Here is a 48,683-nt window from a genome sequence, read left to right as displayed (position 1 = left end):
GCCGGTGCGTGGGGTCACGGTGTAGGAGGTGATGGGAGAGCCGCCGTTGTTGGTGGGTGCGGTCCAGGTCACGGTTGCGGAGGTGTTTCCTGCCGTGGCGGTGATTGCGGTCGGAGCCGCGGGTGCCGTCGCGGCCGGTGACGTCAGTGCCTGGACACCTTGGCGGACGGTGACCATGGGCAGCCCGCTGTTCTTCACTGCCGCCATGTGGGCGTCGAGCGCAGCCGTAGGCGTGTTGTAGATATCCCCGCCGATGTTCGCTCCTACCTCGTGGTAGACCAGTACCAGCCAGGTGTTGTTGGCCTTCGCGGAATTGATCCAACCCTGCACCGTGGCGTTGGACGTGGTGGAAACGACGTTCTGTACGAGGATGTTGTACGGATCAAAGCCGGTTGCGGCATTGAACCCGTCGTCGGTGTTGCGCTGGGTAGCGTAGTAGTTCTTCACCGCCGCCGTGCTCGTCGCGTTGTACGCCCCGTAGGGGGAGGCGAAATCGATCCCGGCTGTGGGGCCAAACATCTGCTGCAGCGTGGCCCTGCTCTGCGAAAGCTCGTTATTGCGCTGCGTGGCGCTGAGTGTGGTCAGGTCCGCGTGGGTGACGGTGTGGGACGCGATCTCGTCGCCGCGGCTGGCGAACGCCTGGATCTGGGCCTGCGTCATGTAGGCGGGCACGTCATTGATCCCTGCCGTGTAGATGTACATCGTGGCCGGAACCCCGTACTTGTTCAGGACGGGCAGCGCGTTGTTGTACTGGCTGGCCCATCCGTCGTCGAACGTCACGCTGACCATGCCACCGGCCGCGGCCTGGGCTACGGGGCCAGACCAGAGCGAAGCGGCGCCAAGCACCAGGCTAAGGGACAGCGAAACCGCCCCCAGCTGTCTGATCGATAGTGGTTTTGCGCCATTCCCGCGCGTTTCCGGGACCGATAGGGGCTGCGGGGACGGCGCACGGTCAGGCCTGTTCTGGAAAGCGGACCTAAGTATCCGGAATCGGTTCATGATTTCCATCTCGTCCAGCCCCTGCCTAGTGGGATCCCGTGCCGGCCGCCGGCCCCTACCAGGGTCCTGGTGGGCAGCCGCGACTGTGGAGTGGGCCAGGACCTGAGGTCCGACCGCATGCTGCAGTCACGGTAGTCCCCGGCAGAAGCGAGTATCCCGAGTAGCCAGTACTCGCTTTATAGCGGGTCGCTACTTGCTGGCCCTCCGGGCAGGTACGTTCGTGCCGGTCTGCTTCTATCCTCCGGGTCTGGACGGGCGTAGACTCGCCCGTAACAGGGAAACGGCACGATCGTACCTATTGGAGCACTAATGACGGAACCCATCACCGACCTGCTGCCCGCCATGGTTCGTTCTCGCCGCGGTCAGCTGGGCCTGACCCAGCAGGATCTTGCCGACATGGCTGGCGTCTCCGAGCGCTTTGTCCGCTTTGTCGAGCAGGGAAAACCGAGCATCCAGCTGGATTCGCTCACTGCCCTGCTTGAGGCGCTGGGCCTCGAATTGCAGGTCAGTACAAGAGCCAGCCAGGCCGCCCGGCTGCTTGCGGGCCCGGCCAGTGCCTCAAGCAATGCAGGTGAAACCCAGCCGTGAAACACCGCATCGCCGACATCTACAAGGCCGGTGTCCTGGCTGCCAAACTCGAACGCCACGATGGCGGCACCCGGTTCAGCTACCTGCCGGCCTACCTCCAAAGCGGGGGACCCGCCGTCGCCAGTTCCCTGCCGCTCACCACCGCCCCGGTGCTGGCAGCGGCGGGGGCGGCGCCGCCCTATTTCACCGGCCTGCTGCCTGAAGGCCGCCGGCTCAACGCGCTGCGGCGCTCAATTAAAACCAGCGCCGACGATGACCTGTCCCTGCTGATCGCCGCCGGCGGGAACCCGGTGGGCGACGTCCAGATCGTGGGCCACGGCGAGACGCTGGATCCGGGCGAGCACGCTGTGCAGCTGGATCCCAAACTGCCGGTTGACTTCGACAAGTTGCTCGGCGACCCGGACCTGATCGACCCCGTTGCCCTGGCCGGGGTGCAGGACAAGCTCTCTGCCGGCATGATCTCGCTCCCGGTGGCCAGCGCCGGCAGGCGGTTCATCCTCAAACTCAACGCCCCCGAATTCCCGCATGTAGTGGAGAACGAGCTGGTGATGTTCCGGTACGCGGCCAGGCTCCGGATTCCCGTCAGCAACGTAAGGCTGATCCGGGATGTCGCGGGCCGGCCCGGGCTGCTGGTGGAACGCTTCGACAGGGTGCCCGTCCCCGGCGGCGGGCCGGACGACGTCCGGCGGCTGGCGGTGGAGGACGGGGCCCAGGTCCTGAAGCTTTACCCGGCGGATAAGTACAACGTGGCTTATGGGCAGGTCTGCCATGCACTCGCCGATTACTGCTCGGCACCTCTGCCGGCACTCCGGAACCTCGCCATCCAGGGGGCGTTTGCCTGGCTGAGCGGCAACGGGGACCTGCACGCCAAGAACGTTTCCATGGTCCAGCAGCCGCACGGGGAGTGGATCATCGCCCCGGTCTACGACATTCCCTCCACAGTGGTCTATGGGGACAAGACCCTTGCGTTGACCCTGAACGGGAAGCGGAGCGGGATCTCGCGCCGCCACTTTCTGGGTTGGGCCACGGACTTAGGACTCACAGACCGCACGTCGGCGCAGGTGCTGGAGCTCGCACTGAAAGCGTCAGGTCCGCTCGTCGCCGATCTGGAGGCAGGCACCGCGTTCGCCGGGCTCGGTGGGACGGAAACGAACGACGGCGGCGCCGCGCCGTTTTCTGGCATGGTCACCAGGGCGTGGGTGAAGGAGCTTAAGCACCGCAGGCGCTTGCTGGAAGGCTGAGGCACCCGCGGTGACTGCCGCCGTCGTGCGCGGTTAAAGGTGCTGGATGCCTGCCCGCTGCATGGCGTCCTTGTAGACGTCCACGCTTTTGGTCAGGAGATCCTCCTGTTTTGCTTCGGAAACAGCAAAGGCCCGCCCGCCGAGCGCGCTGGCCTTGTAGATCTTGATGCCGCTGTTCTTCAGGGAAGAATGGTAGGTCTTCTCGAAGAGAGTGAGGAACGTGGAGGCGTCCGTGCCGTGGGCGATGACTGCGGAGACCCGGCGGTTGATCTTGAGGAACTGCCGGAAGGGCCGCAGGCCGTCAGTCTTCTCCTGGACGTTCAGCGCTGACGGAAGCTCCGGATCCCGCACCCAAGGGTACGCATTCCATGGCATCACGTAGCGCGGATCAAGCTCGGCAAGTTCGTAAATCTGGGTGGCCCGGCGGGCGGCCTCGTCGTCATTGAAATGGGAGACGAACCCCGATTCGGTGCCCTTGCCCGGACTGACGTGGAGGCTGACGATCCGGCATTCGTCCTCGTCGTGCACGGGGTCGATGTACGGGACGACGGACCCTGGCTTCTTTTCCATCAGTTCATCGCAGAGCTGCGTTACCGCCGCGATGTTTGGTTCCTGTAGCAGGGCCTTTTTTTCGTCCCAGTCAATCGTCACGATCTCTCCCTCAGCAGCACGGCGTCCAGAAACAGGCGTCTAAACCCACTCTACGCTTTTGGACGTATAGGTGCGCAGTGCAAGTTGGTCCGGACCGGCGCCTGGCCGAGTAACGTCATCAAGATGAACAGGAAAACGCTCAAGTCCGACGGCTTTGCCGGCTTCCGGGCCTTCGACAGCCTTGAGATCATCAGAATTCCGCAGGGTACCGGGGTGTTCGCCATTCTCCGGCCGAATGAGTTCGAGCCGCACTTCCTAAAGATCAGCACTGCCGGGACCTTCAAGAAAAAGAATCCCACCCTGCCGGCGGACGCCATATGGGCCGAATGGGTGGACGGCGCGGACATTCTCTACGTCGGCAAAGCCGGGCCGGGAAGCAAGGGCAACCGCGGCCTCCGGAACCAGATCAAGGAGTTCCTGGATTTTGGGCGGGGCAGGCCGCCGGGCCATTGGGACGGCCGGCTCATCTGGCAACTGACCCACACGGATGAACTCATCATGGCGTGGAAAGAGCTCCCCGCCGAGGAAGTGAGCCAGGCTGAGGCCGCGTACCACGCTGCCTTCCTCGCGGACCACGGCAAGCTGCCGTTCGCGAACCTGGTGCAAGCCAAAGTGCGGAACTAAGCCAGGCCGCCGTCGTACGTTAAGCGGCCGGCCACCAGCGTTGCCGCAACCGGCATGGCGGCGAATTCCGCATCCGGCGCGGCCAGCGGATCGGCATCCAGCACCACCAGGTCCGCCGTGTCCCCGGCGCTGATCCGGCTCCGGCCCCTGGCTGAAGCGGCAAGCGCCTGCCCCCGGCTGATGCATTCCTGGGGATGCCACGGCCCGCGGGCGTCCTGCCGGGACCGGGTGGTGGCCGCCGACATCGCGGCCCACGGATCCAACGGCGCAACCGGTGCGTCAGAACCCAGCGCCAACGTGGCCCCGGCGTCGATGAGCGACCTCAGCGGAAACGCCCGCTGCGTGCGGCCGCCCCAGTTGGACTCCGCAGCGTCGCGGTCATCCAGAGCATGCACCGGCTGCACGCTGGCCGTCACACCCAGAGGCCCAAAGCGGGCCAGATCCTCCGTCCGGACAAGCTGCGCGTGTTCAATCCGGCCGCCGGTCCCTGCATGCTCGAAGGCGTCCAGCGCCACCTGGTTGGCGCGATCCCCTATGGCATGGACCGCCGGGACAAAGCCGTATTCCCGTGCGCGCCGAAGCAGGGATACCAAGTCGTCAAAGCTGACAGTCAGCAGCCCGTAGCCGCCGTCGGGATACGGATCCACGCAAAACGCCGTCCGGGTATTCAGCGAACCGTCAATAAGCACCTTGAGCGGACCGGTCCGCAGGAGCCCCTTGCCGCCGTCGAGCTCCAGGCCTGTGCGCATACCGTCGTTGTGGGCCCGCTCCAGGTCCTCGGGGTAGACGCCGGCCTCCACCCTCAGGCTGGTGAATCCGCCGGCGATGCGGCGCAGCCAGGCGTCGCGGTTCCAGGTCATCTCGAAATCAACGATGCCCACGATGCCCCGGGCGGCTGCCGCGTCTGCGGCATCGCGGACCCAGCCGTCCACCACTGAGTCCGGGAGCTTCCCCAGCTCACGGGTCAGCGCAAAAGCAGGTTCCTCCCGGAGCAGGCCCCCAGCGTCAACCTCCACCCCATGCCGCCGGGCGGCGGCGCTGTTCAGCCAGACACAATGCAGGTCGTGGCTGATCAGGGCGGTGGGCTGGTTGCCGGTGGCGGCGTCGAGCATTGCCAGGGTGGGGACGTCCGGCCACAAGGCGTCGCGGAAGCCCACCCCCACGGTGGTGACGGAAGGCTCGGCGCCGCGAACATAAAGTCCGACGGCGGCCGCCGCCTCTCCCGCGGATGCTGCGGCGGACAGGTCCGGCCTGTTTGAGTGCAGCGCCCACTGGGTCATGTGGACGTGTTCGTCCCAGAGCCCTGGAATGACATAGCGACCGTCCAGGCTGACCACGCGGGCGTCGCCCGGGATTCCGCCGCCGGCACTGATCCGGGTGACCACACCGTCAACGATGTGCAGGTCCGAGACGGTATCCCCACCGGGCTGTCGGACGGAGGCCAGGACGATGTTGTTCACAGTTCCCATTCTGAAAGCTCGGCGGGCGAACAGCCTAGGTTGCGGGGCCCTTAAGTCGTTCCATCTCGCGGCGGTCCTTCTTGGTGGGCCGCCCTGCACCGCGGTCGCGCTGCGGGAGGCCCAGCGCAGGTGCCACCGGCCTTGGCGGCGTGTGGTCGGTGAAGCAGTGCGACGCGGCCTCTGCGCCAACGCGTTTGGCGATCAGGCGGCGGACTTCGAGGGTGCGTTCGAACCCGGACATCCGTACCGTGACGGTGTCGCCCGTGACCAGGGTGGCCGAGGCTTTGGCTGGGTTTCCGTTCAGCCGCACGTGGCCCGCGCGGCACGAAGCGGTGGCGGACGAGCGCGTCTTGTAGGCGCGGATCGCCCACAGCCACGCATCGATGCGGACGCTGGCGGGGGAGGACGGAGGGATGGTCATGGCTGGCACCGAGTATACGGCGTGGCAGCTCCGGAGGGGCAGTTTAGGGGTTGGCCGGGGGAAGGGTCATCCGCATGCTGGTTCCGTCCGGGCCCGTCCTGGCGATCTCCACAGTCCCGCCAGCCGCGGTGGCGATGTCGCGGACAAGGGCCAACCCGATGCCGAAACTGCGTTGCGCCCGCGTTCCGTCAGGACGCGGTGTCCTGACGAATCGCTCAAAGATCCTGTCACGGTCGACGTCGGAGATACCGCTTCCCGTATCGGTCACGGTGATCACAGCGCTACGTTGGCTCGCTGACGCGGCGAGCGTGATGGTCCCGCCTGCCGGCGTGTGCGCCAAGGCGTTGTCAGCCAACGCCAGTACGGCGCGGCGCAAACTGCCATCGTCTATCCGGGCCAGCGGACGGCTGCCGTCCGTGACGTCGAGAATGACCTCCTGGTGGCGGGCAATGGTCCGGACGCTCTCCGCAACGGACTCCACGACCGCCGCCACATCAATCGGTTCGGATGGCGTCTCCGCAGCCCCGCCCGTTGCGGCCAGAAGCAATTCGTTCACGATAGCCGTCAGCGTTGATGTGTCCTGCCGGATCCGGACCAGCGCGTGCCCCGGCTGCGACTCAGGAGGAGCATCGCGTTGGGCCAATTGGATCCTTGCGTCCAGGATTGCGAGGGGCGTTCGCAGTTCGTGGCTGGCGTCCTGGACGAACCGGCGCTGCAGTGCCATGGCCTCACCCAGGGGCTCAATGGCGCTGCGGGCACTGAACCAGCCGATCACTCCGGCCAAGACGATTCCTGCCGCACCGGCAATGATGAGGGCTTTGAGCAAGTCCTTGTAGTCAAGATAGGCGAAGTCGCCGGCCGGGCCTGAATTGCCGGGCAGTTCCGGGTGGGACAGTTGGTTGGTCAGGTAGATTGCGGCCCCCGCGAGAAGGCAGAGGACCATGACGGCGCAGGCAGCACTGATACGCACAGCAATCCTGAGCGAGGCCTTGCGGAGGGTGGCGCGGTCCGGGTCTGCTGCAGCCGCAGATTTCTCATTCATGGCCGTCACCGATCTGGTACCCCACGCCGTGGACCGTGCGGATCACGTTCCGGGAAATCTTGCGGCGCAGATGGTGGACATACGTGTCGATCACGCTTGGCTGGTCAGTAGGCGGGAAAACAGAGCGGATGAGTTCGTCACGGCTAAAGGCGCGGTCCGGTTCCATGGCAAGGGCGGCCAGCAGTTCGCACTCCTTCGCGGTCAGCGTCACAAGTGGCCCGTAGATGGACCGCATGGAACGGCCGACGGCGTTCAGCTCCCAGTCGCCGATGCTCATCGTTGGAGGGGGGTAGCTGCGGGTCAACGCACGCAGTCGCGCGCCCAACTCTTCGGCGTCGAAGGGTTTGGTCATGTAGTCATTGGCGCCGGCGTCCAGGCCGCGGACCTTCTCGTCCGTTGCACCAAACGCCGTCAGGATCAGCACTGGCGTGGAAACTCCCTTAGCCCGCAGGGCGCTGATGAGGGCAACTCCGTCCAAGCCGGGCAAGCCGCGGTCGATCACCAGGACGTCCCAGCTCTCCCCAAGCGCGGCGCTCAAGCCAAGCCTTCCGTCCGCTACCAGTCTGATCCGGTAGTCGGTGCCCAGTAACTCTGCGATGAGCGGACCCAGAACAGGATCGTCCTCCACCAGAAGCAGGGACGGCCGGGTATCTGTTGTCATGAGGCTATTCTCCCGCGGCCAGCTCTTCCACGGGCCGATCCCCGGATTCTTCGGACGGCCCCTTGGCAGCGTGATCATTGGCGGCGCCTTTGTTCTTCCGGCGCTTGAGGTACTCAATGCCCCACGGGAGGACTGAGACCAGGACCATGGCCACGGCGATGAAGTCAACGTTGTTCGCAATGATGTCGAAGTGCCCAAGCCAAGACCCCAACAAAATTACGGAAGCCGACCAAACCACTGCGCCCACGATGTTCCAGAGGCTGAACTTCCGGTAGGTATAGTGGGCGATTCCTGCGGCCAAGGGGGCGTACGTGCGCACGATCGGCACAAAGCGGGCCATCACCACCGCGCCACCCCCGTGCCGATGGAAGAACTCCTCTGTCCGGGTCAGGTGCGACGTCTTCAAGATCCGGGCATCATCCTTGAACCACCGTCGGCCGAACGTCCGGCCGAGAAAGTAGCCCACTTGGTCGCCGGCCACCGCAGCCACTGAGACGACCCCGATCAGGAGCGGGAGGGTGATGTTCAGTTGCTGATGGAGCAGGCCCGCTGTGAAAAGGAGCGAGTCCCCGGGCAGGAAAGGAAAAAGGACGCCGGACTCGATGAAGACCATCCCGGCGATAACCGCCAATGCGGCCGGCCCAAGGCCTTCAAGGAGCCCCGCGGGATCCAGCGGCGAGGGAGCCGCGGTGGAGGCGGCGGCTACCGTGGCCAGTGCATGAAATGTCTGCATGATGCCTTTCTGAAGGCAAGAGCAGCGGACCGGTTCCACAGACCCGCGAGAAGAACCACGGCCGCGGTCCCGGCCAGCAGTGAACCCACGACGTCGGAAGGGTAGTGGACGCCGATGTACAGCCGGGACCACGCTACGAGGGCAACCACCACTGCTCCGGAAACTGCGGTGAATTTTGCCCACAGGGTGCCCCGGGCCAGGAGATACATGGCAAAGGCAATGGTCACCGCGAAGGTGACGTGGCCGCTCGGAAAACTGTCTGTACCGGATTTCGGGGCCAGAGGATCGAACAGCAGTGCAGCGTCCGGGCGTTGCCGTTTAACCAGAACCTTGAAGATTTCACTGGCCACCCATCCAGAGCCAGCCATAACGGCAAACGCCACCGCGTTGACCGGCGCACGGCGAACCAGCAACAAGAACGCGGCAATTACGGCGATTGCCAGCAACCCTGCTACCGGGCCAAACAGCAGGTTCAGGGCCATGGCCACGCCGGTGAGCAGCGCCACGTGGTGCTGGCTGAGACTTTGGTCTACGCCCAGTTCATCCATGCTGACGCCGGGAACCAGTTGGACCGTCAGGCCGAGTACGACGACGGCGGAGGCCAGGATAGTCCCGAGCAGGACCCAGTGCGGCACTTGAGGCAACGCAAGCAGCCGGGTCCTGCCGGCGGGCGGGCTTAGACCTGGTCGGGTGGTGGTTGCAAGGGTACGGTCGTTCACTGCGTCAGGCATCGAGGCTCCTGCTCGGCACAGGGAGGCCGGTCGACCGCCCTAACCAACTCTGTCCCGGGGTGATTAAGAAACCCTTAAGAACAAATGCAAATAAGGGCACGCAGTCGAAGGGCTTACGCCACCAGGTTCGCGGCAGCGGTGTCCATGTGCTCCCGGATGGTATTCCGGGCCAAGGTGGCATCGCCGGTCTCGATCGCGGTCACGATGTCGTAGTGACGGCCCACACTCATGTTCATCACGCCCTTGTCCCGGCCCGCGAACATGATGGACATCCGGATGGACCCCTCCAGCGACTCCCATGAATGCAGCAGGGTTTCGTTGCCCGTGAGCCGGCACATGGTCCGGTGGAATTCCAGGTCCGACTCGACACGGTCCTGCAAGCTGGACTTCTCGGCAGCGGACATGGCTTCAATAGCGGACTTCAGCGAGCTGATGACATGCTGACGGTCGGGGAGCTCGCAGAGAGTGCGGGCGGCCAGGGATTCCAGTGCCGCCCTGACCGAGTAGATGTCACGGATTTCCTTGGCATCCAGGTGCCGGACGGAAAGCCGGCCACGGGGTCCTGCGGAAAGCAGGCCTTCCTGTTCCAGCTGGCGCAGGGCTTCGCGGAGAGTGCCGCGGCTGATCTGGAGCATCTCCGACAGCTCGGTTTCCACCAGATGCCGGCCGGGTTCCAGTTCACCGCTGGTGATAGCAGCGCGCAATGCGGCAAGCGCCTGCTCGCGAAGGCTCTTCTTCTGCAGTCCCAGCAGCGGTGCTGTAGCTCCGGCCATCGTGATACTTCCTCAATGTCAGTGGTCGACTGTTTACAGTCGATCTGTTAACAGTTGATGGTACGGCAGAAGCGCGACGCCGCGTGGTTCGGCGCCGCGCTTCTGCCCGGATCGGACCTACTTCAGTTCGGCGAGCACTTTCGCCACGATCTTCTGGACGGTGAGCCCGTAGCGGTCGTGGAGGGTGGGGAGTGCCCCGGCGTCGAGGAACTCGTCCGGCAGGGCCACCGGCACCACGCGTTTGCCGAGTCCGGCGCTGACGACGGCGGATGCCACCGTCTCGAAGAGGCCGCCGACCACGCTGTGGTTTTCCAGGGTGATGGCGAGCCGGTCAGTGTTGATTTCGGCCAGGACCGTGGCGGCGTCGAACGGCTTGATGGTGGGGGTGTGGACAACGGCGACATCCACGTTGTGGGCCGCGAGTGCCTTCGCTGCCTGCAGGGCGCGCATGGTCATCAGGCCGGAGGAGATGAAGACAACGTCGTTGCCGCCGCGTAGGACCTTGGCCTTGCCCAGTTCGAAGGTGTAGCCGTATTCGTCCAGGACGGTGGGCACGTTGCCGCGGAGCAGACGCAGGTAGGTGGGGCCGTCGGAGGCTGCGAGCTGGGGGACGGCCTGCTCGATGTCGATCGAGTCGCAGGGGTCCACGATGGTGAGGTTGGGCATGCCGCGGAAGATGGCCATGTCCTCGGTGGCCTGGTGGCTGGGTCCGTAGCCGGTGGTCAGGCCGGGGAGCCCGCCGACGATGTTCACGTTCAGGTTCGGCTCGGCGGCATCCAGGCAGAGGAAGTCGTAGGCCCGGCGGGCGGCGAACACCGAGTAGGTGGACGCGAACGGGATCATCCCGGTTTCGGCGAGGCCGGCGGCGGCGCCGAAGAGGAGCTGTTCGGCCATGCCCATCTGGAAGAACCGCTCCGGGAAGGCTTGGGCAAAGATGTGCATATCGGTGTACTTGCCGAGGTCCGCGGTGAGGCCGACGATCTTGTCGTTTTCCTGCGCGGCTTTGACGAGGGCGTGCCCGAACGGTGCGGTCGCCGTTTTCTGGCCGGGGTCCGAAAAGGACGCGATCATCGCCGAGGTCTTCAGCTTCGGTGCGGTGCCTGTGGAAATGGCTGTGGTGCTCATCGGCTTGCGGTCCCTTCGTGTCCTGCGGTGAGTTGTTCGCGGCAGGAATGCCATTCGTGTTCTTCGATGCGCATGAAGTGCGCCTTCTCGCGCTCCTCCAGCAGGGTCACGCCACGGCCCACCTTCGTGTCGCAGAGGATCACGGAAGGACGTCCGACGGCGGCGGCCTGGACGGCTGCGTTGTCGAACGCTGCGAGCAGCGCACCGACGTCGTTGCCGTCCACGCGCTGGGTGTACCAGCCGAACGCTTCCCACTTTTCGGTCACGGGTTCGGTGCGGAGGACGGTGTCCGTTTTGCCGTCGGCCTGGAGGGCGTTGATGTCCACCATGGCGGTGAGGTTGCCCAGTTGGTGATGGTGGGCGCCCATGGCCGCTTCCCAGGTGGAGCCTTCGTCGAGTTCGCCGTCGGAGAGGAAGTTGTAGACCCTGGCCGACGAGCCCTGGTAGCGCAGTCCCAGGGCCATGCCGACGGCGATGGACAGGCCGTGGCCCAGGGAGCCGCCGGAGATTTCCATGCCCGGGGTGTACGTGGACATGCCGGACATCGGCAGCCGGGAATCGTCCGAGCCGTAGGTCTCAAGCTCGGAGACGGGAATGGTCCCGGCCTCGGCGAGGGCCGCGTAGTGCCCGATCGCGTAATGCCCGGTGGAGAGCAGGAACCGGTCCCGGCCCTCCCATTCGGGGTCCTCGGGCCGGTAACGGAGCTGGTCCGAGTACACCGCGGCCAGCATGTCCGCGGCGCCGAGTGCCTGGCCCACGTAGCCCTGGCCCTGCACCTCTCCCATGTTCAGGGCATGGTGCCGGATCCGGTACGCCGCGGCGCTGACGCGTTCGAGGCGTTCTGAAGCGGTTTCGTGTGACATTCGTTCCTTGTGGGGGAGTTCGCGCGTGTGCAGTTCGTGAGTGGCCGTCATCAGACGCTCACCGACTGGGGCGTGCTTTTGGTGGCCTCATCTGCCAGCTGGCGTTCGCGCTTGCCCCAGGTTTCCCTGGTGACCAGGGCGGCCCACAGGCCAATGGCTGCGTAGAAGCTGAAGAGGAGGGCAGGGCCCATCCAGCCGAGGGCGACGAACAGGAGCGTGGTGATGAAGGGAGTGAATCCGGAGACCATGGCGGAGATCTGGTAGGCCAGTGAGGCGCCGGAGGAGCGGGTCTTGGCCTGGAACAGTTCGGGGAACCAGGCGCCCTGGGCGCCGGCAAGGGAGTTCTGGCAGACGGCGTACGAGATGGCGACGGTGGCGATGATGGCGATGAACATACCGGTGTTCACCAGCAGGAACATGGGGATGCCGAAGAGCAGGGCGAAGGCGGTGGACCAGATGTACAGGGGCCGTCGGCCGATCCTGTCCGTGAGCCGGGCCCAGGCCTGCGTGGCGAAGATGCCGATGGCCGAGGCGATGCAGAGGGCCACGAGGGTCTGGGTCTTATCGGCTAGATGCTGGGTGTGGAGGTAGGAAATCATGTAGGTGATGGACACGGCATAGCCGGCGGTCTCCGCGATGCGCAGGCCGATGCCCTTGACGATGTTGCGCCAGTCGGTCTTGATGACCTCGACGATGGGGGACTTGACGATGGAGCCGCTGTCCTTGACCTCGTCGAAGACCGGGGACTCCGGGACCTTGGCGCGGATGATCAGGCCGACGGCGACGAGCACGATGCTGGCGAGGAACGGCACGCGCCAGGCGAGTTCGCCGCCGAGGTTCACGCTGACCAGGAAGACGAGGTTCGCGAGGAGCAGGCCAACGGGGAAGCCAGCCTGGACGATGCCGGTGTACTTGCCCTTGGATTTCCAGGGTGCGTGCTCGTAGCTCATCAGGATGGCGCCGCCCCACTCGGCGCCGAAGGCCAGGCCCTGGACCACGCGGACGAAGACCAGCAGGGCCGGAGCCAGCAGGCCTACCTGCTCGTAGGTGGGCAGCAGGCCGACGAGGAACGTGGCCACACCCATGAGGATCAGGGAGGCCACAAGGACGGGCTTGCGGCCCACCTTGTCGCCCAGGTGGCCGCCGATGATGCCGCCGATGGGGCGTGCGGCGAAGCCGACGCCGAGGGTGGCGAAGGCGGCCAGCGTACCTGTCACCGGATCGCCTGTGGGGAAGAACGCCGTACCGAAGTACAGTGCAGCCGCGGTGCCGAAGCCGATGAAGTCATAGGTCTCGATGACGGCGCCAACACCGGAGCCGATAGCGACGCGTTTTGCGTCCTTGGTGCCATGCACGTGGCCGCGCATTTTCAGAGCTTCATTGCTCATTGCTGAATCCCTTTCGAAGAGCGAGGATACTTCCGCACCGCCGCTGTCGACTGTTAACACATGATATGCCCAAGTGTGACCCGCATCATGCCTCAATGTCAACAGTCAATGTTTGAGGTTGACTGTCAACAATGAATTGGCCTACAGTGATTCACATCACCACCCCCTTATTTAGAGGATCAACTATTTAGAGGATCAACGACGATGTTCAATTCCCGACTCGGCTGCTCGTCCATCAGCTTCAGGCGTCAGGACCTGCCGGCCGCCCTGCGTACGATCAGCGGCCTGGGCTTCGAAGAGATCGACCTTGGCGCCCTCCCGGGGGTATGCGACCACGTGCCGTACAACCTGGATGCAGCTGCCGTGACCGCAGTGACCGCGGAAGTTTCCGCTTCCGGTCTTCGGGTCCGCTCAGTTAACGGGGATATCGGCGACCTCAACGCAGTGCTCGATGCCGGTCAGCAGGCCGCCCGCGAACGCCACTTGGACGCGCTGCTTAACCTCACCGCCAACACCGGTGCGAAGGCGCTGGTCCTGCCTTGTGGCGCCCTGAGCCACGAACCAGTCCGGAGCCTAGACGAGGATCTGGACCTCATTGCCGCCCAACTCACCCACGCTGCGCAGCGCGCGGCGGAGTTCGGCGTCGAACTTTGGACCGAATCCCTGCACTTCCTCCGGTTCTGCTGGAACCTTGAGCGCGCGGAACTGTTGGCCGAACGGCTGGCGGGTACCGGCGTCGGAATTGTCATGGACTTCAGCCATATTGTCGCCGCCAGCGAAGATCCGCTGGAGTACCTCGAACGTCACGAGGGCAGCATCTCCCACGTCCACCTCCGCGACGCCGTGCCGGGCAACATCAACCTCAGCATCGGCAACGGCCGGGCAGACTTCGCCGCCGGGCTCCGCGCCCTCGCGGCGAGCGGCTACACCGGCCACTTTTCCCTGGAACTCGAAACCCGGGACGTCACGCACGACGAACGCCCCGCCGCCGCAGCGAAAGCGGCAAGTTTCATCACCGACCTCATCTGAACCACCACCAAGTAATCCAAGGAGCATCATGACCACCACCATCCAGCGCACCGCCGTCCTCACCGGAGCCACCTCAGAGCGGGGCATCGGCATCACGACTGCCCGCCGCTATGCCAGCCAAGGCTGGGGCGTGGTGATCCTGGACCTCGATGGCGAGAAGTCCGCCAAGGTCGCAGCCGACATCGGCAACGAGTTCAACGTGCCGGCCTTCGGCCACGAAATCGACGTCGCCAACGAAGGCTCCGTCAACGCCGCCTACGCGGCCGTCAGGGCCGAGATTACCGCAGGGATCCTCCCGCCGGTGGGCGCCCTGGCCAACATCGCCGGCATCACCTCCCCGGTCCCTTTCCTCGAAACCACCCTGGACCTCTGGCACAAGGTCATGGACGTCAACGCCACCGGAACCTACCTGGTCACCAAGGCGTTCCTACCGGACATGATCGAAAACGGCTGGGGCCGGATCGTGAACATGTCCTCGGTATCCGCCCAGCGCGGCGGCGGCGTGTTCGGCAAGGTCCCCTACTCGGCAGCCAAGGCCGCGATCCTGGGCCTCACCAAGGCGCTGGCCCGGGAAATCGGCACCACCGGCGTCACCGTGAACGCCATCACGCCCGGTGCCGTGGATACCAACATCCGCGTGGGCAGCACCGACGAGCAGGAAGCCGCCATCAACGCCGGCATTCCGCTGGGCCGCAACGCCACCACTGAAGAGATCGCGGCCGTCATCACGTTCCTGTCCTCCGAGGAATCCGCGTACCTCACCGGAACCACCATCGACATCAACGGCGGAAGCCACATCCACTAACAGGGCTCCATCCAGGAGACCAAGTCCACGTCAGAGAGCCCACCATGACCAAGATTTTCAACGATCCGTCCGAATTCGCCGAAGAGGCCCTTGCCGGATTCTGCGACATCCATTCCGGGCTGGTGCGCCAGGTCCCCGGCGGTGCAGTGCGGCGCCTCCGCCCCGTCAAGCCCAAGGTGGCGGTCCTCGCCGGCGGCGGTTCCGGACACTACCCGGCGTTCGCCGGGCTGATCGGCACCGGACTGGCCGACGGCGCCGTGGTTGGTAACATCTTCACGTCGCCCTCGGCGCAGCAGGCCTACGCCCTGGCCAAGTCCGCGGATTCGGGCGCCGGCGTCGTCTTCACCTACGGCAACTACGCCGGGGACGTGATGAACTTCGGCATGGCCAGCGAACGCCTCGCCGCCGAAGGGATCCAGGTTGAGAACGTCCTGGTCACGGACGACATCGCCAGCGCGCCGCCGTCAGAATCCGACAAACGCCGTGGCATCGCCGGTGACTTCACGGTCTTCAAGATCATGGGCGCGGCTGCCGAAGCGGGCGCCGACCTGGCCGACGTCGTCCGCGTGGGCCGGAAAGCGAACAGCCTGACGCGGACCATCGGCAGCGCTTTCCATGGCTGCACGTTTCCCGGCGCTGACGCGCCGCTGTTTACGCTCCCGGACAAGCAGATGGGCCTCGGCCTGGGAATCCATGGCGAACCCGGCTTGTTCGACACCGATTTGCCGTCCGCCAAGGAGCTCGGCCAGGAGTTCGTCTCCCGGCTGCTGGCTGAAACGCCTGAGGGTGCCGGCGACCGGCTCGCAGTGATCCTCAACGGACTCGGTTCCACGAAGCACGAGGAGCTCTTTGTCCTGTGGCTGACCGTGGCACCGCTGCTCAGGGAGGCGGGCTACACGCTCGTGATGCCCGAGGTTGGCGAATTGGTCACCAGCCTGGACATGTCCGGTGTTTCCTTGACCATCACCTGGCTCGACGAGGAACTGGAGCCGCTCTGGACGGCGCCCGCGGAAACCCCGGCCTACCGCCGGGGAACTGCCGCCGTTCAGTCAGGGTCCGCCTCCGGCGAAGAACCGTCCGACGTCGGGACCGCCGAGGTGCCTTTCGAGGCCGAAAGCGACTCCCGCGCCTACGCCGTCCAGTGCGTGGCGGCGCTCGAAGCCGCCCGCCAATCGCTGCATGCGGCCGAGTCGCGGCTGGGTGACCTCGACGCCGTCGCCGGCGACGGTGACCACGGACGGGGAATGGTCCGCGGGATCGACGCCGCCGCCACGGCAGGCGCCTCAGCTGGTGTCCGCGGTGCCGGGGCAGGCTCCGTGCTGATCGCCGCCGGTGACGCATGGGCAGACAAGGCCGGCGGGACCTCCGGGGTTCTGTGGGGTGCGGGGCTGCGGGCCCTGGGCGAATCGCTGGGGAACCAGCGGACCCCCGGCGCCGGGGAACTGGCGGCCGGAATAAGCGCCTTCGCTGCCAGGATCACTGACCTGGGGAAGGCCGGACCGGGCGACAAGACCATGATGGATGCGCTGCTGCCGTTCACGGAAGCCCTTACCCGCCTGGTGCACGAGGGCGCAGAACCACGCCAGGCCTGGGCTTCCGCGGCCCTTGAAGCTGTGGCGGCGGCCGAGGCCACGGCTGCACTCCGCCCCCGGAAGGGACGGGCGCGGCCACTGGCGGAGAAGAGCCTTGGCACGCCGGACCCGGGAGCCACATCCCTCGCCATGATTTTCACGGTCATGGGTCCGTTCCTGGCAGGTCCGGGCCAGCCGGGCTCCAGCCAATCAGCCATCACATCCCACGAGACCACCATAGGGGCGCATTCATGACCACGGAACCAGCAAACCCCACGTCAGCATCGCCGGGACTGCGCCTGGTCCTGGGCGCCGATGAGGCCGGTGTCGACTACAAGAACCGAATCTTGGCAGACCTGCAGGCTGATCCGAGGATCAGCGAAATCATCGACATCGGGGTCAACCGGAGCGACGCCCCGGAGGACTTTGTCAGGCCGTACCCTTACGTGGGCATCGCGGCGGGAGAGCTGATCCGTGACGGGCGTGCCGACCGGGCCATCCTGTTCTGCGGCACGGGAATCGGCGTAGCCATAGCCGCTAACAAGGTGGACGGAATCCGCGCCACCACGGCCCATGATTCGTTCTCCGTGGAGCGGTCCGTACTGTCCAATGACTGCCAGGTGCTCACCATGGGGCAGCGCGTGGTGGGAGTGGAGTTGGCCAGCAGGCTTGCCCGCGAATGGATCGGCTATACGTTCGATCCGAGCTCGGCGTCGGCGGATAAGGTCAACGTGCTCACGGACTTCGAGGGCTGCTCCTAGGCTTCGCGGGTGGCGGGGGACTTGGTCTGCGCCGAATCGCGTTCCGCGAGGGAGCCCACGGCGTCGTCGATCTTCTTCAGGACCTGGGGCTCCAGCGTCACGCCGGCGGCGGCAACGCTGTCAGCGATCTGCTCGGGGCGTGACGCGCCGACGATGGCGGAGGCCACGTTCGGGTTCTGCAGGACCCAGGCCACCGCAAGCTGCGGCATGGTGAGCCCGGCTTCCGCGGCGATCGGCTTGAGGTCCTGGACGGCGGCCAGGACGTCGTCGCGCATCCAGCGCTGGATCATCTTGGCGCCGCCCTTGTCATCCGTGGCACGGCTGCCTTCGGGAGCAGGCTGGTTGGGCAGGTACTTTCCGCTGAGGACGCCCTGCGCCATGGGGGACCAGACAATCTGGGACACGCCCAGCTCCTCCGACGCCGGCACAACATCGGCTTCGATGACCCGCCACAGCATGGAGTACTGCGGCTGGTTGGAGATCAGCTGGAAGCCCAGTTCCTTGGACAGCGCGTGGCCGTCGCGGAGCTGGTCTGCGGTCCATTCGCTGACGCCGATGTACAGCGCCTTGCCCTGCCGCACAATGTCCGCAAACGCCTGCATGGTCTCTTCCAGGGGCGTCTCGAAGTCGAACCGGTGGGCCTGGTAGAGGTCTACGTAGTCGGTCTGCAGCCTGCGGAGCGAGCCGTTGATCGACTCCATGATGTGCTTGCGGGACAGGCCAACATCGTTTTTGCCCTTGGGGCCGGTGGGGCCGTAGACCTTGGTGAAGATCTCCAGGGACTCGCGGCGTTCGCCCTTCAGCGCCTCGCCGAGGACTGTCTCCGCGGCCGTGTTGGCGTAGACGTCCGCCGTGTCAAAGGTGCTGATGCCGGCGTCGAGCGCTGCCCGTACGCACTGGGAGGCGACGTCGTTCTCCACCTGCGAGCCGTGCGTCAGCCAGTTGCCGAACGTGATTTCCGAGACTTTGAGGCCACTGTTTCCGAGGTATCTGAATTCCATGGTTTCCACGCTAGCGGAGATAGTTGCTCAGGGTAAGGGCTTTCCGGAATGTTCGACGCCGGTGCGGCGGCCTCCGCGCTCAGCGGCGGCGGAGCTCCGCGTACTCCAGGGACGGCACCACGGCGCCGGCGTCGCGCTCCACGAAGTTGGTCCCGGGCGGCACCAGTTCGTCGATTGCATCCAGGACGGACTCGCCCAGGAGGGTGTCCGCGGCCTTCAGGTAGGCCCCGAGGTGCTCTTCGGTGCGCGGACCGATGATCACACTGCTGACCGTGGGGTGGTTAAGTGCGAACCCAATGGACATTTCCACGAGTGAGATCTCGAGCTTGTCGGCCAGCCTGGCCAGCGCGTCGGCGGCGTGCAGTTTCCGTTCGCTGGAAGGCCCGGAAATGTCGTAGCGTCCCGGGAGTGAATGGACGCGGGTTGGCGGTTGCCCGGCATCGAGGACAAACTCGCCGGACAGCCAGCCCCCGGCCAGCGGACCGTAGGCGAGCACGCCCAGGCCGTACTGCTGCGCAATGGGCAGGACATCGCGCTCGTTGCCGCGGACCAGCATCGAATACGGGACCTGGTTGGCTACGGGAGGAATCAGGTGGTTGGTGGTGGCCAGCCATTGCGCCTCCACGAGCTGTGCGGGGGTGAACACCGAGGTGCCGTAGTAGAGGATCTTGCCCTGCCGGATGAGGTCGTTCAGGGCAGTGATGGTCTCCAATACGTCAGTGTTGTAGTCCGGGCGGTGCGCCTGGTACAGGTCGATCCGGTCCGTCTGCAGCCGGCGGAGGCTGGCGTCTACTGCCTGCATGATCCAACGCCGGGAGTTCCCGGAGTGGGCGGGGTTGGCGCTCATCTGGCCGTGGAACTTGGTGGCCAGGAAGACGTCGTCGCGGCGGCCGCGGAGTGCACGGCCTACCACCTGTTCGGACTCACCTTGGGAGTACACGTCCGCAGTGTCCACCGCGGTGATGCCGGCATCAAGGGCGGCCTGGATGATGCGGATGCCTTCATCGGCTCCGGTGGGGGCGCCGCCGGATGCGCCGCCCGTGCCTTCGCCAAAGTTCATGGTGCCCAGTGTGAGCGGGCTGATGGGCGTGCCGGACCGCCCGAACACACGAAGTTCGCTGAGGCTCATCCCCGGCTCCTCACAATCGTTTGTCCACGCGGATTGCTGTGGATCGTCACGACGCTACACAAATTCGGCGCAGCGCCGCAGGAAAGCGCCACAGTGCTTCGCTTTTCGTAGCACGGGGTAACGCGGGCCGGCGCAGTGACGGTTTGTGACGCCCGGGGGCCGCGCGGTCCTAGCGTCGGTCGGCAGGCAGCTTGGCCTTGAGGACCTTCGCGTGGCCGGACAGCGACACCAGCGAACCGGTGTCCAACAGGGACAACGGTGCCGGGGCGGGCGGCTTCGTGAACGAGCGGGCAGCCCCGGTGACAGTGGTCTCACCGGCGGAGTTATCGCGTCCGGGGTTGTCCTGATGCAGCGCCGACTCCACCAGGGGAGCCACCGCTTCCAACTTCGCCGCGGGAACGGAGGGGCCGGGGAGATCACGTACCGAGATCTTGATTTCGGGGGCGGCCGCACGGGCGCGCGCCATGGCCCGGGCATCCGCCTCCGCCACCGCCGCGGCCCAGTCCTCGGCGAGCACCGGCGGCTCCTTGCGGGCCGCGGTAAGCATCGGGTGGTGCTCCACCACATGGTTGAACCGGGGCCGGAGTTCGGAGGGTTTCAGGAAATTGCGGCCGTCCCGCAAGGCCTTGCGCCAGTCGCGCGGCGTGCTCACTACGGCCAGGGCAGCCGCGCTGTGGGCTCGTACCGTGGACACGGCTGAGCCGGCCGTGGTCCGCAGCGCGCCGGCTTTTGCCCGCAGCACCCCGGCGCGGGCCGGCTCGCCGACAGCGGGGGCGGCAGCGCCGTCGTCGTGCGTTTCAGAAGGAGCGTCCGACGGCGGCCCAGACTCGCCGGGCAGCCGGACCAGGGGGAGGGTTTCGGTTTTCGGGTGCCGGCCGAAGAGGGCCATCGCGGTGAGGACAATCAGCCGCCCGACGCCGGCAAGCAGCAGGGTGAGGACAACCAGCAGGAACAGGCCCAGGAACATCAGGAGCGCCAGGCCGAGCGTGCCGAAAAAAGTCAGGTTGAGAGCGATCGTCGTTGAATCTCCCATGTCATCTCTCCTCTCTGCCGGCGGCGGAGTCCGTCCCGGCACTCATCACCACGGGCAACAGCCCCACACCACCTTACGGACTATTTTTCCGTCCGGAGGGCTCCGGGCGGGGTTCGTCCGAGGTTGTTTCGAAGCTGTTACCGGATATGACAACGCCGGCTGCGACCTATAGTCGAAAGGGATCCACGAGGCCGCCGGAAAGCGGTACGGACAACCGAGACGGGAGCACCATGCCCGAGAATTTGATCAACGCCGGTCCCTGCGTTTGCCTGTCCGGCGAAGCTTACGCGGACTGCTGCGGGCGGTTCCATAACGGCGGTGCCGAAGCGGCCACGGCCGAGCAGCTGATGCGCTCCCGCTATAGCGCGTTTGTCCTGCTGGACGCCGAATACCTCCGGAAAACCTGGCACCCGGATACCGCGCCTTCGGATCTGGAGCTGGACCCGGCCATGGAGTGGCGCCGCCTGGATATCCTGTCCACGAGCCGCGGCGGCCCGTTGGATACCGAGGGGACCGTGGAGTTCAAGGCCCACTACCGGCACGACGGCGAACGCGGAGTCCACCACGAAACCAGCCGCTTTGTCCGCGAGAACCGACGCTGGTACTACGTCGACGCTGTGATGCTCGCCTGACTGCCCGCCCGCCTGCCCTGAGGAGGCGTCAGGAGCACAGCGGTGGGCGCGGCTACCGCCTCAGAGCAGTGCCTGCGTCGGCAAGGTAAGGATTTCGGCTCCGTCGTTGGTGATCGCGATGGTGTGCTCGCTATGTGCTGTCCGGCTGCCTGTCGCACTTCGGAGCGTCCACCCGTCGGCGTCCGTGATGAGTTCAGCGGTGTCCGCCATGACCCACGGCTCAAGCGCGAGCAGTAGCCCGGGGCGCAGTGTGTATCCGCGGCCGGGCCGTCCGGTGTTCGCAATGTGCGGGTCCTGATGCATCGTTGAGCCGATGCCATGCCCTCCGAACTGGGTGTTGATCGGGTATCCAGCCTCGCTGAGGACGGAGCCGATGGCATGGGAGATGTCGCCGATGCGGGCCCCGGGTCCGGCGGCAGCTATCCCTGCGCTCAACGCGCGCTCGGTCGCGCTGATCATGGCTACGCTCTCCGGCGGCTGGGATTCGCCCACGATGAAGCTGATGGCAGAGTCTGCGGCGATTCCGTTCTTGGAGACGGCGAGGTCGAGTGTCAGCAAATCGCCGTCGGCAAGTGCGTAGTCGTGGGGTAGCCCGTGCAGCACGGCGTCGTTGACGGCCGTGCAGATGTAGTGGCCGAACGGCCCGCGGCCGAAGGATGGCTCGTAGTCGACATAACAGGACAGCCCACCAGCCTCGACGATCATGGCCGCAGCCCACCGGTCAATGTCCAGGAGGTTTGTCCCCACCGTGCTTCGGCTCTTGAGGGTGTGCAGGATGTCAGCGACGAGGGCGCCTGTCACTTTTGCCCGGGCCAATTCGTGGTGGTTCAGGATCTCAATCATGCGGCGCCTCTCTCATGCATCCAATAACTATCCCGGCCATATTATCCCGGTATTAGTATTGGAGCCATGGTCAGATTGCCACTCACATCCGCTGAAGTCGAACGGGGACAGCGCCTCGGTGCCTTGCTGCGTCGCGCCAGGGGGGAACGCTCGATGCTCACCACCGCGCTCGAGGCGCACGTCTCACCGGAGACCCTCCGGAAAATCGAATCGGGCCGCGTAGCCACCCCGGCGTTCTCCACTATCGCAGCGATCGCCGACGTCGTCGGCCTCTCCCTTGATGCGGTGTGGGTGGAGATCAACCGGCCCGAACGCAGTGTTGAACCGGCCAGCCCCGGCCCCACCACCCGCACGCGGTTGGCCTCGTAAGGCTCAGTCGCTGTACGTTTCGTCCGGGGTAAAGCCGGCCCGGTCCACCTTGCGGTGGAAGTGCATGCCGGCGAGTCCGCCGAGCACGGCACCCACCAGTGCGACCAAGGCCACCACGACGGCGGCAATGATGCTGGTGAGGGTCAGTTCGCCTTCGTTGATGGGGATCCGGGGGAAGCTGTTCAGGTTGGCCAGGACATTGAACTGCTGGCCCGCGATGATGCCCAGCAGGGCAATCACCACCGCAGCGATCAGCGCCCAGATCCACACCATAAAACCCTGCCGGGCGCCGTTGAACCGCGCCATCCGGCCGGCAACGTAGCCGCCGGAGTAATAGGAGACGAACAGGATCACCAGCAGGACAATGATGCCCACCAGCCCGACGGCGCCGTTCGTAGTCACCTGGCTCACGGCGTCGTTTACGTCGGTGTTGTTCGCCAGGCCCACAGCCGTTCCAGCCGCGGCCACAAAGGCTGTGAGCAGGACGGCCATGCCGGTGGCGGCGAGCCAGCCAAAAAAGGCCGAGCCCACTTTAATGCCGCCGAATTGTTCCTTTTCCCTGGCTACGGCCGTCTGCTGGTCGGTCAGGCGAGGATCCGTCCGGCGTGGATCCAACACCGCAGCCTCGGTCACCGGCACCTGTGCCGCCGGGGCATAACCCTTCTCCGCAGAGGGTGCCGGCGTCTGATCGAAGGTGCGCGTGGGCTCACTACCGGCGAAGGCTTGGTCACGAGCAGTTTCATTCCGTAGATTCTCATTCCGCGTCGTCGGCGGAAATCTGTCCTCTGGGCCCGTTTGGTTGCTCATGGGTCAACTCAACCACTGGCGACCAGCGATAACAAGCCTGCTTATGAGTTACTAGCGGTACTTCCGGTGCAGGTTTTCCTTCATGGAAGCCCCCGGCGTGGCGTCGGCGATCCACGGGCCGGTGCCCTCCGACGGGTCCAGCACTCCGGCCTCAAGCCAGGTGTAGTCCCCGGCCAGGACCTTGCGCGAAAGGATGTGGTCGCCGTCGTCCGTGTTCCGCCACAGCTTGTCAAAGTACTCGTCAATCCGGACGCGGGCCTGCTCGCAGTATGCCTCTGCCAGTTCGTAGGCACTGGCGGCGTGTTCCGGCGTGGTGCGGAGGATCATCTCGGCCCGTGAGCAGCAGGCAGCCATGGCGAACAGTTCGGCGCCGATGTCCACCACCCGGCCCAGGAACGCCTGCTTGTACTCCAGCTTCGCCTGCCAGCGGCCCATGCCGTAGAACGTCTGGCGGGCCAACCGGCGCGAGGATCGTTCCACAAACCGCAGCTGCTTGGCCAGCCTGCCGAAGTCGCTGTAGGACCGGGGGTCCATCCCGGCGCCGGCCACAAGTTTGGGAAGCCACCTGGCATAAAAGCCTGAAGCCCCGACGGCGGCCCTCGCCTTGTCCTGGAGGCTCGCGTCCATGGACGCAAGGTCGCCGGCGGCGGCCAGGTGGGCGTCCACGGCTTCGCGGGCGATGAGGAGTTTCATGATCTCCGATGAGCCCTCGAAGATCCGGTTGATCCGGAGGTCGCGCAGCTGCTGCTCTGCCGGAACCGCCCGTTCTCCCCGGGCTTCCAGGGAGTCGGCCGTCTCGAAGCCACGGCCGCCGCGGATCTGGACCAGTTCGTCGGCGATCCGGCAGCTGATCTCGGAGGACCACAGCTTCGCCAGGGCAGCCTCGATCCGCACGTCCTTCTGCCCGGCGTCGGCGAGTTCCGCGGACAGTTCAAAGACGGCATCCAGGGCGAAGGCGGACGCGGCAATGAAGGCGATCTTCTTGCCCACGGCCTCGTGTTGGCCCACCGGCCGGCCCCACTGGGTGCGGGCGTTGGACCATTCCCGGGCGATCTTCAGGCTCCAGCGACCGGACGCCACGCACAACGCCGGAAGGGCGAGCCGGCCCGTGTTCAGCGTGGTGAGCGCGATCTTCAGGCCCTGGCCCTCGCGGCCCAGCCTGTTGGCTGCGGGCACCCGCACCTGGTGGAAGCGGGTGACGCCGTTTTCGATGCCACGCAGCCCCATAAAAGCGTTGCGGTTCTCCACGGTTATGCCGGGGGAGTCCATTTCCACTACAAAGGCGCTGATGCCGCCCTTGTGTTCGGTGCCGTCCGCGTCGGTGTGGGCCGGCACCACGGCCATCACCACCACCAGCTCGGCAATCACACCGTTGGTGGTCCAAAGCTTCACGCCGTCCAGAACGTAACTCGCGCCGTCGTCCGTGGGAACGGCGGTGCTGCCCATCCGGGCGGGATCGCTGCCCACGTCAGGCTCCGTGAGGAGGAAGGCCGTGATGGCGCCGGCGGCGCAGCGCGGCAGGTACTCGCGCTTCTGGGCTGGCGTGCCAAAGACCTTCACGGGCTCGGGGACGCCGATCGACTGGTGTGCGGAGATCAGGGCGCCAATGCTGGGGTGGACACTGCCGAGCAGCGCCAGGGCTCTGCCGTAGTAGACCAGGGACAGGCCGAGTCCGCCGTACTCCTGCGGGATTTTCATGCCAAAGACGCCAAGTCCCGCCAGCCCCTGGAGATACTCGTCCGGGATCCGGGCCTCGCGTTCGATCACGCGGCCGGACATGGTGCGGGCGTACTCTGTGAGGCGCTCCATAAAGGCGTCGCCGCGTTCCACGTCATCGGCCTTTGCCTTCGGCCAGGGGTGGATGAGGCTGAGGTCGAAATTCCCCAGGTACAGTCCCTTGGCGAAGCTGGGCCGGTCCCAGTCGAGTTCGCGGGAGGCCTCAGCAAGTGCCCGGGCGTCCGCCGCGGTGGCTTCGGACCCGATATTGGCCGCTGCGACGGGGACTTCGGCGTCCGGGGCGTCGGTGGCGGGACTACGGGTGGTGGGCGGGTTCGTGGCGGGACTGTCAGTGGCGGAGCTCATGGGGTATCTCCTCTGCCCGGAATGGCCGGTTCAAGCCAGGGATCCGCCGGGTTGGAGAACCCTTCAGCTGTCTCTTTACATTACCCGCGGGTAGCTTCCAGTGCTAGGGGATGGCTGGCCGTGGAATTCCCCGGGGATCTCCACGGTCGAGGCGTGGTGGACCAGCCTGTCCCAGCCGTGGTTGATCCCGTGGACCACCGTCAGCAGCGTGGTGGAGGCGAGGAACCAGGCAAACTTGCCCACCCCCACCATGACCAGGGCCAGGAAGCCTGCTGTCAGGACGAAGCCCACCAGGACCAGGCCAAACACCAGGGTTCCGATGAATACCATGGTGCCTGTCTCCACTGCACTTAAGTCGAACTGCATTGTTCCCCCTGCTGCGCCGTTGCTTCGGTTGAGTTCAGTAGCATGAGCGTAGGGGGTGCCGGTGGGGCCCAACCAGACCTGCCCCGCCGTCACGGCGGGTTGATACGGGATCGCAACCCTACCCGGAGGTAGGTCACGGGGCGGTCGCGGAAAGATCACTGTTCGGGGTGCAAGGGCTCTGCGTTAACCTTGTAGTTGGCAGTTTTCGCGATCCGCGCTGCCCAACCATCCCCCAGCAGCTGAAGGAGAGCGCGTGCCCCGCTCCGCCAGGTCATCCGCTGACGCGATCAGTGCCCGGCTCCGGGACCTCGAACTCCTTACCAAGGGACCCGCCTGGGCCCTGACCCGCTCGGCGCCCTGGGTGATCGCGGTGCTGCAGGCATCCTTTACCCGTACACGTCCGCAGCTTCCGCTCGAGGAGTTCCACGCTGACGTCGACTCCTTCCTGGAGCAGCTCCGGCGCCAGGAGGCCGGGCCGGGTGGTGCCGCCATCGGCACGTCGTCCGGCAGGAACTACGCGGACGAGTGGACGCGCAAGCAGTTCTTGACCCGCCGAAACCAGTCGGGGCAGATCGTTTACGAGGTCACGGAGCCGGCCGCCCGCGTACTCGCGTTCCTGGACAGCCTCTCCAGCGAGCGTTCCACGCTGAACGGTTCCCGGCTGGGCACGCTCCTGGGCGACGTGGAGAAGCTGGCGAACGAGACCAACCCGGACCAGAGTGCCCGGCTGGAATCCCTGGAGGACGAGATCGGGGAACGCCAGCAGCTGATCCAGGACATCAGCTCCGGCGACTTTGACGGCCTGCTGGACGACGACGAAGCCGTGGAAGCCGCCGGGAACATCCTGGACCTCGCCGCCAGCCTGCCCGCCGACTACAAAAAGATGCGTGACCGCATCGAGGAACTGGTGGGCGAGCTGCGCAACCAGATCATCGAGGAGTCGCTGAGCAAGGGTGCCACCATGGCGCAGGTGCTCGAGGCGGACAAGCGGCTGCGGCAGAGCCCCGAGGGCAGGACCTTCCGCTCCTTCACCGCGTTCCTGGAAGACCCGCAGCAGCAGGTCCGGTTCCGTTCGGCCATCGGCGAAGTCCTCAGCCGGCAGTTCGCCGACGACCTTTCGCCGGAGGACCGCGAGACGCTCAAGAACCTCGTGGCCGAGCTCCGCCACCAGCACAGCCAGATCCAGCGGATCTACGGCAAGCTCAGCGAAAGCCTCAACACCTACGTCCAGAGCGACGACTTCCGCCAGTCCGTCCGGCTCCGGAAGGTGCTGCGCGAAGCCGAGCAGGCCATCAGGTCCCTGCCGTATGAACGCGAGCGGCCTGGACTGGTCCGCGGCCCGGTGCTGTTCAACGCCGGGTTCGAATCCCTGGCCATGGTCAAGCTTTACGACCCGGACGAGTTCGCCGTCCCGCCCAAGCTGGCCGACCCCATCGCGTTCAGCGACTCAGACCGCGTGCGCTCGCCGAGAACAGGCAAGGCCCGTCCCGAGGCCATCCGGGCCGCCGTGGCCGGCGCGTCCACGCTGGCCGAGGCCTGGGTCCAGCTGCCGCCGGAGGAACAGCACATCAACTCCATCCGCGCACTCCTCTCGCACGCCCTCCAGGAAGGCGCGGTATTTGACCGCGACGGCTGGGATGGCCTGGACTACGAACAGATCGACGGCACCACCCGCACGGCGTACCTGCCGGTGGTCACCCTCAAGAAGGATTGACGATGACTGAAGAAATTACGACGGCGGCACCTCCCGTTGAGGAGGACTCGTCACTTACTGAGGCGCCTGCGCACGCAGAACGACCCTTCAGCGTCACGCCCCGGGACACGTTCGTGGACGGCGCGGCACTGTTTCCCGGCGACACCGGTGTTCTGTCCATGAAGGTGCGCCAGGCGCTGGTCAAGCTGCTCAAGGGTCCGTACGTTGACGGCGGCCGCGACGAGAAACTGTGGACCACGCTGCTGGACAACCAGATCATCCTGCGAAGCCGGCTGTCCGAGCTGTTCCTGACACTGCAGCTGGACCACGAACGCAAGATCGCCGTCCTGCGCCCGGTGGATCCGGAGGCCATCGGCGGCAGCAGCCGCTCCAGCATCCTGCGTCAGCAGCGTGCGCTGAGCCGGGTGGAGACCATCGTGCTGCTCCGCCTGCGGATGCTGCTGGACCGCCACGTCACAGCCCAGACCGACGCCACCATCACCCTCGAGGAAATCGCCGACCTCGTGGCCCACTACCAGCCCGCCGGACAGCAGGACGCACTGCGGGATTCGGACGTGGTCACCCGGGCCATTACCAAGCTCCTGGCCCGCCAATTGCTCCTCACCACGGGACTGGATGATGTCTACACCATCTCCAACGCCCTCCCGCTGGCCCTCCCCTTCGAAAACATCGGCGATATCCCGGCCCAAATCGAAGCCCTGGTAGCAGCCACCACAGATCCGACGGGCACGGAAGCACTGATAGAGCTCGACACCCCGGTGGTTGAGCCTGTCGAAACCGAGGATGACGAGGACGACGACTCCGCGGTAGCCTCAGCCACCACTACGGAGGAAACCAAGTGAGCATCGCAACCGTGCTGCCGATGGGCGACCTCACGAACCCCGGCCAGATGCGCCTTGCCTTGGTACAGGTGGTCAACTGGGGCACGTTCCACGGGGCGCACACCATGCACGTGGACCGCAACGGAACCCTGCTGACGGGCAACTCGGGGGTGGGTAAGTCCACGCTGTTTGACGCCATGCTGCGCGTGTTTGATGCCCGCCCGCGCTCCAACGAGGCCGCGGCCCAGCGTGCCGGCGGTGCTGTGGAGGACAAGCGGACCACGTTCACGTACATGCGCGGCAAGGTGGGCGACAAGGCGGTGGGCGAAGGCTCGGCCAGCGCGTTCCAGCGCCCGGGTGCCACCTGGTCCGCCGTCGCCCTGACGTTCGATAACGCCGCGGGCACGCGCATCACGGTGTCCGCCCTGTTTGACCTGCCCAAAAACGGCACCGAGTCCAGCGTCGGGCGTTTCTACGTGATCGACAGCAAGCCGCTGGACCTGCCGGCCATCGAGGACATCGCGGAAAAGCGCTTCACCAAAGCTGCGCTGGAGACGATCTTCCCGGATGCCCAGGTCTTCGATGTCCACAAGGCTTTTGCGGAACGTTTCCGCCGCCTCCTGGGCATCAGCTCGGACCAGGCGCTGCCCCTGCTGCGCGTGATCCAGGCCGGCAAGGGCCTGGGCGGCAGCGTCAACACCTTCTTCCGCGACCAGGTCCTGGACGCTCCGGCCACGCTGGCCGCAGCGGATGACGTGGTGGAGGAATTCAGCAACCTGATGTCCATCCGGCAGCGGCTCGAGGACGTACGGCAGCAGCGGGACCAGCTGGCCCCCGTGCCCGGGCTGAATAAGGAGTATGCGCAGTCGCTCCTGGACGCGAACCGGCTCCGCGAGTTGTCGGGCGAGGAGTTCGAAGCCTACAAGCAGCAGCTCGCGGTCACGGTGCACCAGAAGACCCTGGCCCGGTTCAAGGACCTGGCCCAGGTGAAAGCCAAGGAGCTGGGCGCGGAACGCTCCGTCCGCGACGGGCTGGCCAAGGAACTGCGCCAGCTGGAAACCGATTACAACAACCAGGGCGGCAACGCGATCTCCGCGATCGAGCAGTCGCTGGACAACGCCAAGGTTGGTCTGCGGCTCCGCGAGCAGGTGGAGGAAGCGGCCCGCAAGGCCCTGTCCGACGCCGGCCTGCAGCTGGAGTGGACCGCTGAGGGTTGGGAACAGGCCCACGAGCAGGCTGCCGCCAGGTCGGCCGAGCTCAAGGATGACTCGCAGGCCCTGCAGGAGCTCCGCTTCGAAGCCTTCGACGGCCACGCCACCAAAAAGCGTGAGCTGGCGGCAGCCCAGCAGGAGCTGCTGTCTCTGAAGACGCGCAAGTCCCTGCTGCCGCCGTCGAGCATTGAAAACCGTGCGGCCATCGCTGCGGCCACCGGTGTCCCTGAGGACCGGATGCCGTTCGGCGGCGAGCTGATGGACCTCGCCGAAGGGGAGGAACAGTGGCGGCCCGCAGCAGAGCGCGCGCTCCGGAACCTTGCCACCACGTTGCTGGTCCCCGGCGAACATTTTGCCGCGGTGACCCGCTACCTGAACGACAACAAAGTCCGTGGCGCCCTGCGCGCGGTGGACGTGTCCAAGCCGCTCGCGGGCGGAGCCCTCGCCGTGGAGGACGCGCGCGACGGCGACCTCCTCACCAAGCTGGACATCCTCGCCAGCGGCGCGGTGGCGGACGCCGGGGAATGGATCCGGGAGCGGATCGCCCTCGATTTCGCCTACCCGTGCGTCGAGGACCCCAACGAGCTGGCCACCCTGGACAAGGGCCTGAGCCTGGGCGGTGTGGTCAAACGCAACCGGCACACGGTAGAGAAGGACGACCGTTTCACCAGCCGCCAGGACTACGTGCTCGGATTCGACAACGCCGCCAAGCTGGAGCTCGTGGCCGCCCAGGTGGAGGACCTGCAGCAGGAACTCGCCAAGGCTGCCGAGCTGGCCCAGAGCCGTGAGGAGTCGCACCAGGGCATGAGCCGGCAGCTCGATGCCCTCCGCCGGATCGCCGAGGACCACCGGCACTGGGAACAGGTCTCAGCTGCCGTCGCCGCCGATGAACTCGCCAGGATTGAACAGCGGCTCAAGGACGCCTTCGCGGCCCAGGCCGACCTGGAACCGCTGCGGGCCAACATCGAAACCGCGAGGGAGAAGCACCAGGCCAGCACCGAAGCCGCAGCCGTCCTGCAAAGCGAATACAAGGCACTGGACCGGCAAATGAGCGCCGCCGATTCGCTGCTGGAAGCCGCGCGTGCCCGCCTGGCGCAAGCGCCGCCGTCGGACGCCACCGTCACTGCGCTGGAACCGTACTTCACCGATTTCGGCGACGTCAGCGAGATGCATGAGCTGGACAACCTGGCCAATCGCGTCCGGACGGCGCTGCTGGGAGAGCTGTACGCGGCCGAGGCGCGCGGGCAGGCGACCTCCGAGCGGCTGACCCGGATCTTCGAGGGTTTTGTGCGTGAGTGGGGCTCCGCGATTTCAGCGGACCACGGCACCTCCATCGGCGCGGCAGGGGAGTTCGAAGGCCGCTACCACGCCATCATCAGCGACGGCCTGCCCGCCCAGGAGTCCGAGTTCCGGCAGTTCTTCAACCAGCGCACGCATGAATCGTTCAGCACGCTGCTGCACCTGCTGGACGAGGAGCGGCGGTCCATCACCAGCCGCATCCTGCCGCTCAACGGCATCCTGTCCGAGGTCAACTTCCACGAGGGCAGCTTCCTGGAACTGGACATCAAGCAGACCCTGCCGGCCACGGCCAAGCAGTTCAAGGACGCTATCCAGAACGCGCTGAAGGCCCGGCACACGCGGCCAGCCCGCGCGGGTTCCGGCCCGGAAGCCGGCGGAGGCGACGACGCCGAGCTCACCGCCCGGTACAAGACCCTCGAAACGCTCGTGAAGCGGCTCGGCTCGCCCACGCCGGAAGACCGGCGCTGGCGTGCCGAAGTGCTGGATGTCCGCGGACACCTGTTTATCCAGTGCAAAGAGCACCGGGAAACCGGCAAGCGGACCGACGTTTATATGCACGCCGACACCGGCTCCATGTCCGGTGGCGAGCGGCAGCGCTTCACGGCGTTCATTATGGCCGCGGCGTTGAGCTACCAGCTGGGCATCGCCGAGCAAGGGTTCACCACCTACGGCACCGTGATGATGGATGAGGCGTTTGTGCTGGCCTCCGAGGAATTCGCCGGCGCCGGGATCAAGGCGCTGCACGAGTTCGGATTCCAGCTGCTGCTGGCCGCACCGGAGAACGTGATCGACCTGTCCCGGCACCTGGGCTCCGTGACCGAGATCCTGCGGGACAAGCGCACCAACCGCTCCGGCGTGCTCACCGCCCCGGTGATCCGGCCCAGGCCCGGCGCGGAAGGTCAGTGGCGGTCCGAGGCGAACCCCGTGGACATCGTGCTCCGCTGACGGCTGACCCGGACGCTCTCTCACTTTTGGGGCCCTGTTCACCAACCCTCTATCACTTTCCTCAAGAAAGTGAGAGAGCGTTGGTGGATTTCCTGCGGTAAGTGAGAGAGCGTCTACCCCCCGGCGGCGGCGGCGGCCGTGCAGGCGTCGATCTGGGCCTGGACGACTGCGCCGTAGTGTCCCACCAGCTCGTCAAAGTCCCAGCCGTCGAAGAGGCCCAGGGTCCGGAGGGTCTCGCCGAAGCCGGTCATCAGGGCCACCACGGTGGAGGCGAACCGGCGATCCGGTGTGGTGTCCCCGATGAGCCGGGCGGTGGTGGCGAGGTAGCGTTCGCGGATATCTGTCCGGGCAGCCTCGGGGTCGGGGGATTCCAGCACGGCGAACGGGATGGTGGCCCACGGCTCCTGCGTTCCGCGTTCCCGGCGCATCAGCACGCGGAACACCAGTGCCCTGCCGAGTTCCGACGTCGGGACCTGCAGTTCGGCGAGCTGCGACTCGTCGGGCCGGACCGCGGCATAGAGCTTTTCCTTGGAGACGAAGAGTTTCATGACCAGAGCCGCCGAAACACCTGCGTCCGCAGCGATGTCCCGCACCGTCACGGCGCGGTAGCCTCGCTCACCGAAAAGGCGTCCGGCGGCGCTGAAGATCGCGTCGTGGCTGGGGCTGCTCATGCGCCCACCGATGCCGTGGACTTTTCCTCCACAAGCGGCGCGGCGAGGTCAACGGTGACGGAGCGGTTGTCCACCGCGAGCTTCCGCGCCATGGCCTGATGCGTCGCCGGATCCACCATGGTCACGAGGTAGCGGCCGGCGTGGGGCAGCGGAAACGCGTAAGCGCCGTCGTCGTCCGAAAGAGTGGTGTCCACATGGCCGCCACCTGCCTCGAGGAGCGTCACCACCGCGCCGGCCACAGCCTCGCGTCCCGCGGTGACCCGTCCGCCGATCTCCAGCCGGTCCCGAAGCAGGAAGTTCTGCTGCCGGGTGTGGCCGTCGAAGTCGAAGACCTCGGCCACCGGTGCCCAGCCTGCCGCGTTGGTCACGATGAGGTACTTCCCGGCGCCGGGGAGGGCCACCGAATAGTTGCCTTCCGTGTCCACCCGGCTCCAGTCCACCGGTTCGCCGGCGGTCTGAAGGACGGTCACGACGGCGGGCGTGACGGGGCGGTTGTCAGGCGCAAGGACGCGCCCCTGCACCACGATTTCGGTCGCCTTGAGGGCGGCAGCGGCGTCACCTGCGGACGGCCGGTGGGCTGCCGTGGCCTTCGGGATGAATACGGTCGCGACCACCGATGCCGCCGCTGCCAGAGCGGCCAGCCAGAATACGTCCTTAAAAGCCTCGAAGGACGGAAGCTGCACGGCCCCCACGCTCATGCTGACCGAGGTGAGGACCGCGGCAACCGCGGCGCTCGACGTCGAGGTGCCGATGGACCGGACCAGGCTGTTCAGCCCGTTGGCGGAAGCGGTCTCGGTGATCGGCACGACGCCCATGATCAGGGTGGGCATGGCGGCGTAGGCGATGGCCGTGCCCACGCTGACCACGGTTGAACCGATGATCACCCACGCGATGGAGTCGTAGAAGAAGACGCGGCTCACGTAGCCCACAATCATCACACTGGCGCCGGCGATCAGCGCGGACTTGCCGCCGAAGACCCGGATGATGCGTCCGGAAACAGGCGCGAACATCACCATGGCGAGCCCGGACGGGACCATGCACAGCCCGGCGGTGATGACGTTCAGCCCGAAGCCGTAGCCCGTGGCCGTAGGCAGCTGGAGCTGCTGGGTGGTGAGGAGCATGTTGGCGAACATGGCGAAGCCGATGAGCAGCGAGGCCACGTTGGTCATGAGGACCGGCCGGCGTCCCGATGTCCGCAGGTCAACCATCGGGTGGCTGACTTTCAGCTCATACGGGACCCATGCGGCGAGCAGGATTGCGGCGGTAAGGAACAGCAGCAGCACCGGCTCCGAGCCCCAGCCCCACGCGCCGCCCTTGGAGATCGCCAGCAGTAGGGCGGCCAGGGCTGCGGAGAGCACCAGTGCTCCCGCGTAATCGAAGCGCCCGGCCGTGCGGACCTTGGATTCCGGGACCACCAGCGCCACGGCAACAAGCAGCAGGGTTCCGGCGGCAGCGGACACCCAGAAGATCGAGGCCCACCCCAGGCTCTCGTACAGCACTCCGGCCAGGGGCAGTCCCATCGCGCTGCCGATTCCCAAGGTGGCGCTCATCAAGGCAACCGCGGAGCCCATCTTCTCCTTGGGCAGCTCGTCGCGCATGATGCTGATGCCCACCGGAATCAGTGCCGAGGCGAAGCCCTGGAGCGTCCTGCCGATGACCAGCCACAGGAAGGATCCGCCAATGGCGGCAATGATCGAACCAACCACCATGATCGCCAGGCAAACCACCATCATCTTGCGTTTGCCGTACATGTCCGCGCTGCGGGACACGATGGGCGTTGCCACGGCGCTGGCCAGCAGGGTGGCGGTCACCAGCCAGGAGGCGTCGTCGGCGGTGACGCCCAGGATCCGGGGGAAATCCGGAAGGAGCGGCACCACCAGGGTTTGCATGAGTGCTACCACCGTGCCGCTAAGGGCCAGGGCGGCGGTGATGGCGGACGGGGACGGCCCCCGTTTGGTGTTGGCGTTGGAACGCGGCATCAGGTGCTTTCAGGTGTGGACTTTGGGGCGGGGGCTGGCGCGGTGAACGCGCGTTTACCCCTTGATAGTGAACCACCGTTCACCCTTCGCCTGCAATGATCTCGCGCTATTCGTTACGTCACATAATCAATTACGCAATACAAAGCTTTTCTAATTCGGAGCAGGCTAGGCTAGCCTTACTTAGGTTCGCATCATTCACCTAAGGAGTTCCGTGACTTCCCCCCTCTTCTCCGGCCCGAGCGCCACCCGCCGCACGCTGTTCAAATCAGCCGGCAAGGCTACGGCCGTTCTCGCCGCCGCGGCACTCTCACTGTCTGCCTGCTCCACCGGCCCCGCGTCCTCCACCTCGGACGCCAGCACCTCCAGCGCCACCAGCTCGCAGTTCCCCGTCACCATCAAGCACGTCTTCGGTGAAACCACCATCAAGGCACAGCCCAAGCGCGTAGTCACCGTTTCCTGGGTCAACGACGACGTTGCCCTGGCCCTTGGGGTAGTGCCTGTGGGCGTCCCCAAGAACGAATGGGGCGGCAACGAGCAGGGCTCCACCCCTTGGAAGGATGCGGCGCTGAAGGACTTGGGCGCGAGCTTCGGTTCCGACAAGGCCCCGGTCCAGTTCTCCGAGGCCGACGGCATCAACTTCACCGAGATCGCCAAGCTGACCCCGGACGTTATCCTGGCCGCCTACTCCGGCCTGACCGAAGAGGACTACAAAAAGCTCAACGAGATCGCACCGGTGGTGGCCCACCCCGAGGTGGCCTACGGAACCTCCTGGCAGGACTCAACCTCCATCATCGGCAAGGCGCTGGGCAAGGAGGCTGAGGCTACCAAGCTCATCGCCGATACTGAGGCCACCGTCAAGACGGAAGCTGCCAAGTACCCGCAGATCGCCGGCAAGAGCTTCATCTACGGCTACGCCGATCCCGCAGACCTCACGTCCACGGGCTTCTACACCGCCAATGACAACCGGCCGAAGTTCCTCTCAGCCATCGGGATGAAGCTGGCCCCGGCCGCCGAGAAGGCGTCCGCCGGCTCCAAGGACTTCTTCGTGAAGTGGGCCGCCGAGAAGGCCAACGAACTTGAAGCCGATATCTTCCTGAGCTCGGTCGAGGATACCGCCACCGCTGATGCCGTCAAGGCCGACCCCCTGCTGGGCCAGATCCCGGCCGTCAAGAACGGCGCGTTCGTTGCCGATGCGGACAAGAGCCTGGTCCTGGCAATCTCCGCCTCCTCGCCGCTGAGCCTGCCGTGGGCGCTGGATACGTTCCTCCCGCAGCTCGCCCGCGCAGCGGACGCAGTGAAGTAAGCACCGCTCCATGACGGAAAGTACGACGACGGCACCCGCCGGACAGCGCGAACGGACACTTGGGGCCCCGATCGGGTCGCAACGAGGGCCCCAAGTGTCCGTTCGCGCCGTTCGAGGGGCTAGCGCCGGTCAAGCGGCTGGCGCCGGCGGGAAGGCCGGAACGAGGCAGCTTGCCTGGCTGCTGGCCGCCGTCGTTGTACTTTCTTTGTTGGCCGCAGCATCCTTGGCTATCGGCGCCCGGGGCCTTTCCCTGGCTACTGTGTGGCAGGCGCTCACCCAGTTCGACGCCGCCAACGGCGACCACGCCGTGGTCCACGCGCGCATCCCCCGCACCGTCCTGGGAATCCTGGTTGGCGGTGCCCTGGGCCTGGCCGGCGCCGCCATGCAGGGCGTTGCCCGTAATCCGCTGGCAGATCCGGGCATCATGGGCGTCAACGCCGGAGCCGCGCTGGCCGTGGTCGCTGGCATCTACCTTTTTGGCGTCACCTCCCTGAGCGGCTACATCTGGTTCGCTTTCATCGGCGCCGGAGCCGCCGCCGTCGTGGTTTACCTCGTCGCGTCCATGGGCAGGGAAGGTGCGACGCCGGTCAAGCTCGCCCTCGCCGGCGCCGCGCTCAGTGCCGGGCTCTATTCCCTGATGAGCGTCATTCTCGTCTCCAGCCAGGACACCCTGGACCGTTTTCGTTTCTGGCAGGTGGGCGGAATCTCCGGCCGCGACTGGGCAGTCGTGCTCCCGGGCCTCCCGTTCCTGGCCGTCGGGGCACTCATTGTTCTTGGCACCGGCCGCATCCTCAACAGCCTCGCGCTGGGTGATGACATCGCCCGCGGCCTCGGCCAGCGTGTGGGCCTGACGCGCGGCGTGACAGCTCTGGGCATCGTGCTGCTGTGCGGCTCCGCGACGGCATTGGCCGGGCCCATCGGCTTTGTTGGCCTGATCATCCCGCATGCGGTCCGGTCACTCACCGGCCCTGACTACCGCTGGATCCTGCCGTTTTCCCTGGTCCTCGCGCCGGCACTTTTGCTCGGCGCGGACATCATCGGCCGTGTAGTGCTGCTTCCCGGCGAGGTTCCGGCCGGGATCATGACGGCGCTGGTGGGTGCGCCGGTCTTCGTCTGGCTCATCCGCCGCGGCAAGGGGGCCGGGCTGTGACCACCTCCACCCGGCGCGAACGTACAGATAATGCCCTCAAAGCCGCCCAAACGGGGCCTCAACTGTACGTTCGCGCGTCCCTGCTGAGGCGGACCATCGTGAACCGGACCGCCGCGCTGGCCTTCGCCGTTGTGGTCATGTTCGCCGTGTACGTGCTCCTGGGCAGCTACACCGTGACCATCCCGGACTTTTTCAAGATCCTCATCGGACACCTGACCGGCGGCGAGAAAATCCCCGGCGCCAGCTTCATCGTTATGGAGAACAAGCTGCCCCGGGCCGTCATCGGTGTAATGATCGGTGCCGCGTTCGGCCTCTCCGGCGGCCTGTTCCAGACCATGCTCCGCAACCCGCTGGCCAGTCCGGACGTGATCGGCATCAGCTACGGTGCCAGCGCGGCCGCGGTCACCGCCATCGTGATCTTCGGCGCCACCGGTCCCGCCGTGTCCGGCGCGGCGCTTGGCGGCGCGCTGGGCATCGCAGCACTGATCTACGCCATCTCGCGCGGTCCGTCACTGGGCTCCGGCGGCGGCAACCGGGGGAACGCCGCGGGCAACCGGCTGATTCTGGCCGGAGTGGGCATCGCCGCAGCCCTGCACGCGGTGGTCAACTTCATGATGACCCGCGCAGACATCCGCACGGCAGCCGACGCACTCGTCTGGCTCAACGGCTCCCTCAACTCCGCCAACTGGGACCGGGCGGGCATGCTCTCACTGGCGCTCCTGGTCCTGATCCCTGCCGTCGTCGCACTGGCCGGGCCGCTGCGCATCCTGGAACTCGGCGACGACGCCGCGGCCGGGCTGGGCATCCGCGTCGGGTTCACCCGCCTCGCCGTGGTGGTCACCGCCGTCGCACTCGCCGCGGTGGCGACGGCGGCTGCCGGGCCGGTCTCGTTCGTCGCCTTCCTGGCCGGTCCCATCGCCCGGCGCTTCACCCGAAAAGCCAGCCTCCCGGCGTCGGCCCTGGTGGGTGCCCTGATTGTCCTCACGGCCGACTACATCGCGGCCAACCTCGCCCCCTTGCTGCTGGACGGCACCGTGCTGCCCGTCGGAGTTATCACCGGCGCGCTCGGTGCCCCGTTCCTGCTGTGGCTTCTGGTCACGGCCAACCGAAAGGATGCCTGACATGGCCGTTCTTAGCGCCCAGGACCTCACCCTCAAATACGACCAGCGCTGCGTGGTGGACGGCCTCACGGCGGAAATCCCCGAGGGCAAGGTGACCATGATTGTGGGCGCCAACGCCTGCGGTAAGTCCACGCTCCTGCGCGGCCTGTCACGCCTCCTCAAACCGGCGGCCGGCGTTGTGACGCTGGACGGCAAGGACATCCACTCCCGCCCGGCCCGAGAACTGGCGCGTACCCTGGGCCTCCTCCCGCAGCACCCCACCGCGCCGGACGGCATCGCCGTCCGCGACCTCGTGGGCCGTGGGCGCTACCCGCACCAGGGCTTCTTCCGCAGCTGGAGCACCGAGGACGACGCCGCCGTGCAGCGCGCGCTCGAAGCGACGGAAACGCTGGAACTCGCTGAGCGGAACGTCGATGAGCTTTCCGGCGGACAGCGCCAGCGCGTCTGGATCGCCATGGCGCTGGCCCAGGAAACCGACGTACTCCTGCTTGACGAACCCACCACCTACCTGGACCTGGCGCACCAGGTGGAGGTCCTGGACCTGGTCACGGATCTGAACCGCAAGCGCGGCACCACGGTGGCCATCGTCCTGCACGACCTGAACCTGGCAGCACGCTACGCGGACCACGTCATCGCCATGAAGGGCGGCGAGATTGTGGCCCTGGGCGACCCCATAACCGTTGTCACCGAGAAACTGGTCCGGGACGTCTTCGGCCTTGAATCCCGGGTGATTCCCGATCCTGTCTCCGGCACGCCACTGATTATCCCCATCGGCCGCCACCACAGCACCGCAACCGAACTGGAGCTCGTTTCATGAAGACCCGCGACATCGCCGCCACCGAGCCCATGACCCTGGCCTTCGAGGTGAGCGTTTCCTCGGTGCAGGAGCTGAGCCCCAACTTCCGCCGGATCACCTTCGGCGGGTACTCGCTGCGGGACTTCGGCGTTAACGGCGACACCCTCGACCTGCGGATCAAGCTGATGATCCCTTCCTTGGCCTCCGACGGCACACAGCTGCCCCTGCCGGTCTTCGAAATGGAGCAGGCCGGCTGGTACCGGGAATGGCTTGCCATGGACCCCGCGGTGCGCGGCTCCATGCGCACCTACACGGTCCGGCAGTCCCGGCTCGATGCCGTTTACCCGGAAATTGACGTTGACTTCGTCATGCACTTCGACGCCGACGGCCACGGCGGTCCCGCCGCCAACTGGGCCCAGAACGCCAAACCGGGCGATTCGATCACCCTCATCGGCCCCAACAACCGTGCCGCCCAGTGCTCCACCGCCGAGGCCTACGGCGGCATCGAATGGCGGCCCGGAATGGCGCAGCGAGTCCTGCTCGCCGGCGACGAAACCGCCATTCCGGCCGTCTCCGCCATCCTCGAAAGCCTGCCGTCCTACATGAGCGGCCACGCCTTCCTGGAAGTCCCGGAGGCCGGTGACTTCCTCGACCTCAAGACGGACGCCGACGTCGCGATCACCTGGCTTGCCCGCGGTGCCGCGATTGGCCGCTCACGCCCGCACGGCGAGCTGCTGCAGCAGGCAGTTCGCACGGCAATCCCCGTTCCCGGCTGGGTGGGCATCAAAGCGTCCGACGCCGGCGCGGGCCCGGAGCCCGAAGACGTCAACGTGGACGTGGACATCCTCTGGGAGACGCCCGCGCGGATGGAGACAGCCGAAATCGAGGCCACCAAGAACCCAGCCATGCCCGCCGGCGCCATGCCCTTCTACGCCTGGATCGCTGGCGAGGCCGCCGTTATCAAGGACATGCGGCGTTACCTTGTGCGCGACGTCGGGATCGACCGCAAGCAGGTTGCCTTCATGGGCTACTGGCGGCAGGGCAAGGCCGAGGTTTAGGACGCTCTCGCACTTCCTGTGGGTTTTTCTGCAGCGCTCTCTCACCTGCTGTTGCTTGGCGTTAACCTTGCCGTTGTTTCGTATGGCTAGGGTGGTCGCGTGGATGTCTCTCCCTTACTGCCTGCGCGGAATGGGCGGCGTATCTTTGTTGCCCTCGGGGATTCCTTTACCGAGGGCGTGGGGGACCGGGATCAGCGGCTGCCCAACGGCGTACGGGGGTGGGCTGACCGGGTGGCCGAGAAGCTGGCCAAGGCGGAGCCGGGTTGGGAGTATGCCAATCTTGCGATCCGGAGCAAGCGCCTGCGGCACGTCATCAGCGAGCAATTGGAGGCGGCGCTCGCCATGAAGCCCGCGCTGATCACCCTCTATGCCGGCGGGAACGACATCCTGGACATTGGCACGGACATGGCCGCCCTGATGGACGAGTACGAAAGCCTCGTGGCGCAGCTTGCCGGGAGCGGGGCCACGGTGGTCCTGTTCACCGGCTTCGACGTCAAAGTATCAGCGGTCCTGGAGCTGCTGAAGAAGCGGAACACCGTCTACAACCAGCGGGTCCGCGAGATCGCCGCTAAGCATGGGGCAATCCTGGTGGATTACTGGTGCCTGGACGCCTTCCATGACCGTCGGATGTGGGACACGGACCGCCTCCATATGTCCAAGGCGGGCCACAAGTACCTCGCCGGACAGGTCCTGGACCAGCTCGGGGTGCCGCACAAGATCCGCCCGAAGGACTGGGACCCGCCGGCCCGGCTCAGCCTGCGGGAGTGGGAGCTGCGGCAGCGGCGTTGGGTCAATGACTGGGTGCTGCCGCTCTTCGGCCGCAAAATCAGGGGCGTCACGCTTGGGGATACGTTGGCGCCGCGCTGGCCGGAACCCGTTAGGGTGCCGCGGAAACGTGGGCTGAAGAAGCTGATGGACGAAAGCCAGAAGCCGAAAGAGTCCTAGGTGTCCAGCAGGTTTTCGTAACCCTCCGCCACGGTGGTGGCAGTGAATTCGATGACCTCGAACTCGGCCACGCCGTTGCTGTAGAAGGGGTCCTTGGCCAACGCAGCATCCAGGGTGGGTCGGTCGGCCTTGGACAACAGCACGCCGCCCACCGCGGGAACCAGGCGTCCGGACGCAAGGAATACGCCGTCGTCGAACGCCTGCTTAACCCAGGCCATATGCGCGGGGCGGTGATAGTCCACAATGTCTTCGGGCACCCTGTAGGTCAGCGATACAACAAACATAAAGCCAGCCTACTCGGGCGGGTCCAGGGGAACACGTGCGTCACTTGAACGCTCAACCACGCTCTGCTTCTAGAATGGACGCATGACCGAACCGCGCTGGCTCAACGCCGACGAACGCCGTGCCTGGCTGGCACTCCTGAGCATCAACACGCTGCTGCCGGCTGCCCTGGACAACCAGCTCCACACCGCTGGCAAGGTGTCCTTGTTCGATTACAACGTCATGGCCATGCTGTCAGAGGCCGAGGGCCGTTTCCTGCCGATGAGCCAGCTGGCCGCCCGCACGAGTTCGTCGCTGTCCCGGCTCTCGCACGTGGTCTCCAAACTGGAGAAGCGCGGATGGCTGGAGCGGCGTCCGCACCCCCGCGATGCCCGGGTCACCACCGCGCACCTGTCCGACGTCGGGATGGCCACTTTGGAAGCGCTGGCACCAGGGCACGTGGAGGCAGTCCGCACCAAGTTCCTGGATGCCCTCACGGATCGCGACGTCAATGACCTCGCCCGTATCGGCGAAAAGATCGTGGCCCGGCTGGACGATGACCACTGGATCCTGCGTGAGACGGAAAGCGGGCCATAAGCCGCAGCTCTGACGGCCACCGTCCGGTCAGGCCCGTCTTGGTTGCTCCCGGCAACAGATGAAAGACTGACGCCATGGACTTTTCCGCACGGTATGTAGCGCTCGGCGACTCTTTCACGGAGGGGGTCGGGGATGACGACCCCGGCCGTCCCAACGGTGTCCGCGGCTGGGCGGACCGTGTGGCGGAGCAGCTGGGCGCGGCGGATCCCGGCTTCGGCTACGCCAACCTGGCCATCCGCGGCAGGAAGCTCCGCCAGATCATGGCAGAACAGGTGGACGCCGCCGTCGAGCTTAACCCCACCCTGGTGACCATTTACGCAGGCGCCAACGACATCCTCCGGCCCAGGATCGACATCGACGATCTCCTGGCGGAATACGACGCCGGCATCCGCAAGCTGGCGGCCACCGGCGCCACCGTGGTGATGTTCACCGGCTTTGACGCGCGCGGCTCCAAGGTTTTCAGCACCATGCGCGGCCGCACCGCCATCTACAACGAACTGGTCCGTGGCATCGCGGGGGACCACGGTGCGCTGTTGGTGGATTACTGGCGCTTCAATGAGTACTACGACTGGGGCATGTGGGCGCAGGACCGGATGCACATGTCCGCCGCCGGGCACGCCAACATGGCCAAACGGGTCCTCACCGTCCTGGAGCACGACCACTCGATCGAAGTCCCGCCCATGACCCCCGTACCCGAGCTGAACCGGGCCGAAGCCATCCGCGCCAACGCCCGCTGGGTCCGCGAATTCGCCGGCCCCTGGGTGGTCCGCCGTGTCACCGGCAAGTCCTCGGGCGACGGGCTGGCGCCCAAGTACGCCCAGCTCACCCGCCTCCAGCAGCCGAATCCTTAGCCGCCGAATTCCCTAGCGGCCGAACCCCCTAACTGCGGAAGCCCGGCGTGGCCAGCAGTTCCCCGTCCGCACGAACCGCCAGCACCGCGACGTCCCAGACGTCGGTCGCCCTGTCCAGCATTGGCCTGCCGCCTGCCACAATCGCGGTGGCGAGGACGTCCGCCGTTGTGATGTCTGCAGCCGCAACCGACACCTGGGTGAACGCAGAGGCATCCCTGGGCCAGCCCCAAATATGGTCGCCCCTTTCCGCGGAGCCGGAGGTGGCCAATGCCGCGTGACGCTGTCCCAGCGGATAGCCGGCCAGCAGAACGCCACGGTCTGCAGGATCCACAATGCCCGCGTCCCACGGTGCGTTGCTTCCAGGCACCGGCGAACCGCTAACCAGCACGTCGCCGCCCGCGTTCAGGCACCAGTCCGGACGCCCGAGCGCCAGCAGCGAGGTGGCTGCCTCCTGGATCGCGAAAGCCTTGACGAGGCCGCAAAGGTCCAGCGCGCCGTCGGGCCTTTCCGGGGTGAAAGCACCCTCGGTGCGCAACCGCCAGTCCAGGGCCTCGGCGTACCGAGCGCGCATGACCGCCGACGCCTCCCGCAGCGACAGTTCGCCACGGGCAATGGTGCTCGCTTCAGAGTCTGCCCGGTACAGGCTGAACGTCTCATCCAGATCCAGAAACAGGCGTTCGACGACGGCGGTGGCGGCTGCCAGTTCATCCTCCTGGACGTTCCCTTCCGGGGCCGGGTTCACCGGCATCGTCAGGCTGATGATAGTGCCCATGCTGCAGAATGTCCTTGCTTTCATAGGCACCCCGCCCGCCTGGATTGCGGGGTTCCTAGAGGTTCGCGGCATCGATGGCTGCCTGGAGGGACGTGAGGTAGGCGCTGCTGGTGACGGTGGCGCCGCTGATGGTCTTGACCTTGGCAGATTGTGCGGCCAGGACTTCGCTCCGGAGCAGGGGCGCAGCGCGGTTGCTGATCTGGATTGATTTTCGGTCGTCGTCGGTCAGGTGGAGTGCCGTGACCTCGGTAATGGTCCCTGCCTTCACGGTGATCTGGACCTGAACGGAGCCAAACCGCGTCGACACCACCGCGCCGTCGTATGTGCCGGCCGCTGCCGTCGCTTCGGCGGAACCGGCGGAACCGGCGGCGCCGTTGGCACCGGAGGCCCCCGTGGACCCGGCACTTCCGGTCCCGGTACTTCCGGACCCGGACGTGTCGGTCCCTCCGGTCCCGGTTGCCGCCGGCGTGGCGGTAACCGAGCTGTGGGTTTCCGCTACCTGTGCACCGGCCTGCCAGCCGGCCAGGAGGATGCCGGCCGAGGCCAGCGCCGCGGAGACTGCTCCCCGTGCTTTCACCAGTCGAACCTTTCGTGATGGATCTGTTCCGGCCCGACGCCCGCTGCCCGGGCATCGGAGATGACGTTGCGGGCCCAGCCTGCAGGGCCGCAGATGTAGACGTCAGAATCGGCGATGTGCGGGACGTATGAGGCGATGTTGTAGCCGTTGCGCACGGCGCTGTCGGGCAGCCAGCTGTGGTCATCGCACCGGGGCCGGGGACCTGTCAGGTGGAACAATTCGGCTCCGCGCTGTTGGCAAAGCGCCAGGATTTCGGATCCCAGATAGAGCTCCTGTTCGTTGTGGCCCCGCAGCAGGACAGTGGCGTCTCCGGGCGCGAACGGCGTGCTTTCCAAAAGGGCGCGCAGCGGGGTGATGCCGATTCCGGCTCCTATCATCACTACTTTGCTCCGCGTCCGGGCCGCGGTGCTGAACAGTCCGTACGGTCCTTCCACGGCAACCTTGGTGCCGGGCTTCAGTCTGGCAAGCTGCGCGGATCCGCGGCCAAGGTTACGGACGGTTATCCGAAGCACAGTCCCACGCCCAGGTCCGGACGCCAGTGGCTCTGCTGACAGGCTGAAAGGGTGCGGATGCCACCACAGGCCCGGGGCGAGGAAGCGCCAGATGAAGAACCGCCCGCCGCTGCCGGCGAGCCGGTCCAGCTGCAGCCCGGTCATCTCGATGTTCACCACGCCCGGGGCCGTCATGCTCACGCGGCTAACCGTGAGCTTGTGCCGGGCGGTGGCAGCGATGGGCTGCGCGATGCGGAAGTACAGGAGGGCCGTGCCGGTGCCGACGCAGATAGCCAGCCAGTACCAGCGCTGCCACGTCCCCTCCGCGAAGAGCCCGCCCACGCTGAACTGATGGGGGATGGAGGTGCCGACGGCGGCGTACGTCAGCAGGTGCACCGCGTACCAGAATTCGTAAGGGAAACGACGTCGGACGGCCACCAGCGAGGTGGCCACCAAGGCGATGAACAGGGCCATGGATATGTAGGCCAGCCACATGTCCGGGACCAGGACCCAGAGGGCAACGGATTCGCTGATGGGGTCCAGGCCCTCGGCCAGCCCGTAGCCCACCGCGATCAGGAGCCCATGGGCCAGCAGGAGGTACAGCGAAGGTTTGCCGAGCATCCGGTGGAATTCGAGGGCTCGGTCGTGGCCGATTGTCCGGTCAACGAAGGGAATGCGGGCCACCAGCAGGAGCATCAAGAGGACCAGGTCCATGCCAGCCAGTCCCGCCACGATCCCCAACGCTGTAAAGGCGGAGGCGGGCGAATTTATGACTGTTGCGCCGCCGTCGGCCAGCCACAACGCCACGGCGGCGGCCACCGATCCCCAGGCGATGACCGTCAACGCGTCTGTGCGGAGCCGCCGCCGGCGATGTTGTCCGGCGAATAGAGCTGCCTGCGAAGGGCGGCCCGGCGCTGCCCGAAAGACGGAAGGGCCGGAGCGGTTCGGCGTTTGGGTAGCCGGTCGGAGCTTCGTTGTCATGCTTCAACAGTGAGCTTCAAAGCTTTCATTCAGCTGTGAAATTGCCGGTTGTTCGGCTATGAATGCCCTGCAGAAAAGCGGTGCCTGGTACGGCGCCCTTATACACCGTCCGAACCCGGATTGGTCTTTAATTGCGTGAACTCGTAGACTTGGTGAGCGCTAAGTGCGCGGAGCGTGCGCAATTGCTCCGGTGGCCCGGTAATTTTCTCCAGGGTAGCCGGTAGTTAGGGGCTCAAGTTGCGTGACTAACCGTTCACCCTGATCACTTTGGGTCGCACTTAGCCGCATGATCCTGCAGCAGATATGCGGATCATTACATTCAATTCTTGAGGAGAAGTCATGGCAGCACACTGCCAAGTGACCGGAGCCGAGCCGGGCTTTGGGCACAGCATTTCGCACTCGCACCGTCGCAACAAGCGTCGGTTCGATCCGAACATCCAGAAGAAGCGCTACTGGGTTCCGTCCCTGCGCCGTAACGTCACTCTGCAGCTTTCTGCAAAGGGCATCAAGACCATCGACGTACGCGGCATCGACGTAGTCGTCGCCGCCATCCTTGCTCGGGGAGTGAAGCTCTAATGGCTAAGGACAAGGACGTACGTCCGATCATCAAGCTCAAGTCGACTGCGGGCACGGGTTACACCTACGTGACGCGGAAGAACCGTCGTAACGACCCGGACCGTATGGTTCTGAAGAAGTACGATCCCAAGATCCGTCAGCACGTCGAATTCCGAGAGGAGCGCTAAACACATGGCTAAGAAGTCAATGATCGCAAAGAACGAACAGCGTAAAGTCATCGTTGAGCGTTACGCTGCAAAGCGCCTCGAACTGAAGAAGGCTCTGGTTGACCCCAACTCGACCGACGAAGTTCGCGAAGCTGCACGCCTCGGCCTGCAGAAGCTTCCCCGCAACGCGTCGCCCGTCCGTCTGCGTAACCGCGACATCATCGACGGCCGTCCCCGCGGTACCTTCCAGAAGTTCGGTATCTCCCGTGTTCGCTTCCGCGACATGGCTCACCGCGGTGAGCTCCCGGGCATCACCAAGTCTTCCTGGTAATCCAGCACCGCTGATTCCAGCTGCTTGAGAAGGGCCGGCAACCATTTGGTTGCCGGCCCTTCTGCGTTTAAGGCTTCCAGTGATCGTGCTCTTCCTGTTGATCGAGCCCCGCCGGGTGGTCGAGCTTGTCGAGATCCCGCACTGTGTTGGCCGTTGTGCTGCAGCACACAAAACTGAAGTACGACGGCGGCGCCCGCTTTTGGGTGCCAATGCCGGCTCTGGGCCCGGAATGNCCCGGGAGGGTGTGGGAGAGTAGGTCACCGCCGGAACATCATTACAGGTCGAGAGCCCCCCAACCACCAGGTTGAGGGGCTCTCCCTTTTTAAACCACCAAAACACCCCCGGCACCACAAACCCAGGGACCGCAGGCGCACCAAGACCGCCGGCGCACCGAACCACCCCAGACACCACAAACACCCCAAAACCATGCCAACACCCAGCCCCGCACACCAGTGAATTTGGGCACACTCCAACAGGGTCGCTCTCGTCAGCTGGCCGGGTCGTAGCCGAACTGCCTGACCTCTTGCGGGCAGCGGCAGGCAACGGCGATCTTCGCGGCCCACTCGAGTGCCGCCTGCCGTGTGGGCAGCTCAAAAATGGCGTAGCCGCCGTTGGGCACCTTGTGGCCCGGGTGCGTGCCCTCGGTGACGGTGCCGTCACCGGCCACGAGCACGGGGTCTACGGCCTCGTCGATCCCGCCGCCGAAAACGTACACGCCCGCCGCCTTGGCCTCGGCGATGACGGCATGTGAGTCTTCGACGACCGCCTGGACGTCTTCCTCTGGGAAAACCATGGCGTCACTGGGGAACGAGATCAGGTACTTGGTCATTCTTGGACTCCTCTGCGTCGGCGGCGCGATCCGTCAGTTCTTCTGTCCGGCACCGCTCTGGTGCACAGACCGATTTTGGCTCCGGCGCCCTACAGATGGTCAAGGTAGAGCGTTGCGACCAACCCGCGGAACCTGCTCGAGCCGTACGGTCTGAAAGCGCGTCCTAGAGTGCGGGCACGTGAAGAATATCGCCACGACCGCTTTGGCCTGTCCTGATATGACCACGTTTTGTCGGCTCGACGAGCTGGGTCTGAACCTGACTGGGAACCTCTGCCCGGATAGCATCGATTATTGCTGCCCACCATAGGGTGGCTGCATGACTGACGCAGAGGTCGAGATCGCGTACTCAAAGAGAGCCGCCGAGTACATCGCCAGATTTGGGTCGGTCGAGTCCACGCATCCGGCTGACCGGAAGTTCGTAGCTGAGTGGGCCGCACCTCTGGTGGGGCCAGTGCTGGACGTAGGATGCGGGCCCGGCCATTGGACGAAGTTCCTCGCGGACCAAGGGGCCGCGGTCGAAGGAATCGATTTGGTGCCGGCCTTCATCAATCAAGCAGAAGCAACCTTCCCAGGCATCCCATTCCGCGTCGCCTCCCTCACGAGCCTCGGCGTTCCCAAAGGATATGCAGCTGGCATCCTGGCCTGGTACTCGCTGATCCACTTTGCACCCGACCAGGTTCCCTCCGTTCTCCGGGAACTGGCACGGCACTTGGCTCCTGGCGGACGTCTCCTAATAGGACTGTTTGAAGGTGACGAAATCGCGAGATTTCCTCACGCTGTAACGCCTGCATACTCCTGGCCCGTGGAGGTACTAACCACGATGCTCAGTGCCGCCGGCTTCGAAACCATCTCGCATCAGAGACGAACCGATCCTGGTCGTCGGCCGCATGCCGCTATCAGCGCACGCCTAAGCCGCTCCTAGGAGAGTTGACCAGAAGGGATACGCCCAGACGCTCGGCCGGGTGGACCTGCAACAAGGCAGAGGGTCCGGGCTGCCACGGGGCAGGCAACAGCCTTGGCCGTCTCGGCTGCCGGCCAGTCCCTGCTAGATGTGATCCAGTCAACACAAACCCGTTCTGGCCGATTACTGCACCGGGACCCCGTTGAGACCCCTGGATTCCCCGCCACGACGCGGTTCCTGNGAGGGGTGGGGGCCCGTTGTGGGGGTGGATTTGCGGTGGGGGTTGGGTGGGTGTATTGTTTTCTAAGTCGCCGCGAGGGGAACAGCGAAGAGCTGGTTACCGCGGGCGGCCAAACCCCCTAATTCAAGACCAAATGTTGGTTGTTCTTTTGAGCGCCTTTGTTTGGTGGGGATGTGTTTTCTGCTGGTGCGGGTCCTGGAATATGGATTTGCGTCGGGGCGGGAAACCGGGTAAGTTTGAAAAGTTGCTCCGGAGCGATCCACGGCCGAATGGTTGGTTGTGGTGGTGCCGGGTGTGTCTGTTGTTTGAGAACTCAATAGTGTGCCAAGTTTGTTGATACCAATTGTTTTATTGATTGGTTGTTTTGGCTGGGCCTGTCCACCCCGTG

General features: G+C 65.7%; 51 protein-coding genes. 24 read left to right on the top strand and 27 right to left on the bottom strand.

Going from position 1 to position 48,683, the window contains the following annotated elements; all coding sequences use genetic code 11:
* The coding region (locus tag ACZY0Q_RS20900; RefSeq protein WP_463919862.1) for a polysaccharide deacetylase family protein at nt 1-846 on the bottom strand (846 nt) is incomplete at its 3' end.
* A gap of 462 nt (nt 847-1,308) precedes the next feature.
* Between ACZY0Q_RS20900 and ACZY0Q_RS20895 the strand changes: the two genes are divergently transcribed.
* Together ACZY0Q_RS20895 and ACZY0Q_RS20890 are read left to right on the top strand one after the other, a co-directional pair.
* Nucleotides 1,309-1,587 carry a type II toxin-antitoxin system Y4mF family antitoxin gene (locus tag ACZY0Q_RS20895; protein ID WP_463919860.1) on the top strand — a complete coding sequence of 93 codons (279 nt, stop codon included), beginning with the start codon at nt 1,309-1,311 and terminating at the stop codon, nt 1,585-1,587.
* Nucleotides 1,584-2,828 (top strand): type II toxin-antitoxin system HipA family toxin, encoded by a 1,245-nt coding sequence (locus ACZY0Q_RS20890; protein WP_463919858.1) that lies wholly within the window; start codon nt 1,584-1,586, stop codon nt 2,826-2,828. The genes ACZY0Q_RS20895 and ACZY0Q_RS20890 overlap by 4 nt, the downstream gene beginning before the upstream one ends.
* Before the next feature lie 33 nt (nt 2,829-2,861).
* Here the strand turns inward: ACZY0Q_RS20890 and ACZY0Q_RS20885 are convergent, their stop codons facing one another.
* Complete coding sequence (locus ACZY0Q_RS20885) at nt 2,862-3,479, bottom strand: uracil-DNA glycosylase family protein (RefSeq protein WP_463859439.1); 618 nt, start codon at nt 3,477-3,479, stop codon at nt 2,862-2,864.
* A 123-nt stretch (nt 3,480-3,602) separates the two neighbouring features.
* Between ACZY0Q_RS20885 and ACZY0Q_RS20880 the strand changes: the two genes are divergently transcribed.
* On the top strand, nt 3,603-4,103 hold the full coding sequence (locus tag ACZY0Q_RS20880; RefSeq protein ID WP_463919855.1) for a hypothetical protein: 501 nt from the start codon (nt 3,603-3,605) through the stop codon (nt 4,101-4,103).
* Here ACZY0Q_RS20880 and ACZY0Q_RS20875 read toward each other — a convergent pair.
* From ACZY0Q_RS20875 to ACZY0Q_RS20830, 10 genes are all read right to left on the bottom strand, one after another.
* Nucleotides 4,100-5,572: an amidohydrolase gene (locus ACZY0Q_RS20875; protein WP_463919852.1), complete on the bottom strand. Its 1,473-nt coding sequence runs from the start codon at nt 5,570-5,572 to the stop codon at nt 4,100-4,102. The two genes, ACZY0Q_RS20880 and ACZY0Q_RS20875, sit on opposite strands and share 4 nt — an antisense overlap.
* A 25-nt stretch (nt 5,573-5,597) precedes the next feature.
* Nucleotides 5,598-5,984 (bottom strand): RNA-binding S4 domain-containing protein, encoded by a 387-nt coding sequence (locus tag ACZY0Q_RS20870; RefSeq protein ID WP_463919849.1) that lies wholly within the window; start codon nt 5,982-5,984, stop codon nt 5,598-5,600.
* A gap of 43 nt (nt 5,985-6,027) precedes the next feature.
* Nucleotides 6,028-7,026 (bottom strand): sensor histidine kinase, encoded by a 999-nt coding sequence (locus ACZY0Q_RS20865; protein ID WP_463919847.1) that lies wholly within the window; start codon nt 7,024-7,026, stop codon nt 6,028-6,030.
* Entirely contained in the window at nt 7,019-7,687 is a 669-nt protein-coding gene (locus ACZY0Q_RS20860; RefSeq protein ID WP_463919845.1) for a response regulator transcription factor, read from the bottom strand. The genes ACZY0Q_RS20865 and ACZY0Q_RS20860 overlap by 8 nt, the downstream gene beginning before the upstream one ends.
* Nucleotides 7,688-7,691: 4 nt before the next feature.
* The gene (locus ACZY0Q_RS20855) at nt 7,692-8,420 is read right to left on the bottom strand and encodes a DedA family protein (protein WP_463919843.1); all 729 of its coding nucleotides are present in this window, start codon (nt 8,418-8,420) and stop codon (nt 7,692-7,694) included.
* Nucleotides 8,390-9,151, bottom strand: a complete 762-nt coding sequence (locus tag ACZY0Q_RS20850; RefSeq protein ID WP_463919841.1) for a phosphatase PAP2 family protein — start codon at nt 9,149-9,151, stop codon at nt 8,390-8,392. The genes ACZY0Q_RS20855 and ACZY0Q_RS20850 overlap by 31 nt, the downstream gene beginning before the upstream one ends.
* 113 nt (nt 9,152-9,264) lie before the next feature.
* Nucleotides 9,265-9,924 (bottom strand): GntR family transcriptional regulator, encoded by a 660-nt coding sequence (locus ACZY0Q_RS20845; RefSeq protein WP_463919839.1) that lies wholly within the window; start codon nt 9,922-9,924, stop codon nt 9,265-9,267.
* 117 nt (nt 9,925-10,041) lie between these two features.
* A complete protein-coding gene (locus ACZY0Q_RS20840) occupies nt 10,042-11,049 on the bottom strand; it encodes a transketolase family protein (protein WP_463919837.1) in 1,008 nt (335 codons plus the stop codon).
* Nucleotides 11,046-11,912, bottom strand: a complete 867-nt coding sequence (locus ACZY0Q_RS20835) for a transketolase (protein WP_463919835.1) — start codon at nt 11,910-11,912, stop codon at nt 11,046-11,048. Before ACZY0Q_RS20835 ends, ACZY0Q_RS20840 begins: the two co-directional genes overlap by 4 nt.
* Before the next feature lie 50 nt (nt 11,913-11,962).
* Nucleotides 11,963-13,300, bottom strand: coding sequence for an MFS transporter (locus ACZY0Q_RS20830; RefSeq protein ID WP_463919833.1), 1,338 nt, complete (start codon nt 13,298-13,300; stop codon nt 11,963-11,965).
* A 204-nt stretch (nt 13,301-13,504) separates the two neighbouring features.
* Between ACZY0Q_RS20830 and ACZY0Q_RS20825 the strand changes: the two genes are divergently transcribed.
* Genes ACZY0Q_RS20825 through ACZY0Q_RS20810 form a run of 4 tightly spaced genes read left to right on the top strand, consistent with a single transcriptional unit; the run spans nt 13,505 to nt 17,466 of the window.
* Nucleotides 13,505-14,329, top strand: coding sequence for a sugar phosphate isomerase/epimerase family protein (locus ACZY0Q_RS20825; RefSeq protein WP_463919831.1), 825 nt, complete (start codon nt 13,505-13,507; stop codon nt 14,327-14,329).
* Between the two features lie 28 nt (nt 14,330-14,357).
* Nucleotides 14,358-15,134 (top strand): SDR family NAD(P)-dependent oxidoreductase, encoded by a 777-nt coding sequence (locus tag ACZY0Q_RS20820; protein ID WP_463919829.1) that lies wholly within the window; start codon nt 14,358-14,360, stop codon nt 15,132-15,134.
* A 44-nt stretch (nt 15,135-15,178) separates the two neighbouring features.
* Nucleotides 15,179-16,960, top strand: coding sequence for a dihydroxyacetone kinase family protein (locus ACZY0Q_RS20815; RefSeq protein WP_463919826.1), 1,782 nt, complete (start codon nt 15,179-15,181; stop codon nt 16,958-16,960).
* Nucleotides 16,957-17,466 (top strand): RpiB/LacA/LacB family sugar-phosphate isomerase, encoded by a 510-nt coding sequence (locus ACZY0Q_RS20810; protein WP_463919823.1) that lies wholly within the window; start codon nt 16,957-16,959, stop codon nt 17,464-17,466. Before ACZY0Q_RS20815 ends, ACZY0Q_RS20810 begins: the two co-directional genes overlap by 4 nt.
* On the opposite strand, the gene ACZY0Q_RS20805 is transcribed toward ACZY0Q_RS20810, so the two are convergent.
* From ACZY0Q_RS20805 to ACZY0Q_RS20795, 3 genes are all read right to left on the bottom strand, one after another.
* Nucleotides 17,463-18,467, bottom strand: a complete 1,005-nt coding sequence (locus ACZY0Q_RS20805; protein ID WP_463919820.1) for an aldo/keto reductase family protein — start codon at nt 18,465-18,467, stop codon at nt 17,463-17,465. The two genes, ACZY0Q_RS20810 and ACZY0Q_RS20805, sit on opposite strands and share 4 nt — an antisense overlap.
* A gap of 79 nt (nt 18,468-18,546) precedes the next feature.
* The gene (locus tag ACZY0Q_RS20800; protein WP_463919817.1) at nt 18,547-19,596 is read right to left on the bottom strand and encodes an aldo/keto reductase; all 1,050 of its coding nucleotides are present in this window, start codon (nt 19,594-19,596) and stop codon (nt 18,547-18,549) included.
* A gap of 169 nt (nt 19,597-19,765) precedes the next feature.
* Nucleotides 19,766-20,629, bottom strand: a complete 864-nt coding sequence (locus ACZY0Q_RS20795) for a hypothetical protein (RefSeq protein ID WP_463919814.1) — start codon at nt 20,627-20,629, stop codon at nt 19,766-19,768.
* A gap of 230 nt (nt 20,630-20,859) precedes the next feature.
* Here ACZY0Q_RS20795 and ACZY0Q_RS20790 point away from each other — a divergent pair, with 230 nt between their 5' ends.
* Nucleotides 20,860-21,261, top strand: a complete 402-nt coding sequence (locus ACZY0Q_RS20790) for a YchJ family protein (RefSeq protein WP_463919812.1) — start codon at nt 20,860-20,862, stop codon at nt 21,259-21,261.
* Between the two features lie 60 nt (nt 21,262-21,321).
* Here ACZY0Q_RS20790 and map read toward each other — a convergent pair whose 3' ends face one another.
* Nucleotides 21,322-22,104 (bottom strand): type I methionyl aminopeptidase, encoded by a 783-nt coding sequence (gene map, locus ACZY0Q_RS20785; protein WP_463919810.1) that lies wholly within the window; start codon nt 22,102-22,104, stop codon nt 21,322-21,324.
* A 66-nt stretch (nt 22,105-22,170) separates the two neighbouring features.
* On the opposite strand from map, the gene ACZY0Q_RS20780 reads away from it, so the two are divergent.
* Nucleotides 22,171-22,473 (top strand): helix-turn-helix domain-containing protein, encoded by a 303-nt coding sequence (locus ACZY0Q_RS20780; RefSeq protein WP_463919808.1) that lies wholly within the window; start codon nt 22,171-22,173, stop codon nt 22,471-22,473.
* Between the two features lie 3 nt (nt 22,474-22,476).
* Here the strand turns inward: ACZY0Q_RS20780 and ACZY0Q_RS20775 are convergent, their stop codons facing one another.
* The 3 genes from ACZY0Q_RS20775 to ACZY0Q_RS20765 form a co-directional block, all read right to left on the bottom strand.
* The gene (locus ACZY0Q_RS20775) at nt 22,477-23,280 is read right to left on the bottom strand and encodes a hypothetical protein (protein ID WP_463919806.1); all 804 of its coding nucleotides are present in this window, start codon (nt 23,278-23,280) and stop codon (nt 22,477-22,479) included.
* A gap of 51 nt (nt 23,281-23,331) precedes the next feature.
* Entirely contained in the window at nt 23,332-25,362 is a 2,031-nt protein-coding gene (locus tag ACZY0Q_RS20770; RefSeq protein WP_463919803.1) for an acyl-CoA dehydrogenase family protein, read from the bottom strand.
* 75 nt (nt 25,363-25,437) lie between these two features.
* Nucleotides 25,438-25,728 (bottom strand): hypothetical protein, encoded by a 291-nt coding sequence (locus ACZY0Q_RS20765; RefSeq protein ID WP_463919801.1) that lies wholly within the window; start codon nt 25,726-25,728, stop codon nt 25,438-25,440.
* A gap of 253 nt (nt 25,729-25,981) precedes the next feature.
* On the opposite strand from ACZY0Q_RS20765, the gene ACZY0Q_RS20760 reads away from it, so the two are divergent.
* From ACZY0Q_RS20760 to ACZY0Q_RS20750, 3 genes are read left to right on the top strand one after another with little or no spacing between them, the layout of a single operon-like run.
* Nucleotides 25,982-27,442, top strand: a complete 1,461-nt coding sequence (locus ACZY0Q_RS20760) for a DUF3375 family protein (protein ID WP_463919798.1) — start codon at nt 25,982-25,984, stop codon at nt 27,440-27,442.
* A 2-nt stretch (nt 27,443-27,444) separates the two neighbouring features.
* Nucleotides 27,445-28,284, top strand: coding sequence for a DUF4194 domain-containing protein (locus ACZY0Q_RS20755; protein ID WP_463919795.1), 840 nt, complete (start codon nt 27,445-27,447; stop codon nt 28,282-28,284).
* Nucleotides 28,281-31,718 (top strand): ATP-binding protein, encoded by a 3,438-nt coding sequence (locus tag ACZY0Q_RS20750; RefSeq protein WP_463919794.1) that lies wholly within the window; start codon nt 28,281-28,283, stop codon nt 31,716-31,718. The genes ACZY0Q_RS20755 and ACZY0Q_RS20750 overlap by 4 nt, the downstream gene beginning before the upstream one ends.
* Before the next feature lie 113 nt (nt 31,719-31,831).
* Here ACZY0Q_RS20750 and ACZY0Q_RS20745 read toward each other — a convergent pair whose 3' ends face one another.
* Both ACZY0Q_RS20745 and ACZY0Q_RS20740 read right to left on the bottom strand, forming a co-directional pair.
* Nucleotides 31,832-32,389: a TetR/AcrR family transcriptional regulator gene (locus ACZY0Q_RS20745; protein WP_463919791.1), complete on the bottom strand. Its 558-nt coding sequence runs from the start codon at nt 32,387-32,389 to the stop codon at nt 31,832-31,834.
* Nucleotides 32,386-34,368: an MFS transporter gene (locus ACZY0Q_RS20740; protein WP_463919788.1), complete on the bottom strand. Its 1,983-nt coding sequence runs from the start codon at nt 34,366-34,368 to the stop codon at nt 32,386-32,388. Before ACZY0Q_RS20740 ends, ACZY0Q_RS20745 begins: the two co-directional genes overlap by 4 nt.
* A gap of 211 nt (nt 34,369-34,579) precedes the next feature.
* On the opposite strand from ACZY0Q_RS20740, the gene ACZY0Q_RS20735 reads away from it, so the two are divergent.
* The 6 genes from ACZY0Q_RS20735 (at nt 34,580) to ACZY0Q_RS20710 (ending at nt 40,741) form a co-directional block, all read left to right on the top strand.
* Entirely contained in the window at nt 34,580-35,671 is a 1,092-nt protein-coding gene (locus ACZY0Q_RS20735) for an iron-siderophore ABC transporter substrate-binding protein (RefSeq protein WP_463919786.1), read from the top strand.
* 10 nt (nt 35,672-35,681) lie between these two features.
* The gene (locus ACZY0Q_RS20730) at nt 35,682-36,821 is read left to right on the top strand and encodes a FecCD family ABC transporter permease (protein ID WP_463919784.1); all 1,140 of its coding nucleotides are present in this window, start codon (nt 35,682-35,684) and stop codon (nt 36,819-36,821) included.
* A 137-nt stretch (nt 36,822-36,958) separates the two neighbouring features.
* A complete protein-coding gene (locus ACZY0Q_RS20725) occupies nt 36,959-37,942 on the top strand; it encodes a FecCD family ABC transporter permease (RefSeq protein WP_463919865.1) in 984 nt (327 codons plus the stop codon).
* Between the two features lies 1 nt (nt 37,943).
* Nucleotides 37,944-38,759, top strand: a complete 816-nt coding sequence (locus tag ACZY0Q_RS20720) for an ABC transporter ATP-binding protein (protein WP_463919782.1) — start codon at nt 37,944-37,946, stop codon at nt 38,757-38,759.
* Complete coding sequence (locus tag ACZY0Q_RS20715; RefSeq protein ID WP_463919779.1) at nt 38,756-39,796, top strand: siderophore-interacting protein; 1,041 nt, start codon at nt 38,756-38,758, stop codon at nt 39,794-39,796. Before ACZY0Q_RS20720 ends, ACZY0Q_RS20715 begins: the two co-directional genes overlap by 4 nt.
* A gap of 99 nt (nt 39,797-39,895) precedes the next feature.
* Nucleotides 39,896-40,741 (top strand): SGNH/GDSL hydrolase family protein, encoded by an 846-nt coding sequence (locus ACZY0Q_RS20710; RefSeq protein WP_463919777.1) that lies wholly within the window; start codon nt 39,896-39,898, stop codon nt 40,739-40,741.
* Here the strand turns inward: ACZY0Q_RS20710 and ACZY0Q_RS20705 are convergent.
* Nucleotides 40,738-41,025 (bottom strand): YciI family protein, encoded by a 288-nt coding sequence (locus tag ACZY0Q_RS20705; RefSeq protein ID WP_463919774.1) that lies wholly within the window; start codon nt 41,023-41,025, stop codon nt 40,738-40,740. The genes ACZY0Q_RS20710 and ACZY0Q_RS20705 overlap by 4 nt on opposite strands.
* Nucleotides 41,026-41,107: 82 nt before the next feature.
* On the opposite strand from ACZY0Q_RS20705, the gene ACZY0Q_RS20700 reads away from it, so the two are divergent.
* Both ACZY0Q_RS20700 and ACZY0Q_RS20695 read left to right on the top strand, forming a co-directional pair.
* On the top strand, nt 41,108-41,599 hold the full coding sequence (locus ACZY0Q_RS20700; protein ID WP_463919771.1) for a MarR family winged helix-turn-helix transcriptional regulator: 492 nt from the start codon (nt 41,108-41,110) through the stop codon (nt 41,597-41,599).
* A gap of 74 nt (nt 41,600-41,673) precedes the next feature.
* Nucleotides 41,674-42,450, top strand: a complete 777-nt coding sequence (locus tag ACZY0Q_RS20695; RefSeq protein WP_463919769.1) for an SGNH/GDSL hydrolase family protein — start codon at nt 41,674-41,676, stop codon at nt 42,448-42,450.
* A 28-nt stretch (nt 42,451-42,478) separates the two neighbouring features.
* Here the strand turns inward: ACZY0Q_RS20695 and ACZY0Q_RS20690 are convergent, their stop codons facing one another.
* Genes ACZY0Q_RS20690 through ACZY0Q_RS20680 form a run of 3 tightly spaced genes read right to left on the bottom strand, consistent with a single transcriptional unit; the run spans nt 42,479 to nt 45,271 of the window.
* A complete protein-coding gene (locus tag ACZY0Q_RS20690) occupies nt 42,479-43,222 on the bottom strand; it encodes an FAD:protein FMN transferase (RefSeq protein WP_463919767.1) in 744 nt (247 codons plus the stop codon).
* Between the two features lie 55 nt (nt 43,223-43,277).
* A complete protein-coding gene (locus tag ACZY0Q_RS20685; RefSeq protein WP_463919765.1) occupies nt 43,278-43,799 on the bottom strand; it encodes an FMN-binding protein in 522 nt (173 codons plus the stop codon).
* Nucleotides 43,796-45,271, bottom strand: a complete 1,476-nt coding sequence (locus ACZY0Q_RS20680) for a ferredoxin reductase family protein (RefSeq protein WP_463919764.1) — start codon at nt 45,269-45,271, stop codon at nt 43,796-43,798. The genes ACZY0Q_RS20685 and ACZY0Q_RS20680 overlap by 4 nt, the downstream gene beginning before the upstream one ends.
* A 339-nt stretch (nt 45,272-45,610) precedes the next feature.
* Between ACZY0Q_RS20680 and rpmB the strand changes: the two genes are divergently transcribed.
* From rpmB to rpsN, 3 genes are read left to right on the top strand one after another with little or no spacing between them, the layout of a single operon-like run.
* Entirely contained in the window at nt 45,611-45,847 is a 237-nt protein-coding gene (rpmB, locus tag ACZY0Q_RS20675) for a 50S ribosomal protein L28 (protein ID WP_056342125.1), read from the top strand.
* Nucleotides 45,847-46,014 (top strand): 50S ribosomal protein L33, encoded by a 168-nt coding sequence (gene rpmG, locus ACZY0Q_RS20670; RefSeq protein WP_013602737.1) that lies wholly within the window; start codon nt 45,847-45,849, stop codon nt 46,012-46,014. The genes rpmB and rpmG overlap by 1 nt, the downstream gene beginning before the upstream one ends.
* Nucleotides 46,015-46,018: 4 nt before the next feature.
* A complete protein-coding gene (gene rpsN / locus ACZY0Q_RS20665; protein ID WP_026266887.1) occupies nt 46,019-46,324 on the top strand; it encodes a 30S ribosomal protein S14 in 306 nt (101 codons plus the stop codon).
* Between the two features lie 487 nt (nt 46,325-46,811).
* Here the strand turns inward: rpsN and ACZY0Q_RS20660 are convergent, their stop codons facing one another.
* Nucleotides 46,812-47,153 (bottom strand): YciI family protein, encoded by a 342-nt coding sequence (locus tag ACZY0Q_RS20660; protein ID WP_463919761.1) that lies wholly within the window; start codon nt 47,151-47,153, stop codon nt 46,812-46,814.
* A 316-nt stretch (nt 47,154-47,469) separates the two neighbouring features.
* Between ACZY0Q_RS20660 and ACZY0Q_RS20655 the strand changes: the two genes are divergently transcribed.
* Entirely contained in the window at nt 47,470-48,075 is a 606-nt protein-coding gene (locus ACZY0Q_RS20655; protein ID WP_463919760.1) for a class I SAM-dependent DNA methyltransferase, read from the top strand.
* A 282-nt stretch (nt 48,076-48,357) separates the two neighbouring features.
* On the opposite strand, the gene ACZY0Q_RS20650 is transcribed toward ACZY0Q_RS20655, so the two are convergent.
* The coding region (locus ACZY0Q_RS20650; protein ID WP_463919757.1) for a hypothetical protein at nt 48,358-48,683 on the bottom strand (326 nt) is incomplete at its 5' end.

It is taken from the genome of Pseudarthrobacter lactosi (assembly GCF_055412785.1).
Note: the sequence above shows the minus strand (reverse complement) of the source record. Positions and strands in the feature narration are given on the sequence as shown.

Coding starts and splice junctions, on each gene's coding strand:
- ACZY0Q_RS20895 (WP_463919860.1), top strand. CDS start 1,309: ATGACGGAACCCATCACCGACCTGCTGCCCGCCATGGTTCGTTCTCGC.
- ACZY0Q_RS20880 (WP_463919855.1), top strand. CDS start 3,603: ATGAACAGGAAAACGCTCAAGTCCGACGGCTTTGCCGGCTTCCGGGCC.
- ACZY0Q_RS20875 (WP_463919852.1), bottom strand. CDS start 5,572: ATGGGAACTGTGAACAACATCGTCCTGGCCTCCGTCCGACAGCCCGGT.
- ACZY0Q_RS20870 (WP_463919849.1), bottom strand. CDS start 5,984: ATGACCATCCCTCCGTCCTCCCCCGCCAGCGTCCGCATCGATGCGTGG.
- ACZY0Q_RS20865 (WP_463919847.1), bottom strand. CDS start 7,026: ATGAATGAGAAATCTGCGGCTGCAGCAGACCCGGACCGCGCCACCCTC.
- ACZY0Q_RS20860 (WP_463919845.1), bottom strand. CDS start 7,687: ATGACAACAGATACCCGGCCGTCCCTGCTTCTGGTGGAGGACGATCCT.
- ACZY0Q_RS20855 (WP_463919843.1), bottom strand. CDS start 8,420: ATGCAGACATTTCATGCACTGGCCACGGTAGCCGCCGCCTCCACCGCG.
- ACZY0Q_RS20850 (WP_463919841.1), bottom strand. CDS start 9,151: ATGCCTGACGCAGTGAACGACCGTACCCTTGCAACCACCACCCGACCA.
- ACZY0Q_RS20845 (WP_463919839.1), bottom strand. CDS start 9,924: ATGGCCGGAGCTACAGCACCGCTGCTGGGACTGCAGAAGAAGAGCCTT.
- ACZY0Q_RS20840 (WP_463919837.1), bottom strand. CDS start 11,049: ATGAGCACCACAGCCATTTCCACAGGCACCGCACCGAAGCTGAAGACC.
- ACZY0Q_RS20835 (WP_463919835.1), bottom strand. CDS start 11,912: ATGTCACACGAAACCGCTTCAGAACGCCTCGAACGCGTCAGCGCCGCG.
- ACZY0Q_RS20830 (WP_463919833.1), bottom strand. CDS start 13,300: ATGAGCAATGAAGCTCTGAAAATGCGCGGCCACGTGCATGGCACCAAG.
- ACZY0Q_RS20825 (WP_463919831.1), top strand. CDS start 13,505: ATGTTCAATTCCCGACTCGGCTGCTCGTCCATCAGCTTCAGGCGTCAG.
- ACZY0Q_RS20820 (WP_463919829.1), top strand. CDS start 14,358: ATGACCACCACCATCCAGCGCACCGCCGTCCTCACCGGAGCCACCTCA.
- ACZY0Q_RS20815 (WP_463919826.1), top strand. CDS start 15,179: ATGACCAAGATTTTCAACGATCCGTCCGAATTCGCCGAAGAGGCCCTT.
- ACZY0Q_RS20810 (WP_463919823.1), top strand. CDS start 16,957: ATGACCACGGAACCAGCAAACCCCACGTCAGCATCGCCGGGACTGCGC.
- ACZY0Q_RS20805 (WP_463919820.1), bottom strand. CDS start 18,467: ATGGAATTCAGATACCTCGGAAACAGTGGCCTCAAAGTCTCGGAAATC.
- ACZY0Q_RS20800 (WP_463919817.1), bottom strand. CDS start 19,596: ATGAGCCTCAGCGAACTTCGTGTGTTCGGGCGGTCCGGCACGCCCATC.
- ACZY0Q_RS20795 (WP_463919814.1), bottom strand. CDS start 20,629: ATGGGAGATTCAACGACGATCGCTCTCAACCTGACTTTTTTCGGCACG.
- ACZY0Q_RS20790 (WP_463919812.1), top strand. CDS start 20,860: ATGCCCGAGAATTTGATCAACGCCGGTCCCTGCGTTTGCCTGTCCGGC.
- map (WP_463919810.1), bottom strand. CDS start 22,104: ATGATTGAGATCCTGAACCACCACGAATTGGCCCGGGCAAAAGTGACA.
- ACZY0Q_RS20780 (WP_463919808.1), top strand. CDS start 22,171: ATGGTCAGATTGCCACTCACATCCGCTGAAGTCGAACGGGGACAGCGC.
- ACZY0Q_RS20775 (WP_463919806.1), bottom strand. CDS start 23,280: ATGAGCAACCAAACGGGCCCAGAGGACAGATTTCCGCCGACGACGCGG.
- ACZY0Q_RS20770 (WP_463919803.1), bottom strand. CDS start 25,362: ATGAGCTCCGCCACTGACAGTCCCGCCACGAACCCGCCCACCACCCGT.
- ACZY0Q_RS20765 (WP_463919801.1), bottom strand. CDS start 25,728: ATGCAGTTCGACTTAAGTGCAGTGGAGACAGGCACCATGGTATTCATC.
- ACZY0Q_RS20755 (WP_463919795.1), top strand. CDS start 27,445: ATGACTGAAGAAATTACGACGGCGGCACCTCCCGTTGAGGAGGACTCG.
- ACZY0Q_RS20745 (WP_463919791.1), bottom strand. CDS start 32,389: ATGAGCAGCCCCAGCCACGACGCGATCTTCAGCGCCGCCGGACGCCTT.
- ACZY0Q_RS20740 (WP_463919788.1), bottom strand. CDS start 34,368: ATGCCGCGTTCCAACGCCAACACCAAACGGGGGCCGTCCCCGTCCGCC.
- ACZY0Q_RS20730 (WP_463919784.1), top strand. CDS start 35,682: ATGACGGAAAGTACGACGACGGCACCCGCCGGACAGCGCGAACGGACA.
- ACZY0Q_RS20725 (WP_463919865.1), top strand. CDS start 36,959: ATGTTCGCCGTGTACGTGCTCCTGGGCAGCTACACCGTGACCATCCCG.
- ACZY0Q_RS20720 (WP_463919782.1), top strand. CDS start 37,944: ATGGCCGTTCTTAGCGCCCAGGACCTCACCCTCAAATACGACCAGCGC.
- ACZY0Q_RS20715 (WP_463919779.1), top strand. CDS start 38,756: ATGAAGACCCGCGACATCGCCGCCACCGAGCCCATGACCCTGGCCTTC.
- ACZY0Q_RS20705 (WP_463919774.1), bottom strand. CDS start 41,025: ATGTTTGTTGTATCGCTGACCTACAGGGTGCCCGAAGACATTGTGGAC.
- ACZY0Q_RS20700 (WP_463919771.1), top strand. CDS start 41,108: ATGACCGAACCGCGCTGGCTCAACGCCGACGAACGCCGTGCCTGGCTG.
- ACZY0Q_RS20695 (WP_463919769.1), top strand. CDS start 41,674: ATGGACTTTTCCGCACGGTATGTAGCGCTCGGCGACTCTTTCACGGAG.
- ACZY0Q_RS20690 (WP_463919767.1), bottom strand. CDS start 43,222: ATGGGCACTATCATCAGCCTGACGATGCCGGTGAACCCGGCCCCGGAA.
- ACZY0Q_RS20680 (WP_463919764.1), bottom strand. CDS start 45,271: ATGACAACGAAGCTCCGACCGGCTACCCAAACGCCGAACCGCTCCGGC.
- rpmB (WP_056342125.1), top strand. CDS start 45,611: ATGGCAGCACACTGCCAAGTGACCGGAGCCGAGCCGGGCTTTGGGCAC.
- rpmG (WP_013602737.1), top strand. CDS start 45,847: ATGGCTAAGGACAAGGACGTACGTCCGATCATCAAGCTCAAGTCGACT.
- rpsN (WP_026266887.1), top strand. CDS start 46,019: ATGGCTAAGAAGTCAATGATCGCAAAGAACGAACAGCGTAAAGTCATC.
- ACZY0Q_RS20660 (WP_463919761.1), bottom strand. CDS start 47,153: ATGACCAAGTACCTGATCTCGTTCCCCAGTGACGCCATGGTTTTCCCA.
- ACZY0Q_RS20655 (WP_463919760.1), top strand. CDS start 47,470: ATGACTGACGCAGAGGTCGAGATCGCGTACTCAAAGAGAGCCGCCGAG.